Consider the following 46,895-nt stretch of genomic DNA (forward strand, 5'->3'; position numbering starts at 1 on the left):
ATGATAGATTTCAACTTTATCTTGTTTAGATAATTTAGACATAAAAATAACCCCCAAATTTGTCCTAAATTTGGGGGTCATATCATTGCTTAGTGCCTTTTATCTATACATTTCTTCTTTACGTTAAGTAGGAACAATCATAATTTTATTTATCTAAAATATAGACAGCAGCTCCATATGGCGGTAGTTCAACCTGTTTTCCTAATTGTTGATCAAATTGATAATTATTTATCAATAAACGACTATTTTTAAAATGAAGCTTACTTGGTACCTTGATTTCTTGTTTATCTGCCGTAAAGTTTCCGGTTACAAATAAGTATTGTGTTGAAGTTTCTCTTAAATACGTGTACGTAAATGGATTGTCGGGATCCAATAATTGATAATCACCTTCAGTAATGATTGGAATTTCATGCCGTAAGCGAATTAATTTCTGATAGTAATAAAAAACAGAATCAGGATCTTTTAAATTATCTTCAGCATTAATGTGTGAATAATTGGGATTATAGTCTATCCAAGGCTTTCCTGTACTAAAGCCGCCATTTTCATTCCACGGAATAGGGGTTCTACCATTATCACGGGAATTCAAATAAATGGTTTTTAAAGTATATTCTTTTGAATAATGCTTATTATTAATGAAGTCTTCATAGATATTATGTGTTTCAATATCTCTATAATCATTAATATCTTTAAATTTAGCATTAGTCATGCCTAACTCCTCACCTTGATAAATAAAAGGTGTGCCACATTGCATATGTAAAATAGTGCCAAGCATTTTGGCTGACTTATCACTCCATTCAGGTTGATCATTACCAAACCGAGTTACTGCTCGGGGTTGATCATGGTTACTCCAATATAAGCTGTTCCAACCATCATTTTTAATCATCACTTCCTGCCACTCGCTTAAAACTCTTTTTAAATCAACCAAATTAAATCTTTTATTGGAAAATTTTCCGTCTACACCATATGACAAATGCATGTGGTCAAATTGGAACACCATATTTAGTTCATGTCTTTGCGAAGCTGTATATAATACAGCTTGTTGACTGTTAGTATGGGCTGTTTCTCCAACAGTCATAACATTATAATGAGCTAAAGTTTCACGATACATTTCTTGAAGATATTGATGAACCTTAGGACCATTGGAAGCGCCGATATAGTAGTTTCCATATGATTTATTTTGAATCAAAGGACCATCTGGAAAAGTTGGATCTTTAGATATCAAGCTGATAACATCCATCCGAAAGCCATCAATTCCTAGTTCTAGCCAATATTTCATTATTCTATAAACGTCCTGACGAACATTTTTATTTTCCCAATTTAAGTCAGGTTGTTCCTTGGCAAATAAATGCAGATAGTATTGCCCTCTCTCCGGTGCATATTCCCATGCAGGGCCACCAAAACTAGACCCCCAGTTATTAGGAGGTGTACCGTCTGGATTAGGATCTTTCCAAATATAATAATCAGAATACGGATTATTCTTAGATTTTCTGCTTTCTTTGAACCACTTATGCTGATCACTAGTATGATTAACAACCAAATCTAAAATTATTTTCAAATTTAATTGATGGGCAGCATGTAATAATTGCTTGAAATCTTCTAAATTACCAAATTGTGGATTAATTTGATAATAGTCTGATATATCATAGCCATTATCAACCATAGGAGACTTATATATAGGATTTAGCCAAATAACATCTACACCTAATTTAGATAAATAAGGTAACTCAGATACTATTCCTTGAATGTCTCCGATGCCATCCCCATTACTATCTTTAAAACTTTTAGGATATACTTGGTAAACAACACTATTTTTCCACCATTGCTTTTCCAACTTATTCATCTTCCTCATCAAGCTCCATATTACTAAATTGATCATTTACATAGATAATTTGTTCTTTTGCTTCAATGATCAATTTTCTTAATTCTTCAGGTTTTAAATAATTATCATCTGATGGCAACGAAAGAATAACTCCTAAAACTAAAGGTAAGTTCATTCCAGAAATTAATTGAACGTGCTCATATTTTAGATAAGGAACAAAAGCTTGATTAACCGAGCCGCCTGGTAAATCCGTAAATATTATCAATTCATCGTGGCCTAAATTAACATTTTCTAAGCTTTTTTCAATTTCTTGTTCTATAGGTAAACTTGATAGATAGGCGTTTAAAGTAGCAATAGATTCAATATTTGGATTAATATATTTCAAAGTATCTAGCAGTCCAAATGCCATTCTATGATGACTAGCGATAAGAATTTTTCGATTCATAATAACCTCTACGCTTTTAAAATTCCAAAAAAGGACATTGCTAATGAGAATATGATTACTAGGAATATGATTTGAATGACAGTTACCTTTTTACTCATCAATGCCTTATAAACAAAATATGTTAATATTGCTGGTAATAACGCAGGCATAATTTTGTCCAAAATACCCTCTTGAATATTTAGATTAACTTTTCCAACTTTAAAATTAAGTGCCAAGTTAATCTTTACTACTGAGGGAATCAGTGCACCAATAACAGTTAGTCCCATGATCGAAGCGGCTTCAGTAAATGTTGAAATCTTATCACCTAAAGTTGTAACTAATTTAATGCCGGAATCGTAACCTAAATCAAAAAGCTTATATCTAAAGAAGAGAAACATACAGTTCAAGCATAACCAAATAATTGCACCTGTTGGATTCCCTTGTAGTCCCATGTATGCAGAAATTGAGCCAATAATTGTTGGGTATAAAACCCAAATTAAAGTATCACCTATTCCAGCTAATGGTCCCATCATTCCTGTCTTGAAACTTTGAACAGTGTCAATAGCTTTGACACCATCTTTTTCTTCCATAGCGAGACTAGCACCTAATAAAATATTTGCCATCCATGTAGTAGTATTGAAATAATTGAAGTGGTTATTGAGAGACTTTTTATAGTCTTCATCATTAGGATAAATTTTCCGCAGAGCTTTCTCTAGGCCATATACTACTGCTGGTGCTTGTTGAGTTTCGTAGTTAAAATCATTACATGCCATAAACATATAACGAGTTGCAGCTATTCTTCTATCTTTTTTGGTTAAATTCATTTTTTCAGCCTCATTATTTGTATTATTCATCAAAATCGTCTCCTTCTTCATCCGCTGAGAGTGCGCTTGATGTACTAGTTGTTGTATTTGTTTTGACGGTAGTTACATAGAAGTAGTATGCCATTGCCAGTCCAACAATCGATACTCCCATCATGGGTATATTCAGATAACCTGACAAGAAGAAACCAATTAAAAGCATTGAAAGATATTTTTTGGCTGGCATAACTTGCAGTAGCATTGCAATACCAACTACAGGGAGCATTGAACCCGCAATTGATAACCCGTTAGTTACCCAAGCAGGAATGAAGTGCAACACACTTTTTACCAATGTGCTGCCAAAGCAAACAACTAATGCGGTGGGAAGGGCAGTGGATAAACCAAAAACAAAGGGTCCAATCCATAAAATACGGTTCATTTTTTTGAATTTACCTGCATTCATTGCCTTTTGAGCTGCATGAGCAACGTAAGTATTAATAACTTTGGCTAACACGTCCAATTGAATACCAATCATTCCAACTGGGACTCCAACTGCCAGCGCTATAGCTTTTGCGTCAGCAATATTATGCGTGGTTTTAGTAGCAATATAAATTCCAACTATTGTTGCTAAACCCCAATTAGGTACTGAAGATCCGCCAATATTCGCAACGCCCAAAGCCATTAACTGAAACGTCCCGCCAATGATCATCGCTGTTTGCATATCCCCAGTAATCAGGCCCATAAATAAAGCCATCATTATAGGAAACCAGGTCGTAATTACAAATCCTTGCTGATCAATAACTGCCCAAAAAGATAGTAAAATTGTTAAAAAACCTTGAAGAACTAACATATTTCCTCCTTATTTAATATACATATTCAATGATTGATCTGTATCTGACGGAACATACCTAAAAGTTACCGGTACCCCTAATTTTTCAATAGCCTTAAAATCAGCTATTTCCTGCTTATTTACTGCAACCATTTTATGTACTTCTTTTTTATCTGGGCCGTCAAACATAATACCGATATTAACTTTAGGAATCTTGATATCATTTTTAATCAAGGTCAAAATGGTTGATGGCTCTTTAACTATTAAGAAAACATTGTGGTTATCATATTTACCTTCATGAAAATTCTTTATTGCTGTAGCAGTATCAATTATAGACATTCCAGTACCTGCAGGCTTACTCATTCGCATGGCAGCTTTTTGTACCTCATCTTTACTTATTACATCATCTATTACCATCAGTCTTTTCGCTTTAAGAAAGCCTGCCCACTGGGTAACAACGATTCCATGAATTAATCTTTGATCAACTCTTGCTAAAACTACACTCATTTTGTGTTTCCTTTCTTTTTGTTTGGTATCGATACCAAATTAAAATAAAAAATTATGTTGATTTTCTTTTAATAAATTCTAAGTTAAACACTTGCTTTGAATTATAACTGGGATCCGCGATTGACTCTAAAATTGCTTGTGCGGCTTTTTGGCCCATTTCTTCAATAGGTTGCCGAATTGTTGAAAGTGGAATGAACAAGTCAGCGCTGGTAGGCTGATCATCGACACCCAGAATAGCTACTTCTTTTGGTATTGATATACCTAAATTTCTTGCTTCCTCAAGCATTCCAATAGCTACTTCATCGCTACCAGCTATTATTAGGTCAGGTCGATTTTTAAGATCTACTATTTTATCAATGATTTTTCTACCATCCTTGATAGTTTGGCAATGAGGAAAAAACCAATCTGGATTAAACGACAAGTTTGCTTTATTTAAAGCATCTCTAAAGCCTAGAAAGCGATCAGTATTTAAATCATTATTGATTGTTTTAGTTAAAATGATCTCTTTATGTCCAGTTACGTAGGCAATTTTACGATATCCGGAATTAATTAAACTTTGTGTTGTAGACTTAAATCCTTCATATTGATTTGCTCGAATTATAGGGATTCGATCGTTTTTAAGATATTCATTTACTAAGACAATCGCTCCAAAGTCTAAATATGATGAAATTGTCGACCATGAATTTTCTAAAGAACATAGAATTATTCCGTCTACTTCTTGAGTTCTTAACATTTCTAGTGCTGCTAGTTCTTTATCTTTGCGGCCAAATGTTTGAACAAGAATAGTACTGTAATTATTAACATCTAAGTTCAATTCAATTATGTTCACTAAGCTTGCAAAAAACGGATTAGTAATTCGAGGAACAGTAACAACTAATGTATTAGCTTTGCTTCCTCTCAGCCTTCTTGCTGATGCCAATGGTTTATATCCCAATTGCTTCATCGCATCTAAAACTAATTGTCTTTTTTGTGGTGATACGTGTGGGCTGTTATTGATCACTCGAGAAACAGTCGAAACAGATATATTTGAAAGCTTTGCAACATCTGAAATTGTCACATTTTTCTTCACTGCTATTTTCCAATCCTCCTTGTTTAAAGTTTAAACCACAATTTAATTTTTATGGTATCGTTATCATAATACAGCTGAATTTGTTTTGCAAGCGCTATTTTACGAATAAACTATATATTATAAGTAAATCAACCCTTATTTTAACTATACTCATATGATTAAATTTTCAGCTGTAACTATTCTATAAATTATAATCAATCTCACTTATCAGTTTTTCAAAATAAATTTGGCTAGTAGACAAAAACATAAAGTAAATTGAAAGTCACTATAGAGAGTATAATTGTTAGATGCACTCAGAAACAATCAAGACTAAACTAAAAGGACTAACTCCGATCGAATAGAGAAAGTTAGTCCTCAATTAAAATTAATAAATATCCTAATTATATAGTTGATATCAAAGTAAAAATATTTTTATTCTAATAAAGAAATTATATTATTTGATTTTTGCCAATGCATCATCTACGGCGCTTTTAACAGCTTTCGAAGTCAGTTAAGACCCAGAAACCGCGTCAATATTGGTTGAATTAGATTCAATAATGTTGTGAAGCAAAGGTTTAATGATTTTTTGGCCAATTTCTTTAGTTTCACTTTGTTTGATGACATTGATATCTTGGATATTTTGGTTATTTTTATCCATGGTTACTTTGACCACAAACTCATTTCCCATGCCCTGATCACTTTTACCAAGAAACTGATTCGCACCAAGCTGGTAGTTTTCTGTTTGTTCGTCACTAGCTAGAATTTTAGGGTCAAGTGGGGCAACGTTTTCTACTTTTTCTCCTGGTTCTTGAGCGACATTTTCTCCAGCAATTTTACCGAATATCAACAGCTCTGCAACATCTTGACCAGCTTGATATTGATTAGTGGTTATGCTACCGGCTTCGCCAGCACTATATAAGCCCTTAATTGCCGAGCTATCTGGCTTTAAAACCTCAGCTTTTTCGTTTCTGCGTGGACCTCCCTGAGTGTTTAAAGCTGCAGGCTGCAACTTAATTGCGTATATTTGCCTATCATCAAGGGGAGTCATTGTCTCGCCATTTCTGCTAAATGAATAATCCTTACCTAATTTTGCAAGTTCGTTAAAGTCCTTAACTGTGTTGCTAAAAATGGTTGAATCAAAATTAAGTTTTGCTGCAAGTTCACTAATAGAGGAGGCTGCAATTGCCTTATTTAAAGCAGATTGTAATGCATTATCCTGTATTTTTTCCAATTTGGCTTTTTGCTTTTGATCAAAAATAATCCAAGATTGTGTAGTCAAATATGGGTGTCTGCCAAAACCATGAATAAACAGATAGCCGGCTTTAGAATGCTGGTCTTCTGCAAAGTAACGTGTACCATCATTACCTACAACAAAAATGCTGCCTGTGTATAGTTCCGGCCAAGTGTATGCTAAAATGCCACGCTGGCCATTTGCAACTGCATAAGTCAAACCGTGATATAAGCCACCGCCATTGATATGACTTGCTTGATCAGATGCTAGAAAGATCGCTACATCGGCCACTTCTTTTGGAGTAGCGTAACGATTGTCAAGATAAGCGGCTGCGTATTTCTTATATGCTTCTTCATGAGTAAGATTAGGAAAAGCCATTTTCTCAATTCTCTTCATCATATCTGTGTCAATAGCTCCAGGTGATACTGCATTAACATTTATGCCATGGGGACCAAGTTCTAACGCGACGCTTTTAACTAGACCAAGCGTTGCATGCTTAGAAGAGCAATATTGCGACATTGCTGGTGCTCCAACCATTGAGCCATCAGAAGCTAATACAACGATATGTCCTGAATTTTGTTTAATCATTTGTGGTGCTGCATATTTCATACAATACATGACTCCAAAGACATTAACTGCAAAAGTATGCTCAAAATTTTCATAAGTTTGTTTTTCAATTGGCAAGGATTTGCCTTCATCACCAGCATTTGGTACTAAAATATCTAAACTACCATAATGCTTAATTGTTTTTGAAATGAACTATTTAACCTGATCTTCTTTGGTCACGTCAACTATTGACGTTAACAAATGATCTGAATCAATATCTAAAGTAGGCAAAAATCTATCTAATTTTTCTTGACTAGTTGAAGAAATGGAAAGTTTTGCCCCTTCTTTTGCAAACTCTTTTACCAGTGATTGACCAACTCCACCGGTTGCTCCCGTAATTACAACAACTTTATTCTTTAAACCAAAATCCATAATTATCTACTTCCTTTCGCAAAAAGCCAAAAGTAGCGCTTACAGTATTAATTATATGGAATTAATTCTATAATAGAAATCTTTTATGGTAAATAAGGAAAATTGATTATGGATATTAATAAACTGAAAATTTTCGTAAATTTGGTAGAAACTGAAAATTTCACACGAACTGCCCAGAATTTAAATCTCACTCAGCCAAGTGTTAGTTATATTATTAAGTCGATAGAAGATGAAACAGGTCAAAAATTGTTTGTACGAAATAAACGACATGTAGTACCAACAAAAAATGGTCTTATTTTTTATAATCAAGTTAAGCCATTAATAAATAAGTATTATTTAGCCCTTCAAAGTATAAGATCTAATGAAGAAAAAGAAGCAGATATTATTAATATTGGCTGTACAGTAACTCCTTATAATCTAAATAATATCCCAAAATGGATAAAAAAATTTAATATACAATTTCCTAAAACCAAATTTAATATAACGATTTTAGATCATAATAAGTTAAAACAATATTTGGAAAATGAAAATATTGACTTGTTTTTGACAAGCAAAGGGGGATGCATCAGATCTTAAAAATATACGATTTTACCCTTTACTTAAAGATAAATTTTTTGCCATTGTGCCATATAGTAATTCTCTGTCCAATAAATCTGAGCTTTCTATTACAGACTTTACTAAGCAGAATCTGATTTTTGTTGATAATGACTTAACCGGAATTGAAATGATTAATTTACAGAATAAAATTATTAATGCAAATGCAAACCTAAATGTAACATTTACAAATGATTTGGCTGGTGCTCTGATTTTAGTTAGTGCTTTACAAGGAATAACAATAGGTTTGAAATTTATTTATACAGATTTTGATGAACAACTAAGAAAAGTGCCATTGGCCTTAAGTCCAACTATTAGCTATGGGGCTGTCGTTAAAAAAATAATAAAAGGCAGGTGGTAAAACAATTTATTGATTTCCTGCAAAATGAATTATAGAAAAATCCTCCAATATTATATTGGAGGATTTAATAATTTATGCTTGCATTGAAGCTCCAGAATCAGCATCTGTAGCTTTTTTATTCTCGTCAAGTACTAATTTTTGACCTGTTTGCTTTAAGTACCAATTAATGATTGGCAGTAAATCAACAATCCATTCAGTAACACCAGTATATTGGTCATTTTTATCAGTCATATTTTTAAAGGAAGCAACCATGTACTCATCAGCACTTGGCTTGATAAGCTTATAGGTTTTACCAGTCTTGGCGTAATCCATTATTTCTTGAACATGAGGCATTGAAGTTTTTTTGTGAACTTCTGATAAAGTTTGTCCCAATTTTTCTGGCCACCGTGGTGAAAGCAGCATTTTTTTAGGAATTTCGTTATTGCAATATACATAGCGATCATCTTTGTCAATAGTAATCAATTCAAGTGGCAGGCAGTTGAGCAGCGCATCTAATTGATCAACTGTTAGCAGCCCTTGGTCCAATTCTACATAATCTGAACCTTTAGCAGCCTTAACTTTTGTAGCAGTTTCTGTAATCCATGAACTTGTAGCTTCTTCTGTATGTTTAACCATTTTAATCTCCTTATTTGTTGTATAGGCCGTTTACAAAAATAGTATATTTTATTTATACTTATAAGTGAAATTAATATCAGTTATTAATAATAGAAATAGATTATAAGAGATACATATGGATATTAAAAAATTAGTTACTTTTGTTAATTTAGTAGAAACAAAAAATTTCACTAAAACGGCTAAAGCAATTCATGCTACGCAACCAACCGTTACACATGATATAAATGCTATTGAAGATGAGATCGGTGTTAAGCTGTTTAACCGCAATAAGCGCTACGTTAATGTGACGAAAAATGGTAAAGACTTTTATCATAAAATTAGGCCATTAATTAATAGCTATTATTCTGCGGTGCAGGATATTCAAGAAAAAGATAAAGAAGAAAGCTTAAAAATAAATTTTGGCTATTCATATAATCCGTTTAATGATAAATATATTCCCCTGTGGATAAAACAATTTCAGATAAACTTTCCACAAGTTAAATTTGAATTGGTAAATTTAAACCGCAACGAATTAAAACAGCAATTAGTATCTAATGATTTGGATATTATGTTGACAACCGGGTTAGAAGCAACAGACTTAAGTAATATTAAAATTTATCCAATAGAATCAGAGCCTTTTAAATTAATTGTTCCTCAAAATAACCCTTTAAGTAAAAAAACAAAGGTCAAGCTGACTGATTTACAAAATGAAAGACTGTTATTTTTAGATAACAGATGGGCAGCACAAGATATTATTAATCTTCAAAACAAAATTATTCATTTAAATAAAAATCTAACCATTACTTATGCGGATGAAATATCTTCTTTAAATGTATTGCTTAAGGCAAAACAAGGCTTGGGATTAGGTCTCTATTGTATTTATCCTGAACTTGATAGCAGCTTGATTTATGTTCCTCTTGATTGGGAGCCGCAAGTTGATTTAGTAGCCATTACGCAGGAAAATAACGCAAAAAGAATTGTTTATCAGTTTATCAAGTTTGTTCAAGATTTTACCTTTGACTTTGATTGATCCTGCTAATGTTATTATGCGGTCTTTTTAGCAAGTTTTTTAGGACATTAAATAATAAAACTATGAGATTTAATTGACCGATATATTAAAATAACATATAATTTTCATAATTTATCGTACAGTGAAGGCTAAGAGTAAACTGACTATTGCTGCTAGACTAAAAATCTATTTAAAATGAAAATTATCTGAGCTTTGATTCTTAGCTAAACTTGGGTTACATCTTTTAGGCGATAAGTTTAATCTATTTCAAAAATGTTAGGTAATATTCACGGAGATTTCTATGAAAAAAAAGTTTTATGCGCTCTACAAGGTTTTCCTTATTAATGCTTTTAGCAACAAAATTGCATTAATGTTTAACATTGTCTTTCCAGTTATATATTTTGCTATATCTAATGCTCCGGTCTTGATTAATAATTATACTGTCAGTAAGGATAAACTAATTAGCGCAAGTGCTTACTATTTTGCCTATATTGCCTTAACAACTACTCTAAATTCAGTGATTCTGGCAATGGTTGAGTATCGTGATTATGGTTATTATAAAGTTATTTACATGGTGACCAATTCAAAGTATCTAGTATTGATTAGTCAATTTTTATCGCAGTGGACGTTTTTAATAATAGAATTATTCCTTTTTAACTTAATCACCACACTAATGTTTAAATCCTTTGCTTATCTGGGCTATTTACTATTGACCACAATAATAGCTGCGATTGTGTTTGTTTTGCCTCTAACTATGGGCTTATATTTTTTACTTACAGTGAAATTAAGGTTGCAAACTTACAATATTGTGATTACGTTAATTATTTTGCTCTCTTTCATGGTGTCAGCTTTTGAAGCAAAAAACGAAATATTAAATTTATTATTGCTATGTACGCCTGTTAAATACCTAATGACGGGGTATGAAGTAATAATGCAAATGATGTTTTCTAGAGTAAATTGGGCAAATCTTATTAATTTATTGCTCGTTATTCTAATTTATGTCCTATTTGGAATGATTTTTATTGCAAAACAAAATATTTCTATAATTTTTGAAAAAAAATAGTTGGAAGGTGACAATATGGAAATTAGACATTTGAACTTCTCTTATAAAAAGAAAGAAATCTTTGCCGATTTTAACGCAAAATTTATTGCCGATCAGTTAAATGTGATCATTGGTAGTAATGGTGCTGGTAAAACGACTTTACTTAACCTAATTTATGGCTTTATTGATCGTCCTGCTGCAGCTATGATTGATTTTCCTTCTATGTCTAATATTATTTATAAATTTCAAAACATGTCTTTCTTTGATGAACTGACAGTAAAACAAGTAATAAATTTTTTTAAATCGATGAATGATCATACTGTTGCAGTCACTAATGCACAAGTTCGTTTTTATAATGAGATCATAAAAGAATTAATAAATACTAAACTAAGGACTTTATCCGGTGGTGAATATCAATGTGTTATGGTTTATTGTACTAGCATAATGGAACGGGAATTATATTTGTTCGATGAACCTCTTAGTGGAATTGACAGTTATATTGAAAATTTGATTTTAGACTTAGTTGAATCTTTAGTTGTTGAAAAAAAGAAAAAAGTAATTATGACTTTGCACCAGTTGGCTAAATTAAATTCTTTGCAGGCGCACATTGTATTCGTTGGCAACAAAAAGTGTGTTTTTGAAGGTAATCTTAGCCAAATGCTGCAGGCGGCAGATACAGATGATATTGATATTGCATTTAAGAGAATGCGTCAGGCAGTATCTTGTTAAATTAAGAGTGACTATACTTTTAATTTATAAGAGATATAAAATTGATTGAGCTAAACCAACTATTTTGGTTAGGTTTGCTTGGCGTATCAAGCAGAAGCGTATTACTTATATATAAAATGAGGTGACTTAAATAGTATTTTAAAGTCACCTCATTTTTTTAGTCAAATTAATAATAGTGCTACATGAGCAATTCATCTTAAATTCTGATGGTAATTTTTCGACTGTAGTATTTTTTAAATTGTTTTTATAGCAAAAGAAGTCATTCTTTTAGCTATATTAACAAAGCCAGCGATTCATAAGGCTGTAAAGCCAAAGTCTTTGGTACTGCGCTTAAATTTCTGTCATAGTTGCTAATTAAAGTTTGCGTTTTTTGTCCTTGATAAGAACCGGGTAAATCGTACGTCACTTTTTGCCCATAAAAATTATTTATTACTAGTAAGGTTTGTCCCTGATAAAGTCTGCAATAAGCAAAAATTTGCGGGTGATCCAAATCAATGGGTTCATAGCTTCCCTTAGCGATAATGGGATAATGTTTTCTCAAGTAAATCAGCTTTTGATAATAGGGGAAAATTTCACCATGATCAAGTTCAGCCGCAACGTTAATTTGTTCTTGATCTTTTGGCTTTAGCCACGGAGTTCCAGTAGTAAAGCCTGCGTTAACGGTGCTATCCCAATGCATTGGCGTTCTGCTATTATCGCGAGACTTTGCCTGAATAATTGCCAGAGCTTTGGCGTCACTTAAGCCCTCCTTTTTAAGTTCATCATAAGCATTGAGTGTTTCGACATCGACATAATCCGTGATTTTTTGGTAATTAGGATTGATCATGCCAATTTCTTCGCCCTGATAAATATAAGGGGTACCGCGTAATAAGTGCATTGCGGTAGCCAGCATTTCAGCTGATTTTTCCCGAAAATGAATAGGATCGCCAAAACGACTCAGCGCCCAAGGCTGATCATGATTATTCCAAAACAGAGCATTCCAGCCACCACCTTGACTCATTCCAATCTGCCATTTATTAAGAGCACTTTTTAAAGCGGAAAAGTCAAAGGGTATATTGGTCCATTTCTGACCATTTTGATAATCAACTTTTAGGTGATGAAATGTGAAAACCATTGATAATTCGTGATTACCTTTTTTAGTATAAGCAACAGAATTAGCAACAGTTGTTGAGGACATTTCTCCCACAGTAATCGTATCTGGCTCCTGACCAAACGTTTTTTGATTTAATTCTTTTAGGTATTGATGCACTATCGGCTGGTCTGTATACATTAATTTGCTGGCAGTATTTTTAGGCGCATCAGTGAGTTTTTCGTCTTTACCAATAACATTAATCACGTCAAAGCGAAAACCTTTAACTCCTTTGTCACGCCAAAAATTAACAACCTTAAATAATTCTTTTCTAACTGCAGGATTATGCCAGTCGAGATCAGCTTGAGTTTTGTCATATAAATGAAGGTAATACTTGCCGGTCTTTCCAAATGGGGCCCAGGCTGGTCCGCCAAACTTAGATGTCCAATTGTTAGGTAAGCTGCCATCTGGCTTAGGTTCTCTGATGTAAAAAAATTTTTGATAATATTCGTCTCCGGCCAACGCCTTTTTGAACCAAATGTGATCGGTGGAACAATGATTTAAAACCATGTCAAGCATCACATCAATGTGGTTTTGAGCAAGCTTTGTGACTAATTCTTCAAAATCGGCCATTGTGCCAAATAATGGATCAATTTCGTAATAATTTGCAATGTCATAGCCACTATCATTTTGTGGAGATACAAAAAAGGGATTAAACCAGATCATGTCGATATTTAGTTTTTTTAAGTAGGGTATTTTTGCGATAATTCCTCTTAAATCCCCGATGCCGTCACCATTACTGTCGTAAAAAGATTTAGGATAAATTTGATAAATCACTTTATCTGCCAAACTCATAATATAAGTCCTCCATTTTTAACTTTTCTGTGGGCGAAGTCTACAAATTTGAATTTATCAGGTCGGTGTTGAGAAATAGTGTACTGAAAAAAAGAAGTATCCTTTAAATAAGTTAAACTACGGACTACTACCACTAAGTTAGTATCGGTAAGATGCAACTGCTCCATTACATCTTTACTTGCCGGTTCTACGGTAATAGTTTTACTTGCATAATCGATTTCAAGTCCTAAATCATGTTCAAAATAGTGGTATAAGGAACTTTTAGCCTGTTCAAGTGATATGTCAGGTACATATTTTTTTAAAATATAATCTTCGTCAACCACTATTGGCTCATGATTGATTGATCTTAAACGGGCTACGTAGGTTGCGGCAGTTTCTGTTAAGGATAAATGCTTACGGATTATAAAAGGCATCTGTGCATCTTTTAATTCCAATATTTTAGTTGCAGCATTCATTTGCTTTTGCTTGTTCAGTTCATCAAAAGATTCGATGTTAGAAATCGGAAAGGCAATTCGAGCTGCGTTAATAACTACTGAGCCCTTTCCTTTTATTTTTTGAATTATACCGGCATCCAAGAGCTCGTTTAAAGCTTTTCTAATTGTTTCACGTGAAACGTTATAAAGCTCTGACAGAGCAGGCTCACTTGGTAAAAAATCACCGGCAACATATTGCTTGTGCTTTATTTTATTTGTTAGATCCGCTGCTATTTGTAAATATTTAGCTCTCATTATTAGTTATCCACCTTTTAACATTAATCATACCACCTTACATTTATTTTTAACCTGTCTAGACCGATAAAAAATAAAAAAATATTTATTACAACACCATAATAATCAATTTATTGACACCTGTCTATACAAGAACTATAATTTTAAGGAAAGCGTTATCAATATATATGACGACCTTTTATGTTGTAATTTTCTGGAGGCTAAAATATGAGTAGTACGATTAAAATACTGGCACCTGTTGCTGGTCAGGTCATTAATCTCAGTGATGTTAATGATCCGGTTTTTTCCCAGAAAAAATTAGGTGAAGGCTTTGCTGTTAAACCTAGTTCTGGGAAAATAGTTTCACCAGTAACGGGTAAGGTGGTAATGGTTGCTGAAACTAAACATGCACTCGGCTTGCAAACAGCAGAGGGTGTGGAAGTGATGATTCACCTGGGTATAGATACCGTTGAACTTGATGGCAAACCATTTGACTGGCAAGTAGCATCAGGATCAGAAGTAAAAGCAGGCCAACAATTGGGGACAATGGATCTGCAGGAGATTAAAGATGCCCAAAAAGACGATACAGTGATCTTGGCAATCACTAATACCGCTGATGTTTTAGCTGGTATCGATGTTGCTCTTGGCACCAAGTCTGCTGGTGAATCTGCTGCCACTATCACATTGAAGCAAACCAAGACTTCACCTGTAGCTAGTAAAGATGAAAATAAATATCAAACTACAGCACGTGAAATTGTTAAGGCAGTTGGTGGTGCTGGCAATGTTAAAAACGTTATGCACTGCTTTACCAGATTACGATTTACTTTGAAGGATAATAGTATTCCGCATGATGACGAAGTTAATAATATTAAAGGTGTTATTGATGTTACCCGTGCTAATAACCAATACCAAATAGTTATTGGTCAAACAGTAGAAGATGTTTATGATGAACTAATTAAGCTGCTCGGGCCTGAATATGCCGGACAAGGGGAGACTACACCAGCTGCTCCAGTTCCAGAGGCTGACCAATCTATTGGTGGCAAGATTAAAAATGGCTTCTTTCAGTTAATAGGTGTAATTACCGGCTCTATGATGCCAGTAATTGGTTTGCTGGCCGCCAGTGGTATGTTAAAAGGTATTCTTAACATTTTAACTAACTTTTGCCACATGTCTACGGCTTCGCCAACTTACACAATTATCAATGCAATGGGGGATGCGTCGTTTTACTTCTTGCCTTTAATTGTTGGATTTACTGCAGCTCAAAGATTAGGCTCTAATCCAGTAGTTGTTTCTATTATTGGCGGCTTTCTGATCTACCCTGATTTAGTAAAAATTTATGCCAGCGGTAAATTCAGTTACTTCCTGGCTGGTGTAGGTATTAATGCCAACTTCTTCGGTATTCCAATTCATATTCCACAATATACTTATTCGATTTTCCCAATGATTTTTGCGGCTTGGATGGCTGCTAAAATTGAACCATGGATTAAGAAGTGGATGCCAGTCACATTAAGACAAATTTTTACTCCTCTAGTAGAAATCTTTTTAGTAGGGATGACAGTCTTAATTATCGTAGGCCCAGTAATTTCATTTATTTCTACGGGAATTGCTAAAGTATTGCAATGGCTGTTAACTGTCAACACTGCACTTTCCGGTTTAATCATCGGTGGTCTTTACCAGATACTGGTTATCTTCGGACTGCACTGGGCAGTAGTTCCAATTATTGCGAATGATATTGCTGCAACAGGACACAGTATTTTAAACGGTATTGTTTCAGTAACTATGATTGCACAGGGTGCTGGTGCACTTGCTGTCTGGTTTAAGACCAAGCATAATCCTGACCTAAAGGGATTATCTTTAAGTGCTGCTATTTCTGCAGCTGTAGGTATTACTGAGCCGGCAATGTATGGTGTTAACTTAAAGTACGGTCGTGTATTTATGACTTCCAGTCTTGGTGCTGCCATTGGCGGATTGGTAAACGGACTACTTAAAGTTGATATGTATGGCTTTACTGGCAGTTTGATTGGATTCCCATCCTTTGTTCCTAAAGCCGGACAAGGCAATCCTAATAACCTGCTGAACTTCTGGATTGCTTCTATTGTGACTATTGTTGCTGCATTTGCTTTGACTTACTTCTTTGGTTATAAGGAGAATGATGCTGATAGTCCTAAGACTGCACCCAAGAAAAAGAATTTAGCTGATTTATAATATGTGGGGTTGTTTAATAGATTAATTTTTAAAAAATATTGAATTATATAAAAGGGTTCTAAAACTAATAGTGATTAGTCAAGAGCCCTTTTATAATGTATTTTTGAAATACTCGGTTAAACTATAATAAAATAGATTATTGTAGATGGAGTGATTGAAATGAAAGTTCTGATAATTGGTGCTCACGGACAGGTTGGGCAATTATTGGTAAAAATTCTACAAGAAAGTACGAATTGCCAGGTCATTGCAGGCTTGCGCTCCCATGAGCAGGAGAAAGCATATCAAGAAAAGGGAATTGCTACTGCTTTTATTGATCTAGCAGGGTCGCAAAAAGAATTGGCAAAAGTGATGCAAACAGTCGATACAGTAGTGTTTGCGGCTGGTTCAGGTGGCAAAACAGGTGCTGATGCAACAATGATGATTGATCTTGACGGTGCAGTCAAAGCAATTAACGCTGCAAAAGATACTGACATTCAGCGTTTTATCATGATTAGTGCGATTAAATCTGACGATCGCAGTTTTTGGTCGGATAATGCACCAGCAGCAGGACCACAAAATTATTACTATGCGGCAAAATATTATGCTGATCAATGGTTGTTACACAGCTCACTGGACTACACAATTTTACGACCAGTTGCACTGACTAATCAAAAGGCAACAGGGAAAATTAAAGTAGCAAGTCATTTTACTGATTCTATTGCAGATATGACAATTACTCGTCAAGATGTGGCCCAAACGATTGCTGACATTATTTTAACGGGAAAATTACACCAAAAGGAATTTGATATTGCTAATGGCACAGTACCTATTAAACAGGCAATTACAAACTTCCACTAAAAATATTTGATCATAAACTTTAAAAGGCTAATAAATTATTGCTTCGCTAACATAATTTATTAGCCTTTTACTTTGGACTAAAACCCAATAAAAAATGAATGAAAGTAGTAGTGTAAATATTGTTGCTTTAAGTCTGATTAAATTAAAAAAGTATTGCTTTTACATGAATGCATATAGTAAAATCTGCTTATATTATTATTAGAATAAAGGAGGGAGCTATGCTAAAAGTAGAACATTTAGGTAAAAGTTTTGATACTTTTCCAGCGCTTCAAGATGTTAACTTTACTATTCAGCCTGGTGAAATTATGGGTTTGATTGGTCAAAATGGTGCAGGGAAAACCACCACTTTTCACAGTATTTTAAATTTTCTTCATTACGACGGAAAAATTTCCTGGGAAGATCAGCCCATTACTGAAAAAACTTTTGATACGATAGGCTATTTGCCGGAAGAACGCAGTTTACTACCCAAAATGACTATTGAGCAGCAAATTGTTTATTTGGCGGAGCTAAAAAGCCGCCCTGCAAAAGAGATAAAACCGCAAATTGATGACTGGCTGAAACGCTTTGATGTTCAGGGCAAGAAAAGTGACAAAATAAAAACACTTTCGAAGGGTAATCAGCAGAAAGTGCAGTTAATTTGTACTTTAATTCATCAGCCCAAGTTAATTATTTTGGATGAGCCCTTTAGTGGTTTGGATCCGGTAAATGCAGATTTGTTCAAAAATGCAGTTTTGGATGCTAAAAAGCATAATGCGGCAATTATCTTTTCCAGTCACGATATGTCAAATGTCGAAGAAATTTGCGATAGTTTGATCATGTTGAAAAAGGGACAAGTTGTTTTAAGTGGTACAGTTGACGCTGTTCGTGACTCATTTGGTAAAACAGAAATTTACTGCAAAACTACTAAGTCGCTTGCAGAATTGCAGCAGCTCCCTCACGTTAAAAAAGTGGAAAAGAAAGCGCATGGCCAATATCTTTTGCGAATTGAAAATGAAAATAGTGGTCCGGAAGTCTTTGACGCATTGACAAATGGCGAATATGTTGAAGAGTTCCGGCAACAACCACCAACACTTGACGAAATATTTAGAATGGAAGCTGGTGAACAACATGAATAAATTATGGACCGTAACGCTGCAAACTTATTGGCATCAAGTTAAGTCTTGGTCTTTTCTGCTTTTGATTCTGGGTCCATTTTTCATAATTGGTTGTGGTGCTTTAGGAGGAGCTGTCGGTGCTAGTTCTGATCCAGACAGTCAGATTGCAGTTATCAGTTCCAATGAGCAAGTTCGCCAAAACTTTATTAAAAATAATGATAAATATGTTGATGCTAAAATTAAAACCGCTGAATCTGCTAAAAAGGCTGTCAAAAAAGAAAAGATTGATGGCTACTTGGTATTTGAAACGCAAAAAAAGCAGGTTAAGGCCATTTATCATGGAGCGTCACCTATTGATGATGAATTGAAACCCAAAGTAAAAAGCTATTTACAAGTCTTGCAGAGTCAGCTTAATTTGCAACAGGCGCAATTAGCGCCACGTCAGTTTAAAGCCTTACAGCAACAGCCAAAATATCGCGAAGTACTCCAGAAAAATCATCAGAGAGATAAATTGGTTAAAATGGTGTCTTTAATTATTGTGATTATGGTCGTTTATATGGTTTTGATGTCCTACAGTAGTATTACAGCTCAAGAAATAGCCTCTGAAAAGGGCACGAAGATTATGGAAATCATTTTTTCCAGTACAACTGCTGCAAAATATTTTTTAGGCAAAATTTTGGGTATTTTCGGCGTAATTTTTACTCAGCTCATCATTTATATTGTTGGCGGCTGGGCAACTTACCGTTGGGCATTGCATTCAAAAATTACGGCTTCTTTTATGCATAACAATCAAGTAGTAATAAATAAAATTTTGGGCAATTTGTTAAATGTCAATCTCATTTTTCTGATTCTTGGTGTAATTATTTATACGATATTAGCAGCCTTTTCAGGAGCTTTAGTAGCTAAGCCGGAAGATTCTTCAAAAGCTGCTCAAGGTACTACAATGCTTTCCCTCATTGCATTTTTCCTGTCATTTGCGCTTATTACTAACCCAGAACAAATTCTGCCACAAGTATTATCTTACGTACCTTTCTTTTCCTCATTCATGATGCCAATTCGTATAATTAATGGCCACGTTGGTAATATGGAAGTTACTTTGTCGCTGGTAATTTTAATAGTAAGTATTGTTGCTTTAACAGTATACATTAGTAAAATTTATCAAGGCGTAATTTTACAAACAGAAGATACCAGTTTTTGGAAGAGACTAAAACGAGGGCTGGCATATAGTAAAGCATAAGTAATAAAAAAGGCTAGGACGAAAAAATCCTAGTCTTTTTATGTGAAACTAAACTGCTCTTAATTGGTTAGTCCAGCTATAATTTGTTTTTTAATCAAGCCGTAATCGGTAGTAGTGTCTCCTTGGAAGTTAAAGAAGTCTGTTTGTAAGGCAAAGGCTCCTATAGGTCCAATAATTATTCTAATTATTTCAATTGGAGTTAAGCTCGAGTCAATTTCAGAAAATTTTAGTTTCCAACTGTTGAACACATTAATAAAATCAGTTTCCTTACTGATTAGATCTTTAAAATATTGCAGTAATTTGGGGTCAGTCAGTATTTCTTGTAAAAGCAACTTGATAAAATCAAAGTTGGCTTTAATAAATTCAAGTCGGTCTTTGACAATAAAAGTGACCAATGCGTCCAAAGTTTGATATTGGGAAAGACTGCCAATAAAGTCTTGCTGTAATTCAATAAATAAGGGACTGAGTAGTTTTTTAAGCAAATCATCTTTTGATTGGAAATATTTGTAAATTGTGGCTTCGCTTACTCCAGCCGCTTTTGCGATTTTAGAGGTGGTAGTAGCATGAAAGCCTTGATTTGAAAATAAATCAAGTGCTGCTAACAATACCTTCTTTTTCCCGGCTGGAATTTTTTCATTGTTTAGTTCTTTTTCATATGCGGAAATAACTTGGACCAAAAATATCACCTTTTTCTGCTTTTAGCTTAATTATACTTTGCGGTACCGTTTTAAGCCAACAATGTTTAATGCTACTAAGACAACTATAAATATTAATAAAGCTAGCATATCGCCAGCAAATGATTCAAATCCGCGGCCGTAAAGTATTACTTGATTTAATGCGTCTCCCGCATAAGTTAGTGGCAGTATTTTACCCAGGTAAGATACCCAGTTCGCCATTGAATCGAGGGGAATAATACCTGAGAAGAATATTTGTGGCACAACTACAAGTGGGATGAACTGCATCATTTGAAATTCTGATTCTGCAATGGTTGATAGCAAGAAACCGAAAGCTAAAGCAACCATTGCTACTAGAATACTAATTAAAATTACCCACAACACATTGCCTGCTACTTCAATATTTAATAACCAGATTGTGACACCAATAATGATTATTGATTGAATGACAGCAACTATGCCATAACTAATCATATAACCATAGATGATCTCACTTCTTTTAACGGGAGTGGCCAATAATCTGTCCAAAGTGCCTGTGGCTCTTTCTTTTAACAATGCCATTCCTGAAATAAGAAAAACAAACAGGAAGATAAAGAAGGCAACTAAGATGGGCTCAATCTTATTAAAAAAGCCTGTATCACTGTTACCGTAGTAATATTTATTGATAATCTTAGCTTTTTTTGCCTTCTTTTGTTTAGGTTTCTTTTGCGCACTTGGTTTGGTCGGTACTTGCATACCATTTTTTTGCGCTACAATAGCTAATTGTTTAGATAATTTAACTAATTGTTTTTGACTCCGAGTTAGTGCAGATTTCATTTTAGTAATTGACTGCCCCGTAATTGCAGCTTTCAAAGCTTGTTTGGTCAGAGCAGTTTTGCTCGAATCCGTATTAGCATAATCTACATAGTATTTATTGTGGTGGTAATAGATCACACCGTCGATTTTATTTTGTTTTAGTTTCTTTCTTGCTTGAGTTCTGTCGGTATATTTTTTTATGGAAACGTGATCCACTTTGTCTAAGTTTTTGTTTACTTGATGAGGGACATCAACCACCGCCAGCTTAGCACTGGTTGATGAATTGGAAGCAAACATTACATTCATCAACCACAAGACTAAAATTGGTGCCAGAAAAATCATTGCTAAAGTTCTTTTATCACGAAAAAGTTCTTTTAAAACTTTTTTGACAATTGCTGTTACTCTCATTATTTTTCTCCTTCCTTCTGTTCTGCTTTTAAAAAGACATCTTCAATAGTTGGTACGCCATAATTCTGTTCAAGAACTTGCGGATGATCAAAAGCAATAATTTCACCATGAAGAAGCAAGGCGACGCGGTCAGTTTTTTCAGCCTCATCCATAACATGAGTGGTGATTAATACGCTGCAACCTTGACTGCGTAAATTATTTAATTCATGCCAGATTTTTCTACGTAAAGCGGGATCAATTCCGACAGTGGGCTCATCTAGAACAAGTAATTTAGGATAAGAAAGTAGGGCAATTGCTAGCGACAGGCGGCGCATCATGCCTCCGGAATACTCTTTAACATATTTATCTAATGCATCTGTTAAATCAACCACTTCAGCGACATATTCAATTTGTTCTGCTATATCTTTCTTAGCAACACCCTTCATTTCACCAAAAAATTCCAGGTTTTCTGCTCCTGTTAGTGAAGTATATAGGGCGTCTGATTGCGCCATGTAGCCAATTTCACCTAAAATTTTTCTATTCGGCATCTGCTTTCCTAAAACTAAGGCAGATCCCGAGTCCGCCTTTTCCATTCCTAAAGCTGTTTTAATTGTCGTAGTTTTTCCTGCACCAGAGGGACCAATTAAACCGATGATTTCGCCTTTTTTAAGTGTTAAATTAACATTGTTCAAAATGGTTTCTTTACCATATTTTTTAACTAAGTTATGAATTTCAATAAAATTGTTCATATTTCCTCCTAAAGTGAGTAATCACTCACAAAGAAATATTATAGTGAGTAGTTACTCACTTGTAAAGAACAATGAGTTAGAAAAATGAATTTTGGTCAATGTAGCAAAAGTATTTTTAAATAATTATGACTCACAGCTACTTTTTTGAATTTTTAACTTGGTGTATAATAAAATACTATTCAAACCAAATACTGTATTTTTATGATTAGTCATATGTGAACATCATTTGAATACATTTAAACTTTGTATGTCCAATGGCTGGATTTTAGTAACTAGACAACTCATAGTTATTGATAACAAATATTTCTCTGACTTTTTAATTGTGGCTGCAAAGACCAAGATATTAGTAATAGTTTTAGACTATGTTTTTCATATGGAGGAAGCATGATTATCAGTAATATTTGGTTGATTATTTTTGCCACTATTTCATCATTTTCCAGGGGAATAATATCAGTTATTGACCGTTATCAAATGGGGTATCGGAAGCAAAGCTCAATTGATGTGAACTTTTTAAATAATATTTGCAGCTCGGTTTTAGTGACTTTCTTCCTGATTTACGTCCTGCACAGTTTTCCTAGTCCCAGAATAACCAACAACTATATTATTAAAGTCCTTTTATATGCTTTTTTGGCGCAGATAGTTGCTTATGGTTACAGCTATGTGTTCAAAAAAGTTTCAATTATGCAGTCTGTGCTTTTGAGCAAGGTGACCGATCTTTTTATTCCTTGGGCCATCTTGCTGACTATGGGCTACTTTAGCAAATCCTCATATCTGGTTTCGATTATTTCCACTGTAATAGTAGTTATTTATATTGTTTTCGAGCAGCGTCATAATAATTTAAATTTGAAAAACCTGTTGACGACTTTTGCCGTAATTGCGCCCTTGTTGATTATTCAAGCAGCACTTTCACCGTTATTAACTAAAGGCCTAATCAAACCGATTGATCTGGTCTTTTTTACTATTATGACAATTTATGTGCGCTGTTTAATTACCTTAATTACTTTTATTTATAAAAACAGGACTCTCAAGATCAGCGCCGAAAATCTTAAAGGCAAGGTTTACCTGATTTATGGTTCCCGAGCAGTTCTAACGCTTTTAGCGCAAGTAACTTATACTTTGGCAACATCTTCTCCCAATTCAAGCATTGCCTGGATCTTTTTAAATATGACCTCTTTATACAGCGTCATCTTTGGCGATATTTTCCTTAAAGAAAAGATGAAATTCGCAGATATTTTGGTAATTGTGGCCATTTTTATCTTGGCTTTATTTTCAAAGTAACTGCAAGAGTTTGGAAAATTGGAAGTGAAGTGCTAAAATAGCGAAATGACTTGGAAACGTCGGTTCAAGGTGATTGCTGGTTTTATTTAGGGATGAAACCTGCGTTTTAATTAAACCCGTCAATCCTTTATTTCAGTTTGTTAATGAACGTGTGGATGAAGATGCGTGGGGCGATTTAATTGTTGCGCTATTGCTGTTAATAATTGTGGATATGCAATTGCATAATCCTTGGTACATCACGATCATGTTTATTTTTATTTTATTTTTTACTTCGCTCATCTTTTTGGGATTGGCCATATTAGGTAACATAGTTTCGCTTTTGTCTAATGGCTTAGGCGACTTGGCAGAAACAACGTTTGACTTTTTTGACATGAGTAAATATCCCTTAGCGATCTATTCATCGGTTTTAAAGATAATTATGACTTTTATCTTGCCAATCGGCTGGGTTGCTTCAATTCCACAAGAAAAAATTGCAGTTAAACATGAGTGGATATGGTTACTATTAATTCCTGGCGCCTGTGTATTCTTTTTTGTCATAATTTATCAGTTATGGCGAGTATTTTTACAAAAATACCAAAGTACTGGCAGTTAATATTAAAAAGCCCTGTAGCTATTGCTACAGGGCTTTTGTTTTAACGAGTAAAATTACGATCTTCTGGAGTAAGAGGGCCAACAACCCGGTGAGGCGTATATGCTTCTGCCAAATAATTTAAGTCTTCTTCAGCCAGTTCTAAATCAACTGCTGCAACAGAAGATTGTAAATGGTCAGGATTGGTGGCACCAACAATTGGAGCTGCTACCTGTGGTTGATGAAGCAACCAGGACAGGGCAACTTGGGCTTGGGGAACATGATATTTTTCTGCTACTTCGCCTACTCTGCGGATAATTGGCATATCTTTTTCTTTATCAGCGTCATACTTTTCTCTAGCAGGTTGATCTGTCCGAAATCTTAAAGTATCTGCACTCCATTGTCTGGTTAACCGACCCGAAGCTAAGGGACTATATGGCGTTAAGGCAATATTTTGGGCTTTTTCCAATTGCCAGGCAAACATTGCGGAAGCACCGATATATCTTACTTTTCCCGCTTTGACTAAGTCATGCAAAGCTTCCATCGTTTCTTCAATTGGAGTTTGATAATCCCCAGCGGTGAATAATATATAAGTCAATGTAGTCCATATCCAAACGCTCTAGGCTCTGGTCAATTTGCGTCATAATTGCCTTGCGCGAAAGACCATGTTGATTAGGTTCATTAGTTGGGGTATAGAATACTTTAGTTGCAACTACTACTTGGTCACGGTGAGCTAATTTTTTTAAGTGCAGCTCCAAGATAGCGCTCACTGTCACCATGAGAATAAATATTTGCAGTATCAAAAAAATTAATACCTAATTCCAAAGCTTTGGCAACAACTTTTTCACTTTTTTGGGCATCAATTGCCCAGGGAAACATTCCGGATTCTGGACGACCAAATCCCATTGTACCAAGACAAATTCGTGAGACATCCAGCCCCGTATGACCCAGTTTTGTATATTTCATTTGTTACTCTTTGCCTTTCATTTGTTCTGCTGCTTGATGAATAACTTGTACGCTGTTAATAACAAAAGGAAAGCCAATATAGGGCAGTAATTGAATTGTTGACCAAATCAGTTCACTTTCACTGTTGCCGGCTTTCAGACTACCACGCGCATGTGCTTTAATCTGAAAGTCTACATTCATGGTAATTAATGCCAGCAGCTCATAACGTTCTCTGTCACGGACATCTAATTCTTGGCGTTTGTAAAAGTCATTGAAGAAGTGCTCTGTTAAAGCATGCGGAATAAAACTGCCGGCTTCATCAGGCAAGTCATGCAATAATGTTTTTATTTCAGTACCATAAAGCTTTTCCTGTACTTTTGCACCATAATTTGGATCTGATTCAATCTGTGGGGAGTTTAATACTATCTTTCGTTGACTAAAAACAATTTGCACTTGCTCTAAAGCTTGTTCAACTTTTAGTGTTCCGATCACAGGAGCTAATTGAAATAGCATTTCTAATAAAACTTCTGGTTTTATTTTAGCATCCAAAATTTTTGTCACTTGGTCGGGAATAGCAACTGATACTCCTTGCACCGTGCTGGCGATTAATGGTATTAATACCCGATCTTTTTGTAAATGCTTTGCGCAATTACGTTCTACATCCGCTACATAGTTTTCAATCAAGTCCTGAAATTGATTGGCAATACGTTTATTCATCAAAACCCTCTTTTTATCTAGTTTAGTAAATCATAAGCTCGTTTAAAGCAGTTGTATAATACTTTTTATTCATTAACTGTAATAAATTTTTTGCATAAAATTTTATTTTTTATAAATTGATTCCTGCAATAATTTTAAAAATAGTTCTGCAACGGGTGATAAATTAACACCGTGTTTCCAAACTACTTTGATAGCTTGATGCAGCTCTGGCTGTAATTTTCTGAATGTAATGCCAGAGCCTTTAGATGTATCAGCTAATTTATCTAGAGTAAGCATTAATGCGGCATGATTTTTAACCATCAAGGTACCGTTAAAATTTAAATTATAGCTGCCAATAAAATTGACTGAATCATAGTAATTTCCTAGCCAGTTTTGAAAAAGGTGCATTTTTTGCGCTTGCTGCGAATTTAGCAGTGTCCTGCCTTGTAAGTCTGCTGGCCTGATCACTGTCTTTTTTACCAAAAGGTCATCATTGGGCATTAAAATTCCCCAAGTATCTTTTTCAGGCAGTGTTAGAGAAGCATAATTTCCTAAAGGAACATCTCCGATAATAACTGCAAAATCAACTGTCCCATTATTTAATTTGCGCTCGGCATAACTATAGTCACCGCTTAATAAGTGAATTTTCACGGAGGGATGTTCCTTGATAATGTTGCTGATCACATTTATTACTCGTTGCATACCGATGCTTTCACCCGCAGCAATGGTCAAATCGCCACTGACAAAAGAATCTTTTTCGATATTTCTTTTAGTTTTGGCAGTTAATTCCAATATCTCTTGTGCCTGTTCTAATAAGTAATGTCCTGCTGGAGTTAACGCCAAGCGCCGTGACTTACGGCTAAATAATTTAACGCCAAGTTCGTCTTCCAGATCAGCGATTTGTCTTGATAACGCTGGTTGAGAGATAAGCAGCTTTTTGGCAGCACGAGTCATATTGCCTTCTTGGGCAACAGCTACAAAATAATTCAAAACTCTTAATTCCATGTTATCCTTCCTGTCTTTAACTAAAAGACTTTAATGCAAGTAAGTTATAACTGTTCATGTTTAATAAGTATTTTACATAATAATAGATGTGATTAAAATTTTAAGTGTTAGTAAAATAAGATGATTTTTATTTATACCAAAATTAGCGATCTAAGAATTTATATATAAAAAGCACCTATAATGTTATTATAGGCTACTTTTTAACGATATTAGGCTTAAAAACGAGTAAAATTGCTGCAATCAGCCTAATATATTTTTTTAGATAAGACTTAAACTTAGATCTAAGTTTAATTACCGGAAAGAAGAACAATAATGAAAATATCAGAAGTGGCTGAAAAAGTAGAATTAACCCCTGTAACACTCAGGTATTATGAAAAAATGGGTCTGATACCTGAAGTCAAAAAAGAGCACGGGGTTAGAAACTATGAGGAAAAAGATCTTACTTGGATTAGTTTTATTAAATGTATGCGTCAGGTAAAAATCCCAGTGAAAGATTTACTTGAATATATTGAATTATTGCATCAAGGCAGTGATACCAAGAAACCCAGACGGCAAATTTTAGTCAAGGAGTTGCATAGGTTAGAAAGACAAGATCAGAACATCCAAGCTACCATTGTTCGTTTAAAAAATAAGATTAGTTTGTACGACCAAGGCAAAATACAGTAAACTAGGTTGCTACTTACCATAAAAAATTGACTAATAAGCGATCAACTTGTGTATTTTCATGTAATTTACTGTGTTGAGCTTTAGATCCACGTATTTCTTTTTCCTGATATGAGCGAGCGCGTTTACCGACTAAGTAACGATAAGAACGAGCAGAGTTAACGGTAACGTCACCATCACTGCCAGACCCCATATCACCATAGATATTCAGGACGTCAGCATTTTGAGGAAATTTTTTTCTCAAATTTAAAAGTTCCCGATAGCCTACACTCATTTTTTGCGGTTTGCCAGCGCGATTTAAGACAGTTTTATTTGGTGCCCCTTGTTCTCCAATATAACCGTTATAATGGCCGGCAATTGAAACCTGTTTATTTAGGTGAGGCATGTGCGAATTAGTGGCATTATTGTGTAAGTAATATGCAATTTGTAGATTGCCCATCGAATGTCCTACTAAGTTAATTTGCTTAAAGTGATACCTTTTTTGCAGTGCAATGATCACGTCTTTAATATAATTGCTGCTTTTGTTCATGGCAGCAATTTGATTTTTTGTTCCAGCAAAAGTGCTCTTATTATTTTGGAGGTTGACTTCAACTATCGGGTTCTTGGCCCGTTTTTTTATTGTCCCTATTAAGGTGACTTTACCTGTAGAGCTAACGTCGGCACGAATAACAGAATTAGTAGCATGATGTTCTTGCGCATAAGCCACCATACTTTCTTCAGCGTGGTAACTGCTGCCCCAGCCATGTACAAAAAGTGTTGGCGTATCGATGCGAATGCTTGCACCATTTTCTTTTTGGTAATTATTTTTTAAAAAGTAAATTCCTAATAGCAGTATGACTATTATTAATGTACTAAAAAGAATGGCCTTACGTTTTCTAGTCATTATTAATCAGCTCCTAAAGAATCATTAGTTGCAATTATAAAATTTGCTGCACATCCGCCACAATTTGCTCAGTAGTTAAATGATTTTGCTGGTAAATTTCTTTAACTGGAGTTTGGTCAGTATAAACGCGGTTTTGACCGTAATTAAGTACTTTAACTTTGGTTTTACCAAGGTAGGATGCCACTTTTTGCCCAAAACCGCCATCTAGAGAGTTATCTTCAAGAGTAACAATTACTTGATGATTGGCTGCTAATTCGTCTAAGGCCTGTTTGTCCAAAATATTGGCAGAGAGTGGATTAACTAGGGTAGCTCCTAATTTAGTTGCCACGTCTTTACCTAATTGATAAAAATCTCCCAGCGCTAAAACTGCCACATCTTTACCTGGTTTAACTTGATACTTAATTTCTGAATAATCAGTCGCTACTGTTTGTTTGTCTGAGTCTGGCACATTAGCCGGCATTTTAATAGCAACTGGGTGGCATCTTTGTCTAATTGCCCACTTGATCATTGCTTTTTCTTCTTCTAGTGTAGTAGGAGCCAGATAAATCCAGTTAGGCAAGTTAGAAATCATTACTTGATCAAAGATTCCCAAGTGAGTTTTTGATTGATTAGAAATTCTCCCTCCCGCAACTAACATTACAACTGGCAGGTCATTGGCAGCTGTATCGTGAGAAAGTTGGTCAAAAGCACGCTGTAGGAAAGTAGAATTTTCCATTAAAACTGGAATGCCACCTTCTTTAGCAAAACCAGTGGCAAAAGCAACAGACTCTTGTTCAGCAATACCAACGTCAGTGTAATGATCTGGAAATTCGTTTTTAAAATCATCAAGGTCAAAGACACCCGGGATGGCGGCATCTATGGCCATTATATTCTTTCCTGCTTTAATCTCATTTTTAATCACATCAAGAGCAACTGAATTGGGAGTAGAACCCTGACTTTCTGGAGCAAGTGGCTGATCGTTTTCTAAATTAAACGGTGAGACCCAGTGGTGAGCTTCTTCATCAAGAACTGCGGGCTTATAGCCTTTGCCTTTAAGAGTATTAATGTGTAATAAAATTGGATGATCAATATCTTTGACCGCTTTAAAAGCGGCAATCATATCAGTAAGGTTGTTACCGTCTGCGACATAGCGGTAATCAAAGCCCATAGCTGTAAACGGATTTTCAGCAGTCTGGCCATTTGTGTCTCGTAATTTTTTCAGAGCAGTTACTAAGCCGCCAACATTTTCATCAATTGACCACTGATTATCATTAACTACGACTACCAAGTTATGCTTTTCAATTGCGGCATTGTTTAAACCTTCAAAGGCCAGTCCGCCAGTCATGGAACCATCACCAATTAAAGCCATAATGTTTTCATGGTTGCCCATTAAGTCTCGCGCTTTAGCCATTCCTGTTGCTAGAGCAATAGATGTTGAAGTGTGACCGATTGAGTAATAATCATAAGGACTTTCATCAGGGTTGGTATATGGAGTAATGTCTTCATAGTGGTCAGGATCAAGCCAAGCCTGAGCTCGTCCTGTTAACATTTTATGTGGGTATGTTTGGTGCGAAACGTCCCAAATAATTTTATCTTGTGGAGCATTAAAGACGTAATGATAGGCAATTGTAGCCTCCACAATCCCTAAATCGGGACCAAGGTGTCCGCCTTCAGCTGCATCTTTTTCTAAGATTAATGTTCTGATTTCCTGGGCTAATTTTTCCATTTCAGGGATGCTTAATTTTTTTAAATCCTTAGGCCCGGCAATTTGGTTTAGTAAAAAATCTTCATGTTTGTTCATTATCAAGTGCCTCCTGCACTAATTTATTCAATGTTTATTAATAATTATAAAATACTTTCCTGTAAGAGTGAGCTAGCAATTGGATAAATTGCTCTCACCTGCAACATAAATTTTATAATTATTAAAATTGTAGTACTTAAAGTTAAGGTTAAGTCAAATAGCAAACTAAAACTTTTTATTTAAAAAGAACTTGATACCATTTAAACTATAATTATTGAGTAAGTCGCAAAACACGAAAACTAGTTAAGGAATCAAAATGACAATCGGAGAACTACTAAAAGAATTTCGTATTAGAAATTTAAAAACGCAAAAAGAGTGGACAGCTGGAATTGTTAGTCCTTCTTATTATTCAAAAGTAGAAAAAGGGATTCACCGCATTACTGCAGAAGATTTGTTGGCAATTCTAACTGCTAATCAGATCAAGCTCAGGATAATGCGGCTAGTTTTATAGAAGATGAAGTAAACAGCGCGTATTATCAAAATGACATTCAGAAAATTAGACAAATCAGGCAGTATGTAGCAGATGGTGATTTCAAAGATCAAGAAAAAATGCTCTTGCTGATTGACTTTGAATTAGCTGATGCGGGAAATAAGGTGGCAGATTTAATTGAAGTTAAAAAGAATAAATTAAAAAGCTGGCTCTTTGATCAAAATGATTTTGACGAAAAAGCATTGCGGATCTATATTAATTTGATTCCTATTTATGATTTGAAAAGCAATTTGCTAATAGGTAAAAAGGTAGTTGAAAAATTAAAGAACGTTTCAAAGCCGCGCCAGCAAGAAGAACTATTAGGAGTGATTTGTAATCTCTTAATGATCTGCATTGAACAACAGGCTTATAATGAAGCGCGTTATTTTGTTAAAGCTGCTAAAAACGTTAAGACGAGGCCTGAATTGTTTTTCTTAAAAAATGTATTAGTATTGCTGGAAAATATGATCAGCTATCATTTTGAGCATAGGTCAGAATATTTATCTAAGTGCAAATGGGCTGTTAAAAATTTTACATTGCTGGGGATGCCGGAATATGGTGAACAAGCAAAAATATTTTTTAATGAAAACCTAAATAAATAAAAAACTTGCTTATTAAAGATAAGTTAGTGGTATGATTAAGTTGTCGAGAAAACGCTTTTATAAGGGAGATGTTGATGATGAAAATAGGTTTTATTGGCACTGGCGTAATGGGCAATGCAATTTGTCTTAATTTGTTAAAGGCCGGTCATCAGTTATGGGTCTATAACCGGACAAAAAGCAAGACGGATAATTTAGTTGCTCAAGGTGCTACTTGGTGTGAAAATCCTAAAGCTGTTGTTGAACATGCAGACACGATTTTTACAATTGTAGGTTTTCCGAAAGATGTTGAACAGGTTTACTTCGGAGATAACGGCATTTTGCAGGCTGATGTCAAAGGCAAAAACCTGGTTGATATGACAACCTCAAAACCAGCTTTAGCACAAAAAATATTTGCTGCAGGTGAAAAGCAGGGCGCTAAAGTATTGGATGCTCCAGTTTCTGGTGGTGACCTGGGCGCTAAAAATGGTACTTTAACCATCATGGTTGGGGGAGATGAATCTGCTTATCAAAACTTGGAACCTGTTTTTAAGGATTTTGGAAAGCAAGTTCACTATTTTGGACCAGCTGGTGCAGGTCAGAATACCAAAATGGCAAACCAAATTATGATTGCAGGTACGATGACTGGTATGACAGAAATGCTGGTTTATGCTAAAAAGGCAGGCCTTGATTTGGAAGCGGTCCTCAAAACCGTCGGTGCGGGTAGTGCTGCTAACTGGAGTTTAAGTAATTACGGTCCGAGAGTTTTAAAAGGGGACTATACCCCAGGATTTTTCAGTAAACATTTTTTGAAAGATTTACGCATTGCTTTGGAGACGGCTAAAGAAATGAAAATTGAATTGCCTGCCACTGAAGAAGCTAAAAGATTGTATGAGACTTTGGTTGATGAAAAGCATTTAGGCGACCTGGGTACACAGGGATTGATCAAACTGTGGTGGCAGTAAAGTATTAATTTTAAATAAACTAAAAACGGAGTAGTTTCTTAATTTGAAACCACTCCGCTTTTTTAATATGAGTAAGCTTATTTGATTTTACTTTTGACCTCTGGCACACCATCTAATACGTTGGCGTAGCGTGCTAAGATAAATAGATAATCTGATAGGCGATTGATATATTTTAAACAAGCAGGAGCAAGCTTTTGCTCCTCAGCGTTCAATTTTGACATCGAACGTTCTGCTCGTCTGGCAACTGTACGTGCATAATGTAAATGAGTTGCAGTAACCGAACCGCCAGGTAGAATGAAATGGGTTGTTTTAGGAATTTGTTTATTGAGGTCATCAATTTGTTTTTCCAGATTTTCTACTTTTTCTGTCGTAATTTCTTCATGCCTTTTGACAACAATGTCACTTTCAAGTTCATATAAGTCACGTTGCAAATCTTGTAAAGGATCATGCAATTTTTGACATTTGGCAGACAAATTGGCAATTACAACGCCTAGATATGAATCAAGTTCGTCAATATCACCAACGGCAACAATTTGCAGGTCATATTTAGGAACCATTTTGCCAGTAACCTGTTTTGTGAAGCCTTGGTCGCCCACCTTAGTATAGATTTTAATTGTCATAAAAGCCTCCGTTTGTAATGATCAAGTGCAATGTTCAGTGGCTTGTATAAAATGGGATAAAATACTAAATCACCGACTGCATGATAAGTATCAAATACCAGACTTCCGGCCCAGTATGCTAAAAAGGCATTAAAACCACCGAAAATAGACATACCGAAGTCAACGAAGCAGCCGTATTCCCAGCCAAGAAAAGCAGCTAGAAATAGTTGCAAAGTAAAGTGCTTCTTAAGCGGCGTAAATTTACCTAACAAAGCGACGGTTAAAACGCAACCGCCATAAGCCAAAACTTGTGACACAGTCCAGATGCCAAAGCCTAAATAGATGTTGGAGACTACCATGGTCAAAAGGGCTAGGGCAAAGCCAAATCCAAAACCGATATTCAAAGTTACAATCATTAAGATATCGGTTACCGGCTGGACATTCGGCACAGGAATTATTTTAAAAATTCTCAGTGCTACACACATGGCCGTTAAAATGGCTAATAGTGCTAACTTTTTAGTTGAATTACGTACCATAGCAAACTTTAGAAGTTAGTTTTTGCTAAAGTAAATTTAACCTTGTCTTTGTTTGCCAATTTTTGAATTGCTGCGCCTTTTTGGGCGAACTTACCATTAATTCTGTAGGTCCAATAGATTTTTTTACTTGGTTTTTGGCTCTTGCCAGCAATAGAAGTAATAAAACCATTCGTACTCTTTACTTTCCAACATTTCTTTAAACCGCGCATTACTGTTGAGTGCTTAGGCAATTTAACAGTCTTCTTTTTGTAAGTCTTGTTGTGTACTTTCAGAGTATAAGTAACTTTAATCTTGCTGCTGGCATCAACCTGTTGGACGTTTTGGGTTGTTTCAAGACCTGCAAACGTAAAGGTAAAAATAGTGGCAATTCCGGTTAAAACAGATAATTTGCTTTTTTTCATATAAAAACTCCCAATCTATAAATTTTTTGTGCAAGCACTAAAATATTTCGTACTTAGTCGCTTGCACGGACTTTTTTATTTCATTTTTGCTAAAGTGAATTTTACTTTATCGTTACTTGCGACTTTTTGCTGGTTAGCACCTTTGGTAGCGTATTTTCCGTTAACGGTGTAAGTCCAGTATATTTTCTTTTTGGCATTTTGCTTTTTACCATCAATTGCAGTAATGAACCCTTTATTGCTGTCTACTTTCCAGGCCTTTTTTAGACCAGTCATAACAGTAGACTTTTTAGGAACTTTAACTGTCTTTTTTTCTGTATCTTTTTTCGTAGCTAAAACATAGCTAACAGAAATATTATTGTTTGCTTTAGGTTTTTGCTGGGTCTGATTGTTCTGACAACCGGATAAAGTAAAGGCAAAAATGGCTGCAACACTGGCAACAATTGGTAACTTGCTTTTTTTCATGATTAAAATTTCGCCTACTTAAATTATTTAAATGATTTATTTAACAGGACATGCACCGGATTCACAATCGGTTTGATCAACTAATTCCAAGTCTTTTTGATCATCATTTTGCTCAGCAAAAACTTGAGCGACATCGCCGGTAATCTGTGCTTTTCTTTCCTCGTATTTTTCTTTATCGATCGGCTCTTTTGGTGCTTGTTTGAGTGACCCGCCATAGTATGGCAACAGTGAAGTTGACTTAATTACATGACGGTATTGTTTAAAGAGTGAAGTGATCTTGTCGCCTTCGTCGCTTTGGAAAGTAACGGTACAGCTGACTGCATTATCTGACCAGTAAGTTTGCAGGAATGCTTGCGTTGCAAACTGTTCTTCAATTGAAACTGTGCCAGCTGAAGCGAAGTTTTTACTATCAGCGTGAGCAGCACGTAATGGAAATTCAACACAAGTCGTGTTTGGTGAGTATATATCTGGTTCTGAATAGTAACCGCAAGCGTCAAGTGCTTTGAGCAGCGGATCAGAAGCTTGGAATCTGATTCTTTGAATGAGGTAACCGGCATAGTGGAAGTGCATTCCCTCAGAAGCTCCAGCCAGTTTGGCAACAGTACCTGAAGGCTTAACAGTTGTGTGCTTGATTGATTCATTACAATTCAAAGTCTTACTGTATTCTTTATCAGCATCGATGACGGCTTGGTAAGCTTCAGTAACCATTTTAATTCCTTGAGGATCGTAAATTGGCTTCTTGATTTTTGCGCCAGTTTCTTCATCAATACTGTCTTCAAAGCCGGTAACAACGCGGTGACCCAAATCGTTTAACAGCCAGTCTTGGATACCTGACATGGAAACACCAATTCTCCGGTTCTTATAAATGATGTTGCGAGAAATTTCCCAGTCATAGTCACTGAAGGTTACCCGCTTAGCGAAACGAGTTGCTAATCTGAAAACGTCTTTCAGATCCCAATTTTCTTGTTCTGCAATATATGGAAATACTTCAAACAGGTTGCATGGTTCACCATTACCCAAGGAAATTTCTCCGCAAGGGTTAGTACCTTCAACGTCACCATCAATATCTTTTTGATAGCCGTCAATAATCCGGCCATAATTACGAGATAAGTCAAGGTTAACTATTCCGGGTTCACCGTTTTCTCTAATACCATTAGCTATTGGTTCGTATTCATTAAAGTTAGAGTCAATAGCTACACTGTTATTTGAGGCCCAGCGGTGGTGGTAGAGTTTATCTTTATCTTGTTTCATCGTGATAAAGTCTTGGTCAGTATTCGTACCTAAAGCGAGCTCTGCTGACCTTCTGACATTGCCGGCAACAACAGTTTTACCAATCAAATTGCAGATATCAGTACAATCAACAGAGGTTAAGTTGCTGTTAACACGGTTGTTAATGATGTTGTTAATATCAAAAAGCATTTCCACCAATGGCATTGGTCCAGAAGCAGTGCCGCCAAAACCGTGAATTTTAGCTCCGTAAGGACGAATTCTGCTGATATCGAGTACCAGTTTGGTCTTATTTTCAGAATTGGTTTGATTAAAGTGCATATCAATTAGACGAGCGTTTGCTAAAATCCAGCCCTCGCGGGTATCAGGCAAGTTGTAATAAATATAATCTGACTTATCTTCATTTTGCTTAGCCCATTCAGCTTTGTCAGTCGCACCCAACTTAACTGAATCTGCGTATGAAGCACTCTTTTTGTCAATTACGACTGCCAAGTCGATTTTATTATCAACTGCAGGAATCTTTTTAATATTGTCTTGCACAACAGAAAAGCCAACGCCGCCGCCTTTCATTAATTGGTCAAAAAGAAATGAAAAGGGCATTGAAACGGCTTCTTGTTCTTGGCCTAAATAATCTGGCACTATATGACTGTCACCATATTTTTGCGGCCGAATAGCTATGAACCAGCAATTATTCAGAGAGTCACCATTGCGCTTTTGGTAGTCTGTACCAGAAACCCACAGGTTTCTTCCAGAAGGTGTTGCACCTAAACCGTAAACCAGTTTAAATAAATCCTTAGCTTCGTTTGTTAATTCGTTGACTACTTCTGTCGAAGGAGAATCTTTGAGACGGGGATCCAAATTAATGTTGCCCTCGATTACGCGTTTAACCGTTTCGTCCCAATTTTCAGAACGATTTTTTTCAGGAAGCCATCTGGCATAGGTCCTTTTATAAGTAACCCAGCCAAGCTCTCCCCAATGGGGAGTGACATTTTGTTTCACTTGATCAATGTAACCCTGATCTAAGGTTATGCTTGTATTTTTCATGTTCAAAGTTACTCCTTAAAATTGATAAATTGTTCCACAGACACATCATCTATGGCTACAATTAGAACTATACCACAATATCTTGTATTTTCTAGAGCAAAGTTTACTCTTAAACACAAGTGAAAAGCATTAAATGATGTGCGAGTAAGTTATAGAGGGTAATAAAAAAACATATAGAATTCAGAGCAACAAAAAAGCACAATAAGTTGAATCTAGTACTTATTATGCTTGAATATATCTTTATTTTTTTAAAGTAAAACTAATGCCTAACTGCTGCGAAAAAAAGGAAGATTAAACCTAGAAAAATGATTGCAGGAATAAATAGATGAATTAAGAAAAAGAAAGCAAGAGCACAAGCTAAAAGGAAAAACAGGATTTTGACAATCCCAATTCCCATTTTGACTAAAAGCCAAATGAGAAACAAAATCAATAATAATGTAAACATGCCCAATCACCCCTTTTGCTTAAATTAAAGGATATTATATCTTATTTTGTGAAATAGCAGTAGCAATGTAAGCAAAATTTAAAAATAGTTAATTATGTCCTTTATCAGTGAAATATTGTTATAATGAATCTCCACACTAATTTTAGTGAATACGCATTATATTCTTAGGAATATTTGGAGAGGAAGAAATTGCTTGCGTTATAAACAAATAATTTTTGATGTTGATGATACTTTGATTGACTTTGCTGCTACAGAAAGTTTTGCTTTGCATAGTCTCTTTAAAGCACATCATTGGCAGTTAACTGATGAGATGCAACGTGATTACCATGCATATAATCAAGGACTGTGGCGTAAGCTGGAACAAGGCAAGATCAATTATGATCAGCTCAGTGAGATGGCTTTTACTAATTTTATTAAAGAAAATTTGGGTATTGCAGTTGATGGCTTAGAAATAATGAATGAATATCGTTCGTATTTTGGCAAGGCTCATAAATTGTTGCCCGGTGTTGTGGATACTTTGCGTTATGCCCGTAAACAAAATTATTGCTTAACGGTTTTAAGCAATGGTGAGACCTTTATGCAGAGGCATCGATTGGAATTAGCGGGAATTAAGGACTATTTTTCCTTAATTGTAACATCGCAAGAAGCTGGTTTTTCTAAACCTGATACCCGGATTTTTGATTACTTTTTTGCTCACACCAATATTGGTCCTGAAGATACAGTCTTTTTTGGTGACGGACTGCAGTCAGACATATTAGGAGCAGAAAAGTATGGTTTTGACAGCATTTGGTATAACCACCGCAGGCGCAAGAATAAGATGAATCTGCATCCGCTGTATGAAGTAACTACTTATCCGCAATTTGTAACTTTACTCAAAAGCGACTTTCAAAAACAGCTGCAGTAATTACTATCTTTTTCTGTAGAATATAGTTCAGTTCGGTATAATATTGGTGAGAGGTGAAAAATTATGACTAGTAAAATTCAATCTTTACATGACACTTATGAATTAAATAATGGCGTCAAAATACCAGTTATCGGACTGGGAACTTGGCAAACTCCTGATGGTGAAGTTGCTCAAAAAACCGTCGAGGATGCGCTAAGTCTTGGCTATCGCTTAATCGATACGGCTGCTGCTTACGGCAATGAGGAAAGTATTGGTCGGGGCATTAAACTAAGTGGGGTCAATAGGAGTGACTTATTTGTAACGACTAAGTTATGGAATGATCATCACGGTTACCAGAAAACTAAAGCTGCAATTGATGAAAGTTTAACTAAACTGGATTTAGATTATCTTGATTTGTACTTAATCCATTGGCCTAATCCGGCTCCGGTGCGTGATCACTGGGCTGAATTGAATGCGGAAAGTTGGCAGGCAATGGAAGAGGCAGTTCAAGCGGGAAAGATTCGTGCAATTGGCGTCTCCAACTTTAGACGTAAACACTTAGATGAACTTCTGAAAACTGCTAAGATTCGTCCTGCCGTTAATCAAATTTATCTTAACCCTAGTGATATGGAAGAAGACGTGACGGCTTATAATAAAGAACTTGGTATTCTGAGCGAAGCATATTCACCACTGGGCAGAGGTGGTTTGTTTGCTAATGACACGGTAGTTTCTATTGCGCAGAATTATGATAAGAGTCCGGCACAAGTTTTATTACGCTGGTCATTGCAACATGGTTTCGTTCCACTACCAAAATCAGTTCATCGCGAGCGACTAGAAGCTAATTTGCAGGTCTTTAACTTTACTATTACTGAGGCTGATATGGCAAAACTCGATGGTTTGCATGGGGCAGCCCAAGTAGCAAATGATCCAGATCAAACAGATTTTTAAAAGGTGATTGCTGATGAAAATTGGATTTATTGGAGCTGGTAAGATTGGCTCTGCGATTATTAAGGGCTTGTTAAATGCTCAAAATCCCAGTGAGGACATTTATGTCTTTAATGGTGGACGCCATCACACTGCTCAAAAAATGGCAGCTGAACTTCACTTAAGTTTGATTAATAATTATGAGGACTTTAATGCTTGTCAAGCAGTTATAGTAGCAGTAGGTAGTTCTGCCACTGAAACAATCATCAAAAATTTAGGTCAAAAATATCACGGCATTATTCTGTCAACTGGTGGTGGCGATCTGACTCAAATTAATCAAAAGTTGCCAGCAGAAACTTCTTTTGGCAAAATTGTGCCCAATACACCGGTGCAAATCGGTACCGGTATCACAGTTATCAGTTTTGTACCTGATGAAAAGCCGGCAGTAATCACTACTGTCAAAAATATTTTTACCCAAATGGGAACTGTTTACGTTGTACCTGAAAATTTGTTGGGCATATATGGTACTGTAGCTGGTTGCACACCTGCCTATGTTGATTTAATGGTTGAAGCTCTAAGTGATGCCGCAGTACAGAATGGAGTTAACCGAGCCGAATCATACGAAATCATTAACCAGATGCTTTTAGGCACAAGTAAGTTAGCACTCGCTAGTAAAAAATTGCCCGAGGAGCTAAAAGATGAAGTTACAACACCGGGCGGTTCGACAATTAGAGGCGTAACAAAACTTGAAGAAGAAGGGTTTAGGAACGCGCTGATTCAGGCGGTAAACGCTTCTGCTAATTAAAATAATCAATTAAAAAGACACCAGATAATTTTATCTGATGTCTTTTTTGACAATAAAGTGTATTTAAGAAGGGAAATAAGTTAAGAGACTAAAACTCTTTGTCTAAATCAACTGGAGTATCAGCTTTTTCACCCTTAATTAGCTTCAAGTTGTTGTCGAAAGCCTTGATAACCATGTTACGTACAGCATGAGTAGTGTAAAAGGCTGTATGTGGAGTTACCAAAACATTTGGCCGTGCAATCAAGTCAGCTAAACGTTTGTCAGGAAAGTCCTTACCACTGAAGTCACTGTTGAAAATACCAACTTCATTTTCGTAAGTATCCATTACGAAGCCAAAAACTTTACCTGAGTCAAGACCGCGAACAATTGCATCCGTATCAACTAATGGTCCACGGGAAACGTTGACAATAACAACGCCATCCTTCATCTTCTTGATTGAATCATCGTTAATCATGTGAACATTTTCTGGAGTATCAGGAACGTGAAGTGAAATAACGTCAGACTTAGCGTAAAGTTCATCTAAGTCATCAACGTAGTATCCCTTCTTTTCTAATTCTGGGTTCTTGAAGATATCGTAGGCAATAACCTTAGCGCCAAAGCCTTCCATAATTCTCATGAATACTTGACCAATATGACCAGTACCTACAACACCAACAGTTTGGTCACGTACTTCGCGACCAATTGTAGGTGCCCAGCGCAGATCATGCTTAGCAACTTTTTCGTCCATAACCTTGTCTTGGCGCAAAACTCTGGCAGCTTGGATAGCAGCGTGTTCAGCGATGGCATCTGGTGAATATACCGGCACATTAGTAATCTTAAAACCAAGTTCTTTAGCTTTCTTTAGGTCAATATTGTCAATACCAACGTTACGGATTGACCAGTTGTGAATACCTAATTTATCTAAAGCTTCAATAGTATCAGCCTTGTAATCTAGTTGCTGGTAAGTTACGACACCATCGGCACCTTTAGCTAATTCAGCTGTTTCAGGGGTGAGAAGTTGATCAGTAAAATCAACATCAACATCCTTGTGAGCTTCCTTCCATTCATGTACATATGGTTCTTCATCTTTACGAATGGCATAAGCATAAATTTTAGTCATAAAATCTAACCTCCAAAGATTATTATTGTTGTCTCTTGTGCTATTATACACTTGCTTAATCGGATTGAAAAATATAAAAATGTGAAAAAATTATTTTTTAAAAAATACTGCTATATCGGTAATCGCTTACATTTATGCTGCAAAAGGGATTATAGCAAAACAAAAAAATTACAAATATTTTTTGCTAAGGTAGTGAAAAATATAACAGCAAATTTAATGGCATTACGTGCAAGTTGGTAAAAAATAATACTGATAAAAATCATAGAAATTTTGAGTCCCTGTGAAAAAACTATATAATGAAAGAAATGATTAATAAGGAGAAGAAAATGATCTTAATTTCGTGGAATATTGATTCACTTAATGCAGCTTTAACAGGAACTTCCTCACGTGCCGTGGCAACACGCCAGGTTTTAGAAAAAATACATGCTCAAAATGCCGATATTGTCGCAATTCAAGAAACAAAATTGCGCTCAACTGGACCTACCAAAAAACACTTGGAAATATTAACCAAGGAATTTCCAGAATATGATATAGTATGGCGCTCATCAGAAGAACCAGCTCGTAAAGGATATGCCGGTACTATGTTTTTATACAAAAAAGAACTTAAGCCTAAAGTAACTTATCCTGTGATTGGTGCACCAGAGCCAATGGATCATGAAGGCAGAATTATTACTTTGGAGTTTCCTGAGTATTTTGTGACCCAAGTTTATACGCCAAATTCAGGTAATGGTCTAAAGCGCTTGAGTGAACGACAAGTATGGGATGAAAAATATATTGCCTATTTGCAAAAGTTGGATCAGGAAAAACCGGTATTAGCTAGTGGAGATTATAATTGTGCTCATCATGAAATTGATCTAAAACATCCGGATACTAACCATCATTCTGCTGGTTTTACAGATGAAGAGCGAGCAGATTTTACTAAAATGCTTAAGGCCGGTTTCACAGATACCTTTAGAAAGCTTAATGGCAACGTTGAAGGAGTTTACTCGTGGTGGGCTCAACGTGTCAGAACTGCTAAGGCTAATAATTCAGGCTGGAGAATTGATTATTGGCTGACGAGCAATAGAATTGCTGATAAGGTCAAGCGCTCTGAAATGATGGATACTGGAGAGCGTGCCGATCACTGCCCAATTTTATTGGAAATAGATTTATAAATAGTAGTAAAAAGAGATCCAAAGGGTTGGGTTTCTTTTTCTTTTGTGTAAAATAGCCTTGAGGTGATATTGAATGAATGAGCCTTTGCAGGATGCCATTCTTAACGGTTTGTATGATCCTATCTATCCAGGACATGAATTATTAGGACCAAAACTGCTGCAAAATAACAAACAGGAGAATATCTGGCTGACGCTGCGTCAAGAGCTTCTTAGCTGCCAAAGTTTTACCTGGGCAGTGGCCTTTATTACTCAGGATATGCTTGTTCCGTTTAAAGTAGTCATGGCTGATTTGGCTAAAAGAAATATTACGGGTACTTTAATTACAGGTGACTACTTAGGATTTAACAACCCTAAAGTTTTCCGTGAATTGTTAAAAATTCCCAATTTAAGCGTTAAAATCACCTCTAAAAACGGTTTTCATGCCAAAGGCTATCTTTTTGAACACGAAGATTGGCAGACTTTAGTTATCGGCAGCGCTAATTTTACCCGGGCAGCTTTGCTCAGCAACTGTGAGTGGGCTTTGAAGATTAGCTCAAAGAATAATGCTACATTAACTGTGCAGATTGCCCAGCAGTTACATGAATTAAAAAGAAACAGTATGCCCTTATCTGAAAGTTGGATAGCAGAATATGAACAAAATTGGGTAAAACCACAGTCGCAGTCAGGGGCTCAGTTAAATGAAAAAGCTAAAATTGTACCTAATGAAATGCAAAAAGAAGCTTTGCATGAGTTAAAAGGACTAATTGATAGCGGACAAAAACGCGGTCTGGTAGTTTCAGCAACAGGAACAGGCAAAACGTATTTGGGAGCATTTGCAGTTAAAGACTTTAAGCCTCATAAATTTCTTTATGTTGTCCACCGCGAGCAAATTGCCAAAAAGGCTTTAAAAAGTTTTTACCAAGTGATTGGTGGCCAGTCATCTGATTATGGGCTATTAACAGGACATAAGCATCAGATTGACTGCAAATATGTTTTTGCTACAGTGCAAACTTTAAGCCAGACAGATATACTTGACAGCTTGGAGGCAACAACTTTCGATTACATTTTGATTGATGAGGCTCATCGGGCGGCTGCGCCAAGTTATCAGCGTATTTTTGCCAAGTTTAAGCCACAATTTTGGCTGGGGATGACTGCTACGCCGGAAAGAATGGATGATCAGGATGTTTACCGCTTATTTGATTATAATTTAGCCTATGAGATCCGTTTGCGTGAAGCACTGGAAGAAAAGATGCTTGCACCTTTTCATTATGTCGGCGTTGAGGACTATGAAGTAGATGGTGCAACGATTGACGAAACTACTAACTTGCGCAGACTGCTTGCACCAGAGCGTGTTGATTATGTTTTAAAACAGTTGGACTATTATGGCTACTGTGGTTCACAAGCCAAAGGGTTGGTTTTTTGCAGTCGCCAAGAAGAAGCGCGTAAATTAGCGCAGGCTTTTTCAGAACGTAAGCATCCAGCAATTGCTTTAACTAATGAAGATAGTGAAAAAAGAAGACTGCAAGTTGTCAACCAGCTGGAACAGGGTAAAATTGATTACATTATTACCGTTGACCTGTTTAATGAAGGTATTGATATTCCAGCTTTAAATCAGATTATTATGTTGCGCAATACGCAGTCCAGCATTGTGTTTATCCAGCAGTTGGGACGCGGTTTGCGTAAATATCCTGGTAAAGATTATGTGACTGTCATTGACTTTATTGGTAACTACAAAAATAATTATTTAATTCCGATTGCTTTAAATCAAGATGATAGTCGTTCTCAAGATAAGGCTCGTGAGGAAAGCATGCTTCCCAGCTTTATTGATGTTTCAACAATTAACTTCAGTCAAATTGCTTCTGCCCAAATTTTGGCTTCACTTGATAAGATTAAATTGGACAGCATCAAAGAATTACGGGAGTCTTATCAAGAACTGGCGCAAAAAATAGGACGTCCGCCTCTGTTATTTGATTTTTACCGTTATGGTTCAACCTCACCTATGGTTTTTGCGAATAACCATAGTCTTAAACATTATGGCGACTTCTTGATTAAAATGGGTGAACCTGTGAAGCTAAGTGATTATGAAGATGGCGTTTTGTCTTTTGTTACCAAGGAATTATTAAATGGGAAAAGACCACATGAACTAATACTATTGCAGCTGCTTTTAAAAAAATACCAGGTTAGTCAAGAAGAATTTGAGGAAGTCTTGCATGATTATGGTGCTTACGTTAATGAAAAGGTGCTGACTTCAGTAGAAGATATTCTTTCTTTGAACTTTTTTGACATCAAACAAGGCAAGACAACGAAAAAAGACCAGTATGGCGGTCAACCTCTTATAGTCAAAATTGATTTGTTTGACTATTCATTAGCACCAATATTGGCACAATCTCTTACCCAAAATGAAACTTTTAGGAAATTATTTAGAGATGTGATTAAAACGGGTTTGGCACTTAATCAAGACTATGACAATCACAAACAATTTACCCTCTACCAGCAATACGATCGTAAAGATGTTTGTCGGTTGTTAAACTGGCCTAAAGATGTTTCCGCACCTATGTATGGCTATCGTGTAGACGAAAACGAAACGCCTATTTTTATCACTTATCAAAAAGATTCGTCTAAAAAGCGCAATGCTTTGTACCATAATACGCTAGAAGACGGTCGCTGTTTGCGCTGGTATACGAGATCGCCCCGTCATCTAGAATCAGATGAGGTTCAGAGACTGCTTAATACTCCTCAAATGAAATTGTTGCTTTTTGTTAAGAAGAGTGATGCGATTGGCAAACAGTTTTACTATTTGGGACAGGTAGATATTCAAAAGGATACGGTTAAAGAAGAATTGCTGGGGCCAAAGAAAAAAGCAGCGGTAGGGATGAATTTGCTGCTGGAAAAGCCATTGAGTACAAAAATGTATGAGTTATTATTTGATGAATAAGGAAAAGTCTAAGAATTGAATTTCTTAGACTTTTTGTGTTCGCTATGGCGTTTCAAGGATTAGCTATCGTAGATTTTTTGCTTAGTAAAGTAGGCAAAAAACATAAAATTTAAATAAGTGTTCATAAAAAGGAGGCAACAAAATGGCAGAACGTAATCTTAAAAATACAGATCAAAATAAAGCCATTCATGCTATTCACCAAGAGCATTAAATTAATCAAGTTGTTTTACCAATTGTGGCTCTTTATGTAGTTTTTTTAATGTGGACAGTACTAACTGATTTTAATTTGTTTCTTAAAACTGTTACAGTTGCACTTGTTATTACACTTGTCTATTTTGTTATCTCCGATACTTTGTATTTGCGTGACAAAATGAAGAAGAAACGTAAAAGATAGTTTTTGATATTCAATGTTAAAAGTATAAAAAAGGGCTAATAAATTACATTGACAAATGCTGATTTATTAGCTCTTTTGATATATAAATAGGAAATCACTTTAACTAATTTTTTGATAAAAATTTAGCGTTCTACAAAAGTATTAGGCTTGATACGCTTCAGGATTTCATATCCCACATCTTTTTGATCGTTTTCATTATCGTTAGTTTGATTTAAAAACATAACAATTCCGTTTTGATTATCGGCAGTTAATTGCACCCAGGTGCCAAAATGTTGTCCCTTAAAACTGCCATAGGCGTTCCTAATATTATCATTATTGTATAAATACATTCCTCCTGAATAATTAACTACTTTGCTTTTTAGATGGGTTAAATAATAGAAATCGTCTTTATTTAAGATTGAACCGTCTGTTAAGCCTACCTGAATTTTGTAATATTCTGCAGGAGTAGAAAACAAGTTACCAGCGCCAGGAATTTGTGAAACTAAGCTTTTCTTGAGATAAGTCGCTTTTTGATAGTTCTTGCTTCCGTTTGAATAGTATGAAATTGGATCGGTCATTTTTTTAGGGATGTTTTGGTAAAGATAAGTATTTTTTAAATTTAGCTTATCAATAATGCGGGCTTGCAAGTTATCTTCGTAAGACTTGCCAGTAACTTGCCTAATGATACCGGTAAGTAAAATATAGTTACTATTATTGTAGTGATAATTACCTATTGTGTCAGATGCTGAGGCATTAATATTATTGACTACCCAGTTAATAGCATTGTTTTCTGAATAATTATAGCCTCTGTCTATTTCTGTTTTAGTAGCCATAATTCCTGAAGTATGGGTCAGCAGATTGCCTACGGTAATATTATCGGCATTCTTGAGGTTAGGATACCAGCGAGATATTTTGGTGTATTGAGTAAATTCGTCTTTGGTACCCTTGGTTTCATTAATTAGTTGAACTATCATCGCACCAGTAATTACTTTTTGTAGTGAAGCGGTGGGATAAACAATTTTGCTGCTGCCGTTACCAATTCTTTTGCCATACCAGGCATAACCGTAGCTGATTGTTTGTGGAACCCCGTTTTGTACTACTGTGACTATGCCACGAACATTATGCTTTTTAAAAGTATCTCTAACAAAATTGTACATTTCAGTCTGCTTATTATTAGTGGCAGTTGCTGCACTAACCTGACTGGTTGCAGTAACTAAAGGTGAGGCAGCAATAACTAGGGAAGCCACCATTGTAATAAATTTATGCTTCAAAATAATTCTTTTCTCCTTAAAATATAGTAGTATTATAAGACTTTAAAATTAATTTGGGGAATACGAAAAGATTAAATTTAGATAACGTTTGTAATTCGCCTGAAAACACTTTGTTTTATTATGACACTGAAAAGTAGTGCTTTTAACCATTTAAAACTTCACAAAAGAATACAAAAGGTAATGTGAATGAAATATTTGGAGAAAGAGGTTTTACTTTTTCTTAAAAGTGCTAGATAGTTAAGGCTTTTTGGCTTTAACAGAAAAAATGATAAAAAAGACTTGCAAAAGGCAAAAATAATTGCTAGTATTAATAACTGTCGTCGGGCAATGAGCCGCAAGGCAAGAGGCCCCTAA

44 protein-coding genes and 2 pseudogenes are annotated in these 46,895 nt (G+C 35.5%); 20 read left to right on the plus strand and 26 right to left on the minus strand.

The features are described 5' to 3' along the window. Window positions 1-145: 145 nt before the first annotated feature. The 8 genes and pseudogenes from H3T43_RS08895 to H3T43_RS08925 form a co-directional block, all read right to left on the minus strand. Window positions 146-1,849 (minus strand): alpha-glucosidase, encoded by a 1,704-nt coding sequence (locus tag H3T43_RS08895; RefSeq protein ID WP_370520808.1) that lies wholly within the window; start codon window positions 1,847-1,849, stop codon window positions 146-148. Continuing rightward, window positions 1,833-2,264, minus strand: a complete 432-nt coding sequence (locus H3T43_RS08900; protein WP_198214051.1) for a PTS sugar transporter subunit IIA — start codon at window positions 2,262-2,264, stop codon at window positions 1,833-1,835. Before H3T43_RS08900 ends, H3T43_RS08895 begins: the two co-directional genes overlap by 17 nt. 8 nt (window positions 2,265-2,272) lie before the next feature. After that, a complete protein-coding gene (locus H3T43_RS08905; protein ID WP_198214052.1) occupies window positions 2,273-3,097 on the minus strand; it encodes a PTS system mannose/fructose/sorbose family transporter subunit IID in 825 nt (274 codons plus the stop codon). Continuing rightward, window positions 3,090-3,893: a PTS sugar transporter subunit IIC gene (locus H3T43_RS08910; RefSeq protein ID WP_198214055.1), complete on the minus strand. Its 804-nt coding sequence runs from the start codon at window positions 3,891-3,893 to the stop codon at window positions 3,090-3,092. Before H3T43_RS08910 ends, H3T43_RS08905 begins: the two co-directional genes overlap by 8 nt. Before the next feature lie 9 nt (window positions 3,894-3,902). After that, a complete protein-coding gene (locus tag H3T43_RS08915; protein ID WP_187154220.1) occupies window positions 3,903-4,379 on the minus strand; it encodes a PTS sugar transporter subunit IIB in 477 nt (158 codons plus the stop codon). Between the two features lie 52 nt (window positions 4,380-4,431). Then, window positions 4,432-5,448, minus strand: coding sequence for a LacI family DNA-binding transcriptional regulator (locus H3T43_RS08920; protein ID WP_223896129.1), 1,017 nt, complete (start codon window positions 5,446-5,448; stop codon window positions 4,432-4,434). A 490-nt stretch (window positions 5,449-5,938) separates the two neighbouring features. Next, a complete protein-coding gene (locus H3T43_RS09475; protein ID WP_223896314.1) occupies window positions 5,939-6,115 on the minus strand; it encodes an FMN-binding protein in 177 nt (58 codons plus the stop codon). Between the two features lie 213 nt (window positions 6,116-6,328). After that, window positions 6,329-7,636 (minus strand): annotated as a pseudogene (locus H3T43_RS08925) (SDR family oxidoreductase); the annotation flags it as partial. A 108-nt stretch (window positions 7,637-7,744) separates the two neighbouring features. Here H3T43_RS08925 and H3T43_RS08935 point away from each other — a divergent pair. Then, the gene (locus tag H3T43_RS08935) at window positions 7,745-8,212 is read left to right on the plus strand and encodes a LysR family transcriptional regulator (RefSeq protein WP_198214061.1); all 468 of its coding nucleotides are present in this window, start codon (window positions 7,745-7,747) and stop codon (window positions 8,210-8,212) included. Between the two features lie 46 nt (window positions 8,213-8,258). Next, window positions 8,259-8,591 (plus strand): hypothetical protein, encoded by a 333-nt coding sequence (locus tag H3T43_RS08940; RefSeq protein ID WP_198214063.1) that lies wholly within the window; start codon window positions 8,259-8,261, stop codon window positions 8,589-8,591. A 72-nt stretch (window positions 8,592-8,663) separates the two neighbouring features. On the opposite strand, the gene H3T43_RS08945 is transcribed toward H3T43_RS08940, so the two are convergent. Beyond that, window positions 8,664-9,206, minus strand: a complete 543-nt coding sequence (locus H3T43_RS08945) for a PAS domain-containing protein (protein ID WP_198214065.1) — start codon at window positions 9,204-9,206, stop codon at window positions 8,664-8,666. Between the two features lie 115 nt (window positions 9,207-9,321). On the opposite strand from H3T43_RS08945, the gene H3T43_RS08950 reads away from it, so the two are divergent. The 3 genes from H3T43_RS08950 to H3T43_RS08960 all read left to right on the plus strand — a co-directional run bounded on the left by H3T43_RS08950 (window position 9,322) and on the right by H3T43_RS08960 (window position 11,965). Then, the gene (locus H3T43_RS08950; protein ID WP_198214067.1) at window positions 9,322-10,215 is read left to right on the plus strand and encodes a LysR family transcriptional regulator; all 894 of its coding nucleotides are present in this window, start codon (window positions 9,322-9,324) and stop codon (window positions 10,213-10,215) included. Window positions 10,216-10,495: 280 nt separating this feature from the next. Beyond that, window positions 10,496-11,257, plus strand: coding sequence for a hypothetical protein (locus tag H3T43_RS08955; protein ID WP_198214069.1), 762 nt, complete (start codon window positions 10,496-10,498; stop codon window positions 11,255-11,257). A gap of 15 nt (window positions 11,258-11,272) precedes the next feature. Then, window positions 11,273-11,965, plus strand: a complete 693-nt coding sequence (locus H3T43_RS08960; protein WP_198214071.1) for an ATP-binding cassette domain-containing protein — start codon at window positions 11,273-11,275, stop codon at window positions 11,963-11,965. 271 nt (window positions 11,966-12,236) lie between these two features. Here H3T43_RS08960 and treC read toward each other — a convergent pair whose 3' ends face one another. Further along, window positions 12,237-13,889, minus strand: coding sequence for an alpha,alpha-phosphotrehalase (gene treC / locus H3T43_RS08965; protein ID WP_198214073.1), 1,653 nt, complete (start codon window positions 13,887-13,889; stop codon window positions 12,237-12,239). Then, complete coding sequence (gene treR / locus H3T43_RS08970) at window positions 13,886-14,617, minus strand: trehalose operon repressor (RefSeq protein ID WP_198214075.1); 732 nt, start codon at window positions 14,615-14,617, stop codon at window positions 13,886-13,888. The genes treC and treR overlap by 4 nt, the downstream gene beginning before the upstream one ends. Window positions 14,618-14,824: 207 nt before the next feature. Here treR and H3T43_RS08975 point away from each other — a divergent pair, with 207 nt between their 5' ends. The 4 genes from H3T43_RS08975 to H3T43_RS08990 all read left to right on the plus strand — a co-directional run bounded on the left by H3T43_RS08975 (window position 14,825) and on the right by H3T43_RS08990 (window position 19,969). Beyond that, complete coding sequence (locus H3T43_RS08975) at window positions 14,825-16,801, plus strand: PTS glucose transporter subunit IIABC (protein ID WP_198214077.1); 1,977 nt, start codon at window positions 14,825-14,827, stop codon at window positions 16,799-16,801. Window positions 16,802-16,960: 159 nt separating this feature from the next. Next, complete coding sequence (locus tag H3T43_RS08980) at window positions 16,961-17,638, plus strand: NAD(P)H-binding protein (RefSeq protein WP_198214079.1); 678 nt, start codon at window positions 16,961-16,963, stop codon at window positions 17,636-17,638. 218 nt (window positions 17,639-17,856) lie between these two features. Further along, window positions 17,857-18,753: an ABC transporter ATP-binding protein gene (locus H3T43_RS08985; protein WP_198214081.1), complete on the plus strand. Its 897-nt coding sequence runs from the start codon at window positions 17,857-17,859 to the stop codon at window positions 18,751-18,753. Beyond that, window positions 18,746-19,969 carry an ABC transporter permease gene (locus tag H3T43_RS08990; protein ID WP_198214083.1) on the plus strand — a complete coding sequence of 408 codons (1,224 nt, stop codon included), beginning with the start codon at window positions 18,746-18,748 and terminating at the stop codon, window positions 19,967-19,969. Before H3T43_RS08985 ends, H3T43_RS08990 begins: the two co-directional genes overlap by 8 nt. 59 nt (window positions 19,970-20,028) lie before the next feature. Here H3T43_RS08990 and H3T43_RS08995 read toward each other — a convergent pair whose 3' ends face one another. The 3 genes from H3T43_RS08995 to H3T43_RS09005 are packed head-to-tail and all read right to left on the minus strand — an operon-like array spanning window position 20,029 to window position 22,574. Beyond that, window positions 20,029-20,646, minus strand: coding sequence for a TetR/AcrR family transcriptional regulator (locus H3T43_RS08995; protein ID WP_198214085.1), 618 nt, complete (start codon window positions 20,644-20,646; stop codon window positions 20,029-20,031). A gap of 30 nt (window positions 20,647-20,676) precedes the next feature. Then, window positions 20,677-21,846 (minus strand): ABC transporter permease, encoded by a 1,170-nt coding sequence (locus tag H3T43_RS09000; protein WP_198214087.1) that lies wholly within the window; start codon window positions 21,844-21,846, stop codon window positions 20,677-20,679. Beyond that, window positions 21,846-22,574 carry an ABC transporter ATP-binding protein gene (locus tag H3T43_RS09005; RefSeq protein ID WP_198214089.1) on the minus strand — a complete coding sequence of 243 codons (729 nt, stop codon included), beginning with the start codon at window positions 22,572-22,574 and terminating at the stop codon, window positions 21,846-21,848. The genes H3T43_RS09000 and H3T43_RS09005 overlap by 1 nt, the downstream gene beginning before the upstream one ends. Window positions 22,575-22,958: 384 nt before the next feature. Here H3T43_RS09005 and H3T43_RS09010 point away from each other — a divergent pair, with 384 nt between their 5' ends. Together H3T43_RS09010 and H3T43_RS09015 are read left to right on the plus strand one after the other, a co-directional pair. Continuing rightward, a complete protein-coding gene (locus tag H3T43_RS09010) occupies window positions 22,959-23,852 on the plus strand; it encodes an EamA family transporter (RefSeq protein WP_187154035.1) in 894 nt (297 codons plus the stop codon). Between the two features lie 73 nt (window positions 23,853-23,925). Further along, window positions 23,926-24,444, plus strand: a complete 519-nt coding sequence (locus tag H3T43_RS09015; RefSeq protein ID WP_198214091.1) for an ABC-2 family transporter protein — start codon at window positions 23,926-23,928, stop codon at window positions 24,442-24,444. Between the two features lie 40 nt (window positions 24,445-24,484). On the opposite strand, the pseudogene H3T43_RS09020 reads toward H3T43_RS09015, so the two are convergent. The 3 genes and pseudogenes from H3T43_RS09020 to H3T43_RS09030 form a co-directional block, all read right to left on the minus strand. Beyond that, window positions 24,485-25,386 (minus strand): annotated as a pseudogene (locus H3T43_RS09020) (aldo/keto reductase). A 3-nt stretch (window positions 25,387-25,389) separates the two neighbouring features. Next, on the minus strand, window positions 25,390-26,082 hold the full coding sequence (locus tag H3T43_RS09025) for a carboxymuconolactone decarboxylase family protein (RefSeq protein WP_198214093.1): 693 nt from the start codon (window positions 26,080-26,082) through the stop codon (window positions 25,390-25,392). A gap of 102 nt (window positions 26,083-26,184) precedes the next feature. Next, on the minus strand, window positions 26,185-27,066 hold the full coding sequence (locus H3T43_RS09030; protein WP_034978707.1) for a LysR family transcriptional regulator: 882 nt from the start codon (window positions 27,064-27,066) through the stop codon (window positions 26,185-26,187). Between the two features lie 312 nt (window positions 27,067-27,378). Here H3T43_RS09030 and H3T43_RS09035 point away from each other — a divergent pair, with 312 nt between their 5' ends. Further along, on the plus strand, window positions 27,379-27,732 hold the full coding sequence (locus tag H3T43_RS09035; protein ID WP_198214095.1) for a MerR family transcriptional regulator: 354 nt from the start codon (window positions 27,379-27,381) through the stop codon (window positions 27,730-27,732). Window positions 27,733-27,745: 13 nt separating this feature from the next. Here H3T43_RS09035 and H3T43_RS09040 read toward each other — a convergent pair whose 3' ends face one another. After that, on the minus strand, window positions 27,746-28,612 hold the full coding sequence (locus tag H3T43_RS09040; RefSeq protein WP_198214097.1) for an alpha/beta hydrolase: 867 nt from the start codon (window positions 28,610-28,612) through the stop codon (window positions 27,746-27,748). 34 nt (window positions 28,613-28,646) lie between these two features. Next, window positions 28,647-30,392 (minus strand): 1-deoxy-D-xylulose-5-phosphate synthase, encoded by a 1,746-nt coding sequence (locus tag H3T43_RS09045; RefSeq protein ID WP_198214099.1) that lies wholly within the window; start codon window positions 30,390-30,392, stop codon window positions 28,647-28,649. Window positions 30,393-30,648: 256 nt separating this feature from the next. Between H3T43_RS09045 and H3T43_RS09050 the strand changes: the two genes are divergently transcribed. The 3 genes from H3T43_RS09050 (at window position 30,649) to H3T43_RS09060 (ending at window position 32,404) form a co-directional block, all read left to right on the plus strand. Continuing rightward, on the plus strand, window positions 30,649-30,843 hold the full coding sequence (locus tag H3T43_RS09050) for a helix-turn-helix domain-containing protein (protein WP_198214101.1): 195 nt from the start codon (window positions 30,649-30,651) through the stop codon (window positions 30,841-30,843). Beyond that, window positions 30,840-31,463, plus strand: a complete 624-nt coding sequence (locus H3T43_RS09055) for a hypothetical protein (RefSeq protein ID WP_198214130.1) — start codon at window positions 30,840-30,842, stop codon at window positions 31,461-31,463. Before H3T43_RS09050 ends, H3T43_RS09055 begins: the two co-directional genes overlap by 4 nt. Before the next feature lie 77 nt (window positions 31,464-31,540). Continuing rightward, window positions 31,541-32,404, plus strand: coding sequence for an NAD(P)-dependent oxidoreductase (locus H3T43_RS09060; RefSeq protein WP_198214131.1), 864 nt, complete (start codon window positions 31,541-31,543; stop codon window positions 32,402-32,404). A gap of 77 nt (window positions 32,405-32,481) precedes the next feature. On the opposite strand, the gene H3T43_RS09065 is transcribed toward H3T43_RS09060, so the two are convergent. The 5 genes from H3T43_RS09065 to nrdJ form a co-directional block, all read right to left on the minus strand. Beyond that, window positions 32,482-33,024, minus strand: a complete 543-nt coding sequence (locus H3T43_RS09065) for a cob(I)yrinic acid a,c-diamide adenosyltransferase (protein WP_198214103.1) — start codon at window positions 33,022-33,024, stop codon at window positions 32,482-32,484. Beyond that, a complete protein-coding gene (locus tag H3T43_RS09070) occupies window positions 33,021-33,539 on the minus strand; it encodes an ECF transporter S component (protein ID WP_198214106.1) in 519 nt (172 codons plus the stop codon). Before H3T43_RS09070 ends, H3T43_RS09065 begins: the two co-directional genes overlap by 4 nt. Before the next feature lie 8 nt (window positions 33,540-33,547). Then, complete coding sequence (locus H3T43_RS09075) at window positions 33,548-33,940, minus strand: DUF4430 domain-containing protein (protein ID WP_109585681.1); 393 nt, start codon at window positions 33,938-33,940, stop codon at window positions 33,548-33,550. Between the two features lie 75 nt (window positions 33,941-34,015). Beyond that, the gene (locus tag H3T43_RS09080; RefSeq protein WP_198214108.1) at window positions 34,016-34,402 is read right to left on the minus strand and encodes a DUF4430 domain-containing protein; all 387 of its coding nucleotides are present in this window, start codon (window positions 34,400-34,402) and stop codon (window positions 34,016-34,018) included. 36 nt (window positions 34,403-34,438) lie between these two features. After that, on the minus strand, window positions 34,439-36,673 hold the full coding sequence (nrdJ, locus tag H3T43_RS09085; RefSeq protein WP_198214110.1) for a ribonucleoside-triphosphate reductase, adenosylcobalamin-dependent: 2,235 nt from the start codon (window positions 36,671-36,673) through the stop codon (window positions 34,439-34,441). Window positions 36,674-37,311: 638 nt separating this feature from the next. Here nrdJ and H3T43_RS09090 point away from each other — a divergent pair. From H3T43_RS09090 to proC, 3 genes are all read left to right on the plus strand, one after another. Continuing rightward, a complete protein-coding gene (locus H3T43_RS09090) occupies window positions 37,312-38,022 on the plus strand; it encodes a YjjG family noncanonical pyrimidine nucleotidase (RefSeq protein ID WP_198214112.1) in 711 nt (236 codons plus the stop codon). A gap of 63 nt (window positions 38,023-38,085) precedes the next feature. Beyond that, window positions 38,086-38,949, plus strand: coding sequence for an aldo/keto reductase (locus tag H3T43_RS09095; protein ID WP_198214114.1), 864 nt, complete (start codon window positions 38,086-38,088; stop codon window positions 38,947-38,949). Between the two features lie 13 nt (window positions 38,950-38,962). After that, entirely contained in the window at window positions 38,963-39,730 is a 768-nt protein-coding gene (proC, locus tag H3T43_RS09100) for a pyrroline-5-carboxylate reductase (protein ID WP_198214116.1), read from the plus strand. A gap of 88 nt (window positions 39,731-39,818) precedes the next feature. On the opposite strand, the gene H3T43_RS09105 is transcribed toward proC, so the two are convergent. Next, on the minus strand, window positions 39,819-40,829 hold the full coding sequence (locus H3T43_RS09105) for a D-2-hydroxyacid dehydrogenase (RefSeq protein WP_034978727.1): 1,011 nt from the start codon (window positions 40,827-40,829) through the stop codon (window positions 39,819-39,821). Between the two features lie 326 nt (window positions 40,830-41,155). Here H3T43_RS09105 and H3T43_RS09110 point away from each other — a divergent pair, with 326 nt between their 5' ends. Together H3T43_RS09110 and H3T43_RS09115 are read left to right on the plus strand one after the other, a co-directional pair. After that, window positions 41,156-41,983, plus strand: coding sequence for an exodeoxyribonuclease III (locus H3T43_RS09110; protein WP_034978729.1), 828 nt, complete (start codon window positions 41,156-41,158; stop codon window positions 41,981-41,983). A 73-nt stretch (window positions 41,984-42,056) separates the two neighbouring features. Next, on the plus strand, window positions 42,057-44,897 hold the full coding sequence (locus H3T43_RS09115; protein WP_198214128.1) for a DUF3427 domain-containing protein: 2,841 nt from the start codon (window positions 42,057-42,059) through the stop codon (window positions 44,895-44,897). Window positions 44,898-45,413: 516 nt separating this feature from the next. Here H3T43_RS09115 and H3T43_RS09120 read toward each other — a convergent pair. Then, a complete protein-coding gene (locus H3T43_RS09120) occupies window positions 45,414-46,520 on the minus strand; it encodes a serine hydrolase (protein ID WP_232350327.1) in 1,107 nt (368 codons plus the stop codon). Window positions 46,521-46,895 lie beyond the last annotated feature (375 nt).

Source organism: Lactobacillus sp. M0396, from assembly GCF_016101625.1.
Lineage (GTDB): Bacteria > Bacillota > Bacilli > Lactobacillales > Lactobacillaceae > Lactobacillus > Lactobacillus huangpiensis.

What these genes read in the sequence shown, in the direction of transcription:
- H3T43_RS09030 (WP_034978707.1), bottom strand. Translation starts at nt 27,066, where the DNA reads ATGGAATTAAGAGTTTTGAATTATTTTGTAGCTGTTGCCCAAGAAGGC.
- H3T43_RS09035 (WP_198214095.1), top strand. Translation starts at nt 27,379, where the DNA reads ATGAAAATATCAGAAGTGGCTGAAAAAGTAGAATTAACCCCTGTAACA.
- H3T43_RS09045 (WP_198214099.1), bottom strand. Translation starts at nt 30,392, where the DNA reads ATGAACAAACATGAAGATTTTTTACTAAACCAAATTGCCGGGCCTAAG.
- H3T43_RS09065 (WP_198214103.1), bottom strand. Translation starts at nt 33,024, where the DNA reads ATGACAATTAAAATCTATACTAAGGTGGGCGACCAAGGCTTCACAAAA.
- H3T43_RS09475 (WP_223896314.1), bottom strand. Translation starts at nt 6,115, where the DNA reads ATGGGAAATGAGTTTGTGGTCAAAGTAACCATGGATAAAAATAACCAA.
- nrdJ (WP_198214110.1), bottom strand. Translation starts at nt 36,673, where the DNA reads ATGAAAAATACAAGCATAACCTTAGATCAGGGTTACATTGATCAAGTG.
- H3T43_RS08905 (WP_198214052.1), bottom strand. Translation starts at nt 3,097, where the DNA reads ATGAATAATACAAATAATGAGGCTGAAAAAATGAATTTAACCAAAAAA.
- H3T43_RS08950 (WP_198214067.1), top strand. Translation starts at nt 9,322, where the DNA reads ATGGATATTAAAAAATTAGTTACTTTTGTTAATTTAGTAGAAACAAAA.
- H3T43_RS08960 (WP_198214071.1), top strand. Translation starts at nt 11,273, where the DNA reads ATGGAAATTAGACATTTGAACTTCTCTTATAAAAAGAAAGAAATCTTT.
- H3T43_RS09105 (WP_034978727.1), bottom strand. Translation starts at nt 40,829, where the DNA reads ATGACTAAAATTTATGCTTATGCCATTCGTAAAGATGAAGAACCATAT.
- H3T43_RS09050 (WP_198214101.1), top strand. Translation starts at nt 30,649, where the DNA reads ATGACAATCGGAGAACTACTAAAAGAATTTCGTATTAGAAATTTAAAA.
- H3T43_RS09070 (WP_198214106.1), bottom strand. Translation starts at nt 33,539, where the DNA reads ATGGTACGTAATTCAACTAAAAAGTTAGCACTATTAGCCATTTTAACG.
- H3T43_RS09010 (WP_187154035.1), top strand. Translation starts at nt 22,959, where the DNA reads ATGATTATCAGTAATATTTGGTTGATTATTTTTGCCACTATTTCATCA.
- H3T43_RS09120 (WP_232350327.1), bottom strand. Translation starts at nt 46,520, where the DNA reads ATGGTGGCTTCCCTAGTTATTGCTGCCTCACCTTTAGTTACTGCAACC.
- H3T43_RS09075 (WP_109585681.1), bottom strand. Translation starts at nt 33,940, where the DNA reads ATGAAAAAAAGCAAATTATCTGTTTTAACCGGAATTGCCACTATTTTT.
- H3T43_RS09005 (WP_198214089.1), bottom strand. Translation starts at nt 22,574, where the DNA reads ATGAACAATTTTATTGAAATTCATAACTTAGTTAAAAAATATGGTAAA.
- H3T43_RS08975 (WP_198214077.1), top strand. Translation starts at nt 14,825, where the DNA reads ATGAGTAGTACGATTAAAATACTGGCACCTGTTGCTGGTCAGGTCATT.
- treR (WP_198214075.1), bottom strand. Translation starts at nt 14,617, where the DNA reads ATGAGAGCTAAATATTTACAAATAGCAGCGGATCTAACAAATAAAATA.
- H3T43_RS09025 (WP_198214093.1), bottom strand. Translation starts at nt 26,082, where the DNA reads ATGAATAAACGTATTGCCAATCAATTTCAGGACTTGATTGAAAACTAT.
- H3T43_RS09115 (WP_198214128.1), top strand. Translation starts at nt 42,057, where the DNA reads ATGAATGAGCCTTTGCAGGATGCCATTCTTAACGGTTTGTATGATCCT.
- H3T43_RS08990 (WP_198214083.1), top strand. Translation starts at nt 18,746, where the DNA reads ATGAATAAATTATGGACCGTAACGCTGCAAACTTATTGGCATCAAGTT.
- H3T43_RS08945 (WP_198214065.1), bottom strand. Translation starts at nt 9,206, where the DNA reads ATGGTTAAACATACAGAAGAAGCTACAAGTTCATGGATTACAGAAACT.
- H3T43_RS08935 (WP_198214061.1), top strand. Translation starts at nt 7,745, where the DNA reads ATGGATATTAATAAACTGAAAATTTTCGTAAATTTGGTAGAAACTGAA.
- H3T43_RS09095 (WP_198214114.1), top strand. Translation starts at nt 38,086, where the DNA reads ATGACTAGTAAAATTCAATCTTTACATGACACTTATGAATTAAATAAT.
- H3T43_RS09040 (WP_198214097.1), bottom strand. Translation starts at nt 28,612, where the DNA reads ATGACTAGAAAACGTAAGGCCATTCTTTTTAGTACATTAATAATAGTC.
- H3T43_RS09060 (WP_198214131.1), top strand. Translation starts at nt 31,541, where the DNA reads ATGAAAATAGGTTTTATTGGCACTGGCGTAATGGGCAATGCAATTTGT.
- H3T43_RS09000 (WP_198214087.1), bottom strand. Translation starts at nt 21,846, where the DNA reads ATGAGAGTAACAGCAATTGTCAAAAAAGTTTTAAAAGAACTTTTTCGT.
- H3T43_RS08895 (WP_370520808.1), bottom strand. Translation starts at nt 1,849, where the DNA reads ATGAGGAAGATGAATAAGTTGGAAAAGCAATGGTGGAAAAATAGTGTT.
- proC (WP_198214116.1), top strand. Translation starts at nt 38,963, where the DNA reads ATGAAAATTGGATTTATTGGAGCTGGTAAGATTGGCTCTGCGATTATT.
- H3T43_RS09110 (WP_034978729.1), top strand. Translation starts at nt 41,156, where the DNA reads ATGATCTTAATTTCGTGGAATATTGATTCACTTAATGCAGCTTTAACA.
- H3T43_RS09080 (WP_198214108.1), bottom strand. Translation starts at nt 34,402, where the DNA reads ATGAAAAAAAGCAAGTTACCAATTGTTGCCAGTGTTGCAGCCATTTTT.
- H3T43_RS08955 (WP_198214069.1), top strand. Translation starts at nt 10,496, where the DNA reads ATGAAAAAAAAGTTTTATGCGCTCTACAAGGTTTTCCTTATTAATGCT.
- H3T43_RS08900 (WP_198214051.1), bottom strand. Translation starts at nt 2,264, where the DNA reads ATGAATCGAAAAATTCTTATCGCTAGTCATCATAGAATGGCATTTGGA.
- H3T43_RS08910 (WP_198214055.1), bottom strand. Translation starts at nt 3,893, where the DNA reads ATGTTAGTTCTTCAAGGTTTTTTAACAATTTTACTATCTTTTTGGGCA.
- treC (WP_198214073.1), bottom strand. Translation starts at nt 13,889, where the DNA reads ATGAGTTTGGCAGATAAAGTGATTTATCAAATTTATCCTAAATCTTTT.
- H3T43_RS08985 (WP_198214081.1), top strand. Translation starts at nt 17,857, where the DNA reads ATGCTAAAAGTAGAACATTTAGGTAAAAGTTTTGATACTTTTCCAGCG.
- H3T43_RS08980 (WP_198214079.1), top strand. Translation starts at nt 16,961, where the DNA reads ATGAAAGTTCTGATAATTGGTGCTCACGGACAGGTTGGGCAATTATTG.
- H3T43_RS08915 (WP_187154220.1), bottom strand. Translation starts at nt 4,379, where the DNA reads ATGAGTGTAGTTTTAGCAAGAGTTGATCAAAGATTAATTCATGGAATC.